The 42042-nt window shown below is 64.3% G+C and carries 35 protein-coding genes; 23 read left to right on the plus strand and 12 right to left on the minus strand.

From position 1 onward, the window contains the following. Window position 1 precedes the first annotated feature (1 nt). The 4 genes from ACOZJV_RS01185 to ACOZJV_RS01200 all read right to left on the minus strand — a co-directional run bounded on the left by ACOZJV_RS01185 (window position 2) and on the right by ACOZJV_RS01200 (window position 6419). Window positions 2–562 carry a phage tail protein gene (locus tag ACOZJV_RS01185; protein WP_421546573.1) on the minus strand — a complete coding sequence of 187 codons (561 nt, stop codon included), beginning with the start codon at window positions 560–562 and terminating at the stop codon, window positions 2–4. 774 nt (window positions 563–1336) lie between these two features. Next, on the minus strand, window positions 1337–2470 hold the full coding sequence (locus tag ACOZJV_RS01190) for a branched-chain amino acid ABC transporter substrate-binding protein (RefSeq protein ID WP_078469007.1): 1134 nt from the start codon (window positions 2468–2470) through the stop codon (window positions 1337–1339). Window positions 2471–2520: 50 nt separating this feature from the next. Continuing rightward, a complete protein-coding gene (gene mdeB / locus ACOZJV_RS01195; RefSeq protein ID WP_421546574.1) occupies window positions 2521–5208 on the minus strand; it encodes an alpha-ketoglutarate dehydrogenase in 2688 nt (895 codons plus the stop codon). An 11-nt stretch (window positions 5209–5219) separates the two neighbouring features. Continuing rightward, on the minus strand, window positions 5220–6419 hold the full coding sequence (locus ACOZJV_RS01200) for a methionine gamma-lyase (protein WP_421546575.1): 1200 nt from the start codon (window positions 6417–6419) through the stop codon (window positions 5220–5222). A 124-nt stretch (window positions 6420–6543) separates the two neighbouring features. Between ACOZJV_RS01200 and ACOZJV_RS01205 the strand changes: the two genes are divergently transcribed. The 8 genes from ACOZJV_RS01205 to ACOZJV_RS01240 all read left to right on the plus strand — a co-directional run bounded on the left by ACOZJV_RS01205 (window position 6544) and on the right by ACOZJV_RS01240 (window position 16783). Beyond that, entirely contained in the window at window positions 6544–7014 is a 471-nt protein-coding gene (locus ACOZJV_RS01205; RefSeq protein ID WP_421546576.1) for an Lrp/AsnC family transcriptional regulator, read from the plus strand. Between the two features lie 93 nt (window positions 7015–7107). After that, window positions 7108–7884: a hypothetical protein gene (locus tag ACOZJV_RS01210; RefSeq protein ID WP_201131248.1), complete on the plus strand. Its 777-nt coding sequence runs from the start codon at window positions 7108–7110 to the stop codon at window positions 7882–7884. A 334-nt stretch (window positions 7885–8218) separates the two neighbouring features. Further along, a complete protein-coding gene (locus ACOZJV_RS01215) occupies window positions 8219–9781 on the plus strand; it encodes a sugar ABC transporter ATP-binding protein (protein WP_421546577.1) in 1563 nt (520 codons plus the stop codon). Continuing rightward, complete coding sequence (locus ACOZJV_RS01220) at window positions 9774–10799, plus strand: ABC transporter permease subunit (protein ID WP_201208203.1); 1026 nt, start codon at window positions 9774–9776, stop codon at window positions 10797–10799. Before ACOZJV_RS01215 ends, ACOZJV_RS01220 begins: the two co-directional genes overlap by 8 nt. Before the next feature lie 30 nt (window positions 10800–10829). Next, window positions 10830–11885 carry a substrate-binding domain-containing protein gene (locus tag ACOZJV_RS01225; protein ID WP_421546578.1) on the plus strand — a complete coding sequence of 352 codons (1056 nt, stop codon included), beginning with the start codon at window positions 10830–10832 and terminating at the stop codon, window positions 11883–11885. A 9-nt stretch (window positions 11886–11894) separates the two neighbouring features. Then, window positions 11895–12560, plus strand: coding sequence for a sulfite oxidase-like oxidoreductase (locus tag ACOZJV_RS01230; RefSeq protein WP_421546579.1), 666 nt, complete (start codon window positions 11895–11897; stop codon window positions 12558–12560). Window positions 12561–12971: 411 nt separating this feature from the next. Beyond that, entirely contained in the window at window positions 12972–15356 is a 2385-nt protein-coding gene (locus tag ACOZJV_RS01235; protein ID WP_421546580.1) for a TonB-dependent receptor plug domain-containing protein, read from the plus strand. A 47-nt stretch (window positions 15357–15403) separates the two neighbouring features. Next, window positions 15404–16783 carry an APC family permease gene (locus ACOZJV_RS01240; protein ID WP_421546581.1) on the plus strand — a complete coding sequence of 460 codons (1380 nt, stop codon included), beginning with the start codon at window positions 15404–15406 and terminating at the stop codon, window positions 16781–16783. 6 nt (window positions 16784–16789) lie between these two features. Here the strand turns inward: ACOZJV_RS01240 and ACOZJV_RS01245 are convergent, their stop codons facing one another. Continuing rightward, entirely contained in the window at window positions 16790–17251 is a 462-nt protein-coding gene (locus ACOZJV_RS01245) for a DUF3574 domain-containing protein (RefSeq protein WP_078469021.1), read from the minus strand. Window positions 17252–17646: 395 nt separating this feature from the next. Between ACOZJV_RS01245 and ACOZJV_RS01250 the strand changes: the two genes are divergently transcribed. Next, window positions 17647–18156 carry a hypothetical protein gene (locus ACOZJV_RS01250; protein WP_421546582.1) on the plus strand — a complete coding sequence of 170 codons (510 nt, stop codon included), beginning with the start codon at window positions 17647–17649 and terminating at the stop codon, window positions 18154–18156. A gap of 75 nt (window positions 18157–18231) precedes the next feature. On the opposite strand, the gene ACOZJV_RS01255 is transcribed toward ACOZJV_RS01250, so the two are convergent. Both ACOZJV_RS01255 and ACOZJV_RS01260 read right to left on the minus strand, forming a co-directional pair. Further along, a complete protein-coding gene (locus ACOZJV_RS01255; RefSeq protein ID WP_078469024.1) occupies window positions 18232–18879 on the minus strand; it encodes a helix-turn-helix domain-containing protein in 648 nt (215 codons plus the stop codon). Further along, window positions 18876–19037, minus strand: a complete 162-nt coding sequence (locus tag ACOZJV_RS01260) for a hypothetical protein (protein WP_201131241.1) — start codon at window positions 19035–19037, stop codon at window positions 18876–18878. Before ACOZJV_RS01260 ends, ACOZJV_RS01255 begins: the two co-directional genes overlap by 4 nt. 292 nt (window positions 19038–19329) lie before the next feature. On the opposite strand from ACOZJV_RS01260, the gene ACOZJV_RS01265 reads away from it, so the two are divergent. Genes ACOZJV_RS01265 through ACOZJV_RS01290 form a run of 6 tightly spaced genes read left to right on the plus strand, consistent with a single transcriptional unit; the run spans window position 19330 to window position 25361 of the window. Continuing rightward, window positions 19330–20421, plus strand: a complete 1092-nt coding sequence (locus ACOZJV_RS01265) for an AMP-binding protein (RefSeq protein ID WP_421546583.1) — start codon at window positions 19330–19332, stop codon at window positions 20419–20421. A 9-nt stretch (window positions 20422–20430) separates the two neighbouring features. Beyond that, a complete protein-coding gene (locus ACOZJV_RS01270; RefSeq protein WP_201131239.1) occupies window positions 20431–21231 on the plus strand; it encodes an ABC transporter ATP-binding protein in 801 nt (266 codons plus the stop codon). Window positions 21232–21233: 2 nt separating this feature from the next. Continuing rightward, complete coding sequence (locus tag ACOZJV_RS01275) at window positions 21234–22115, plus strand: branched-chain amino acid ABC transporter permease (protein ID WP_421546584.1); 882 nt, start codon at window positions 21234–21236, stop codon at window positions 22113–22115. 21 nt (window positions 22116–22136) lie between these two features. Next, window positions 22137–23204: a branched-chain amino acid ABC transporter permease gene (locus ACOZJV_RS01280; RefSeq protein WP_078469028.1), complete on the plus strand. Its 1068-nt coding sequence runs from the start codon at window positions 22137–22139 to the stop codon at window positions 23202–23204. Window positions 23205–23258: 54 nt separating this feature from the next. Beyond that, a complete protein-coding gene (locus tag ACOZJV_RS01285; protein ID WP_421546585.1) occupies window positions 23259–24590 on the plus strand; it encodes an ABC transporter substrate-binding protein in 1332 nt (443 codons plus the stop codon). A 6-nt stretch (window positions 24591–24596) separates the two neighbouring features. Next, complete coding sequence (locus ACOZJV_RS01290; RefSeq protein WP_421546586.1) at window positions 24597–25361, plus strand: ABC transporter ATP-binding protein; 765 nt, start codon at window positions 24597–24599, stop codon at window positions 25359–25361. A gap of 16 nt (window positions 25362–25377) precedes the next feature. On the opposite strand, the gene ACOZJV_RS01295 is transcribed toward ACOZJV_RS01290, so the two are convergent. Both ACOZJV_RS01295 and ACOZJV_RS01300 read right to left on the minus strand, forming a co-directional pair. Continuing rightward, window positions 25378–26028, minus strand: a complete 651-nt coding sequence (locus ACOZJV_RS01295; protein WP_421546587.1) for an aspartate/glutamate racemase family protein — start codon at window positions 26026–26028, stop codon at window positions 25378–25380. Next, the gene (locus ACOZJV_RS01300; RefSeq protein WP_078469032.1) at window positions 26025–26933 is read right to left on the minus strand and encodes a LysR family transcriptional regulator; all 909 of its coding nucleotides are present in this window, start codon (window positions 26931–26933) and stop codon (window positions 26025–26027) included. The genes ACOZJV_RS01295 and ACOZJV_RS01300 overlap by 4 nt, the downstream gene beginning before the upstream one ends. 137 nt (window positions 26934–27070) lie before the next feature. Between ACOZJV_RS01300 and ACOZJV_RS01305 the strand changes: the two genes are divergently transcribed. The 4 genes from ACOZJV_RS01305 (at window position 27071) to ACOZJV_RS01320 (ending at window position 33630) form a co-directional block, all read left to right on the plus strand. Next, the gene (locus tag ACOZJV_RS01305; RefSeq protein WP_421546588.1) at window positions 27071–28720 is read left to right on the plus strand and encodes a GMC family oxidoreductase; all 1650 of its coding nucleotides are present in this window, start codon (window positions 27071–27073) and stop codon (window positions 28718–28720) included. A 37-nt stretch (window positions 28721–28757) separates the two neighbouring features. Continuing rightward, window positions 28758–30218, plus strand: coding sequence for a CoA-acylating methylmalonate-semialdehyde dehydrogenase (locus ACOZJV_RS01310; RefSeq protein ID WP_421546589.1), 1461 nt, complete (start codon window positions 28758–28760; stop codon window positions 30216–30218). 181 nt (window positions 30219–30399) lie between these two features. Continuing rightward, entirely contained in the window at window positions 30400–31881 is a 1482-nt protein-coding gene (locus ACOZJV_RS01315) for a purine-cytosine permease family protein (protein ID WP_421546590.1), read from the plus strand. A gap of 18 nt (window positions 31882–31899) precedes the next feature. Further along, complete coding sequence (locus ACOZJV_RS01320; protein WP_421546591.1) at window positions 31900–33630, plus strand: nitrilase-related carbon-nitrogen hydrolase; 1731 nt, start codon at window positions 31900–31902, stop codon at window positions 33628–33630. Window positions 33631–33762: 132 nt separating this feature from the next. Here ACOZJV_RS01320 and ACOZJV_RS01325 read toward each other — a convergent pair whose 3' ends face one another. From ACOZJV_RS01325 to ACOZJV_RS01335, 3 genes are all read right to left on the minus strand, one after another. Then, window positions 33763–35187, minus strand: coding sequence for a gamma-aminobutyraldehyde dehydrogenase (locus tag ACOZJV_RS01325; RefSeq protein ID WP_201131230.1), 1425 nt, complete (start codon window positions 35185–35187; stop codon window positions 33763–33765). A 115-nt stretch (window positions 35188–35302) separates the two neighbouring features. Beyond that, entirely contained in the window at window positions 35303–36634 is a 1332-nt protein-coding gene (locus ACOZJV_RS01330; RefSeq protein WP_078469038.1) for an APC family permease, read from the minus strand. Window positions 36635–36644: 10 nt separating this feature from the next. Continuing rightward, window positions 36645–37802, minus strand: a complete 1158-nt coding sequence (locus ACOZJV_RS01335; protein WP_078469039.1) for an iron-containing alcohol dehydrogenase — start codon at window positions 37800–37802, stop codon at window positions 36645–36647. A gap of 371 nt (window positions 37803–38173) precedes the next feature. Here ACOZJV_RS01335 and ACOZJV_RS01340 point away from each other — a divergent pair, with 371 nt between their 5' ends. The 4 genes from ACOZJV_RS01340 to ACOZJV_RS01355 all read left to right on the plus strand — a co-directional run bounded on the left by ACOZJV_RS01340 (window position 38174) and on the right by ACOZJV_RS01355 (window position 41917). Then, the gene (locus ACOZJV_RS01340; RefSeq protein WP_078469149.1) at window positions 38174–38440 is read left to right on the plus strand and encodes a ParD-like family protein; all 267 of its coding nucleotides are present in this window, start codon (window positions 38174–38176) and stop codon (window positions 38438–38440) included. Further along, window positions 38437–39228: a type I methionyl aminopeptidase gene (gene map, locus ACOZJV_RS01345; RefSeq protein WP_078469040.1), complete on the plus strand. Its 792-nt coding sequence runs from the start codon at window positions 38437–38439 to the stop codon at window positions 39226–39228. Before ACOZJV_RS01340 ends, map begins: the two co-directional genes overlap by 4 nt. A gap of 183 nt (window positions 39229–39411) precedes the next feature. Continuing rightward, a complete protein-coding gene (locus tag ACOZJV_RS01350) occupies window positions 39412–39792 on the plus strand; it encodes a RidA family protein (protein WP_421546592.1) in 381 nt (126 codons plus the stop codon). A gap of 124 nt (window positions 39793–39916) precedes the next feature. Then, complete coding sequence (locus ACOZJV_RS01355) at window positions 39917–41917, plus strand: peptidase U32 family protein (RefSeq protein ID WP_078469150.1); 2001 nt, start codon at window positions 39917–39919, stop codon at window positions 41915–41917. Window positions 41918–42042 lie beyond the last annotated feature (125 nt).

The following is a 42042-nucleotide window of genomic DNA, read 5'->3' on the forward strand; positions in this document are numbered from 1 at the left end:
GCTACGGGCGCGGCGGATAGATACCGGACGTGGCAATGCAGAAAAAGCCGACGATGGAAGGCTGCATGTTTTCCAGGGGCAAGCCCTGAGTGAACCCCACCGTGGCGCTGTTCAGGGCCACGAGGGCGGAGGGCGGGGTCGTGGTGTTGGCGGTCACGTAGGTGGGCTTGAACACGGCGCCAGCGGAGTTCGAACTGACCGCCGGAATGCCGCCTGCCGGGCCCATGGTGCCCGGAGCGTCCGAGGCATAGGCGGTATGGCTATGAACTGGCAGCGCGCTGCTGCCCAGTGCCACGGTCTCGGTGCCGCCGATGCTGGCCAGGGCGTGTACGCCGATGATCGGATCGACGGTCGAGGCCACCAGATTCACCCCCATGGCTACTCGTCCGCGCAGGTCGGGCAGGCCGAAGGTGGTGCGGCCATCGCCGCCATAGCGGTTGCCCAGCAGGGAGGCCAGGGCGACATAGGTTTGGAAGTTTAGAATCTGGCCCTCGCAAGCCAGCCAGCCATTCGGTGCCCAGCCCCACGGGAACAGGCGAATCTCACCAAGAAAGGGATCCATGCTCTTTTCCTCCATGAAAAAAGACGACACTTTAAATTCGTCTTCCTGATTATTTTTAGTGTTGTGTTTTGCACAATAAACAAAAGTTAATTTACTAGGCAAATTTTATTTTTGAATTTTTTAGAGTTAATGCTGTCGTGTCCATGTGACAGCCATTGGCAACGTATTTGGTAAGGTTTCTCAGTGGCGCTTACAAGTAGGCTGGGCACAGGATAGTTGTGCCTTTGGGGCTATTTGAAGGGGGGGTCGGCGTTTGTTATCAGTTTGAAGTCCGACACTTACAGTAGGAGATTGCTGCGCCGTGTATCTCAAGTTGAAACAGACACTGCGTACAAGTTGCTGACGACTTATTGGCGCCAATAAAAAGCTTGGAGAAACTCTGCGGTCTCCAGCAAGGCAGCGTGGGCTGGCCCTTTACGTGATCGAAGAGACGGGTAGACCGCGCTCGCCGAACGCGGGTCGGGAGCTGTTTTAAGTGGGTTTAAATGGAAGAATTATTCCAGGAGTAACAGACCAAGGTGTAGGTTGCATAATCGTCGTGCAATACTAAGTTCTTATTATTTAAGCTTTTTTAAATGTTCAGGTAGTTGTTTTGGTGTGATGTGTCATGCGGCTATGGTGATTATATCCGAGTGCTGCTCTAGGTTATTTCTGCACTAATGTTGCGTGTTCTAACTGGGTAAAAATGCTTCTGGTCTTGTCTGTTACATACCCTGCGGCGTGTTTGAAGAAGGTGCTGTACTGTTGCAGTACAGCACCCCGCAATGCTCTAGCTTAGAGCCCAGCGCTTTCCTGCGCCGCAGTCTTCGGCTTGCCGTAGTGCCATTCATAGACCACGAACTTGAAGTCCTTGAGGTCGCCTTTCTCGTCGAAGCTCAGGTCACCGGTCGGGGTCTTGAAGGTGCCCTTGTGGATCGCCTCGGCGACTTTCTCCGGGTCTTCGCTCTTGGCCGCGGCGATGCCCCCGGCAATCACTTCAACTGCCGAGTAGGAAGGCAGCACGAACGGACCGCTGGGGTTTTCCTTCTTGGCTTCGAAGGCTTCCACCAGGGCCTTGTTGGCCGGGTCCTGGTCGAAGGACTTGGGCAGGGTCACCAGCATGCCTTCGGAGGCGTCCTTGGCGATCTGCGAGATCGAGTCGTTGCCCACGCCTTCAGGGCCCATGAAGCGCGCGGTCAGGCCCTTCTCCTTGGCCTGACGCAGCAGCAGGCCCATTTCCGGGTGGTAGCCGCCGAAGTACACGAAGTCGACATTGGCTTGCTTGAGCTTGGCCAGGATCGACGAATAGTCACGCTCGCCGACGTTGATGCCTTCGAACATCGCGACCTTGATCCCTTCCTTGCCGAGGATCTCCTTGACCGAGCTGGCAATGCCTTCGCCGTACTGCTGCTTGTCGTGCAGCACCGCGACATTGGTCGGTTTGAGCTGGGCGATGTAGCGTGCCGCCGCCGGGCCCTGGGCGTTGTCCAGGCCGATGGTGCGGAACACCATCTTGTAGCCCCGGGAGGTCAGCTCAGGGCTGGTGGCGGCCGGGGTGATCATCACGATGCCTTCGTCTTCGTAGATGTCCGAAGCCGGTTGGGTGGAGCTGGAGCACAGGTGGCCGACCACGAACTTGACGCCGTCGTTGACCACTTTGTTGGCCACGGCCACCGCTTGTTTCGGGTCGCAGGCGTCGTCGTACTCGACCGCCACCAGTTGCTTGCCGTTGACGCCGCCCTTGGCGTTGATCTGCTCGATGGCCATGCGTGCGCCGCTGAATTGCATGTCACCGTATTGCGCCACCGGGCCGGTCTTGGCCCCGGCGATGCCGATCCGAATGCTGTCGGCGGCCATCGAATGGCAGGCCAGGCCAGCGAGGATCATGGCGCTGAGCAGTTGGGTGGCTTTCTTATTGATGCGACTCATTGGGGGTTCCACTCCTGTGGGTTAACGATTCAAAAGGTGTTGCAGGTCATTCAACGATCCCAGGGCGCGGCGCGCACCGGGTCGGGGGTGTAGCGCTCGATTGCGGCGGCCAGTATGCCCGGGTCAAGCCCGTCATGCTCCACCAGGGTTTTTAAACCGGCAATGACAATGCTGTGCTGATCCACCTCAAAGAATGCCCTGAGGTTGTGCCGATTATCGCTGCGGCCAAAGCCGTCGGTGCCCAGGGTGGTGTAGGGCGCCTTCAGGTATTGGGCAATCAATTGCGGCCAGGCCCGGATGTAGTCGCTGGCGGCAATGATCGGCCGGGTGCCGCCCAGCCACCTGTCGAGGTGGCTGTGACGGGTGGCCTCGGTCAGTCGATTGTCGCGCTCGACCTCTCGGGCCTCGCGGGCCAATTCGCTGAAGCTGGTGGCGCTGAATACCTCACTGTGGATGCCCCAGTCCCGCGCCAGAAGGGCGCTGGCGGCGATCACTTCACGCAGGATCGCGCCACTGCCCACCAGCCGCAGGCGCACCTGGGACGGCTGTTCACAGCTGGACGAATAGCGATAGAGGCCGCGCAACACATCAGCGTGCAATTCAGCATCGAGGGACGGTTGCGGGTAGTTTTCGTTCATCACCGCCACGTAATGAAACTCGTCGCACTGCTGCTCCAGCAGGCGCCGCGCGGCGTGGTCGAGGATCACCGCCAACTCCCCGGCAAAGCACGGGTCCCAGGCCCGGCAGTTGGGCACCATCGAGGCCATCACCAGGCTCGAACCGTCCTGGTGTTGCAGGCCTTCGCCGCCCAGGGTGGTGCGGCCTGCGGTGGCCCCCAGCAGGATGCCGCGGGAGCGTTGGTCGGCGGCGGCCCAGATCAGGTCGCCGACCCGCTGGAAGCCGAACATCGAGTAGTAGATGTACACCGGCAGCATCGGCTCGCCGTGCACCGAATACGAGGTGGCCGCCGCGACCCAGGACGACAGGGCGCCGGCCTCGGTGATGCCTTCTTCGAGCAGTTGGCCGTCCCGGGATTCACGGTAGGAAAGGATCGATCCGCAGTCTTCGGGCTCGTACAGCTGGCCGTGGGGCGAGTAGATCCCGATCTGCCGAAACAGGCTGGCCATGCCGAAGGTGCGCGCCTCATCGGCCACGATCGGCACCACGCGCGGCCCCAACTGCGGGGCCTTGAGCCAGGCGGTGAGCATGCGCACCGCGGCCATGGTGGTGGACATTTCCTTGCCGTCGGCCTGCAAGGCAAACCCGCCTGCCGTGGCCAGGGCCGGCACCGGGATCTGCGGCGCCTGGCTCTTGCGTGCCGGCAACGGCCCGCCCAGGGCCTGGCGCCGGGCGTGCAGGTAGCGCATTTCCGGGCTGTCGGCAGGTGGGCGATAGAAGCGCAACTGCTCGACATCGGTGTCCGACAGCGGCAGGTGGAAGCGATCACGGAACGCCAGCAGGGCGGCGACATCGAGTTTTTTCGCCTGGTGCGCGGTCATCCGCGACTCGCCGGCGGCGCCGATGCCGAAGCCTTTTTTGGTCTTGGCCAGGATCACCGTCGGCCGGCCCTTGCAGGCCTTGGCGGCGGCGAAGGCGGCGTAGAGTTTGCGCAAGTCATGGCCGCCGCGCTTGAGGCCGTTGATCTCCTCGGCGCTCATGTGCGCCACCAGGCTCCGCACCTGCGGGTCCTTCTCGAAGAAGTGTTCCAGGTTGTAGGCGCCGTCATGGGCACCGAGGGTCTGGAACTCGCCATCCGGGGTGGCCGCCAGGCGCTTGAGCAGCAGGTTGTCGCTGTCGCGGGCGAACAGTGCATCCCACTCCGAACCCCAGAGCACCTTGATCACGTTCCAGCCGGCGCCGGCAAACAGCGCTTCCAGCTCCTGGATGATCTGGCCGTTGCCGCGCACCGGTCCGTCGAGGCGCTGCAGGTTGCAGTTGACGATAAAGGTCAGGTTGTCCAGCTGCTCGCGGGCCGCCAGGGACAGGCCGGCGATGGATTCCGGCTCGTCCATCTCGCCGTCGCCGAACACGCCCCACACATGGCGGCCCTCGGTCTGGGCGATGCCCCGGTGCTGCAAGTAGCGCATGAAGCGCGCCTGATACACCGCGCTGATGGGGCCGATGCCCATGGAGCCGGTGGGGAACTGCCAGAAGTCCGGCATCAGCCAGGGGTGAGGGTAGGAACACAGGCCCTGGCCGTTGATTTCCTGACGGTAGTTGGCCAGTTGTTCCTCGCTCAGGCGCCCTTCGAGAAAGGCCCGGGCATAGACTCCCGGCGCTGAGTGCGGCTGGAAAAACACCAGGTCGGCGTTACGCTGCCCGGCCTCGCCGTCGCCACGGAAAAAGTGCTGGAAGCCAACCTCGAAAATCTCCGCCGCCGAGGCGTAACTGGCGATATGTCCGCCCAGTTCGCCATAGGCGTGGTTGGCCCGCACCACCATGGCCAGGGCGTTCCAGCGCAGCAGGCCGGTGATGCGCTCTTCCAGCGCCAGGTCGCCGGGGTAGCTGCCCTGTTGCGCCAGGGACAGGGTGTTGCGGTAGGCGGAAAAGGCCTGGGCCTCACGGTTGATGCCGTGTTCGCCGGCGAATTCCTCCAGGCGCTTGAGCAGGTAGCGCGCCCGCTCCGGGCCGCAGGCTTCCAGGGTTGAAGCCAGGGCATCGAGCCATTCCCGGGTTTCCTGCGGGTCCAGGTCTTCGGCGCTGTGCTCGCCAGGGGGCATGGTAATAGGCGTGGCCATGGCAACCTCCCTCACGCGCAGGCATCCAGGGCCTGGGTCACGTCGGCCAGCAGGTCGGCGATGTCCTCCAGACCCACCGACAGGCGCACCAGCCCCTCGGAGATCCCGTGGTGCGCGCGCTCTTCAGGGGTGTAGGTGGAGTGGGTCATGCTCGCCGGGTGCTGGGCCAGGGATTCGGCATCCCCCAGGCTCACGGCGCGGCTGAACAGCTCCAGGGCATTCATGAAGCGCTTGCCGGTGGCCAGCCCTCCCTTGAGTTCAAAGGCGATCATGCCCCCTGGCAGTTTCATCTGGCGCTGGGCCAATTCGTATTGCGGGAACGATGGCAGGCCGGGGTAGGTGACCCACTCGACCGCCGGGTGATTCTGCAGATACTGCGCGACCTGCAGCGCGTTGCTGCAATGGCGCTCCATGCGCAGGGACAGGGTCTTGAGGCCGCGCATCAGGAGGAAGGCGTCCTGGGGCGAAAGCACCGCGCCGGTCAGGTCCTTCAGCCCTTGCAGGCGAATGCGGTCGGCCAGGGCCTGGCGGGTGACCACCATGCCGGCGGTGATGTCGCCATGGCCGCTGAGGTACTTGGTGGCGGAGTGCACCACCACGTCCGCACCCATCTCCAGGGGGCGTTGCAGGTAAGGGGTGCAGTAGGTGTTGTCCACCACCAGGGTCAGGTTGCGGTGGCGCGCAGTGATTTCGGCCACGGCCTGGATGTCCACCAACTGCATGTTGGGGTTGGCCGGGGTCTCGAAATACACCATGCGCGTGTCCGGGCCGATGGCGTCCCGCAGTTCGGCGAGGTTGGACATGTCGACATGCCGCACCTTGACCCCGAACTCGCCGATGCCGTGGTGCAGCAGGGCGAAGGTGCAGCCGTACAGGGTGCGATTGACGATGATCTCGTCACCCGGTCGCAGCAACGTCCAGAAGGTCGCGGCAATCGCGCCCATGCCGGAGCTGAAGGCCACGCCGGCTTCGCCGTTTTCCAGGGCGGCCATGCGGGTTTCCAGCAGGGCCAGGGTCGGGTTGGAAATGCGCGTGTAGAAGTGCCCGCTTTCTTCGCCGGCAAAGCAGCCGGCGCCGTATTCGGCGGTGGCAAAGGCAAAGGTCGAGGTCAGGTAGATCGGCGGGATCAGCGCGCCGTTGTTGTCCAGCGGGTTGTAGCCGTGATGGATCGCACGGGTGGAAAAGCCCAGTTCATTGTTTTTATTGTGCATGGTGAATGCTCCCGGTTTTGTTGTAATGCTATGCTCAATTTCGCTGCGATAAATTCCAAATTTGCCCGCTAATTCACGGCGAAATGGAACAAAACCAAATAAAAACAAGATAAAGAGGCAAGACATGCCTATTGGCCTGGACCGTACCGACAAAGCCCTGCTCAGCGCCCTGCAAGGCAACGCCCGACTCACCGTCGCCGAATTGGCAGACAGTGTTTCCCTCACTACCTCGCCGTGCTGGCGGCGGGTGAAAATCCTCGAAGAAAACGCAGTCATCGTCGGCTACCAGGCGATCCTCTCACCCAAGGCCCTGGGCTTTGGAGTCACGGCGTTTGTCAGCGTGATGATGGAGTCCCACTCCCAGGACACCGCCCGCGCCTTTGAACAGCGGCTGCTGGAAATCCCGGAAATCGTCGCCTGCCACAACGTCTCCGGGCGCTATGACTTCCTGCTGGAAGTGGTGGCCAAGGACCTGGAATCCTTCGGCGAATTCGCCCGCGAAGTCCTGCAAACCCTGCCGGCGGTGAAAGAGATCTACTCGAGTTTTTCCTTCAAATCGGTGAAGCCGTCACGGGTGATTCCGGTGCTGGGGTGAGCGTTGCGGGTGTTGCCGGGCTTGCGACGGCCGCGCTAACGCGGTAGTCGTGGCGGGGCAATTACCTGCAACTACCCCTTAAGGATGAGCACCATGACCGATGATTTGAAGCAATCGGGCTCCACCACCACGACCCAGACCACCACCTCCCTGGAACAGGTCAAGACCGGGCGGGTCCTGGACTTCAGCTGGGCGCCGAACAGCAACACGACCACCACCACGGTTTCCGCGGATTTTGTCGATTATCGGGTCGATACCGCCCAGGGCAGCCCTACCGGCGACAGCCATTCGATTGCGCGCTTTACCTACGTGCAGGGCAAGGGCGGCGGGCAGATCAGCCAGTTGTTCCTTGAGGAGCTGCGGGCCGGGGTGCGGGCCAATACCCAGCTCGGCCTGCTGGTGGGACGCAAGTGGGTTCTGGACCCGGACGCCGAGACCTCGGGCAGCGTTGGCACCTATGTGATCGAGCAGTTCGATGACATGCGCGCCAGCGTCAACTACGTCGCGCGCTTTGCCCGGGTATTCGCCGACCCGCGCATGGTCACCTACCATGCTGGCGGCCATGTCCACCCCAACGTGTCGATCAGCGCCAGCCAGTCCCTGGGCATGGCCGACTCCGGCAAATCGTTCCTGGTGATCAGCGACAGCGATGTCACCCTGACCCTTGGCGCAGACGTGACCGAAGGCTTCAAGTCCACCTTCATCCAGGCCGGTGCCGGCAAGATCAACATCGCGGTATCGCCCAGCCATACCCTGTACAGCAACGCTGGGACCCGGACCCACACCCTCAACCCGCTGGATGAACTGGAGGTCAGTACCTTCCCGTTCGGGCCGGTATACCTGGCGTTCCGCGTGCGGCCGACGGCCTGATGAGTGCGCGTGCCGCCCAGGGGCCGGGCGGCACGCCAACACCGCGCTAGCCCACGCTCGATAGCAGCGCGGTTTGATGCCGCGCTGACTACGTGAGCTACGCGGCTACCCGTTGGCGATGGCAAAAGCACTGGCGGCACCCAGGCAAATCATGAGCATTGCGTGGCTGGGGTGATGGTGCAAAAGGGCTCGAGGCGCGGCATCGCTTATAACCAGAAAATATTTTCTATGCGATAGAACTATTGGAATGTTTATAAGGGAATGCTTTTAATCCCCGCCTCAACCTTTTGTGTTCGCTGGATTTTTTAGCGGCCATCCTGTTCCGGGATTTTTTATGAGTGCGCCTGTCGCCGTGGCACCCGAGCCGCTGATTCGTGTGCGTGAACTAAGCAAGACCTTCGGCGCCAACCGGGCACTGGACCGGGTCAGCCTGGATATTTTCCCCGGTGAAGTGGTGGCCTTGCTGGGCGCCAACGGCGCCGGCAAATCGACCCTGGTCAAGATTCTCGCCGGCAGCCAGGCCGCAGATGCCGGCGAACTGTGGCTCGACGGCCAGCCCCGGCGCTTCAGCTCGCCCTTGTCGGCGCGGCGGCTGGGCATTGTCGCCGTGCACCAGCAGGTCAACGATGGCATTGCCCCGGGCTTGAGCGTGGCGGAAAACCTACTGCTGGATGAACTGTGCCAGCCGGGTGCGGACTTCTGGCTCAACCGCCGGCGCCTGCTGGAACGTGCCGCCAGCATCGCCGCCGGCCTGGGTCTGGAATTGCCCCTGGAGCACCCGATCGAACACCTGGGCCAGGCCGAGCGGCAGCTGGTGGTGCTGGCCCGGGCCCTGGCCTTGCAGCCACGGCTGCTGATTCTGGATGAGCCCACTGCCGCCTTGTCCGATGTCGAGGCCCAACGCCTGTTCGGCTTGATCGATACCTTGCGCGGGCGGGGGGTGGCGATCCTGTACATCTCCCATCGCCTGTCCGATCTGCAACGCCTGGCCGACCGCGCGCTGGTGCTGTGCGACGGGCAACTGGCCGGCGAGTTCGGCGCCGGGCAGTTGTCCGCGGCAGTAGAGGCCATGCTCGGCCAGGCCCTGGACACCCATGTCTACCAGCCGCGTGCGGCCGGAAGGGAAGTCCTGGCCCTGCGTGCGGCGCAAGTCTGGCCCCATAGCCAGGCCTTTGACCTGCGCCTGCATGAGGGCGAAGTGGTGGTGCTGTGCGGGCTGCTGGGGGCCGGTAAAACCGAGATCGCCGAGTTGCTGTTCGGCCTGCGCGAAGCGGCGGTCGGCACGTTGCAGCTGGATGCTGTCGACTGGCAGCCGGGCTCGCCGCGCCAGGCGATTGCCAGCGGGGTGTATTACGCCGCCGAAGATCGCGCCAGCCAGTCGCTGATCGCCGACTTTTCCCTGCGCCGGACCCTGACCCTGCCGTTTCTGGAGCGCTTCACCCGGGCCGGTTTCATCCGCAACCGCGCCGAGGCGGCGGCGGTCCAGGCCCAGGTTGCGGCCCTGGGGATCAAGACCGCCGGTATCGACCTGCCGATGAGCGCGTTGTCCGGTGGCAACCAGCAAAAAGTGGTGCTCGGGCGCTGGTTGCTGGGGCAGGGCCGGGTGCTGATTCTCGATGAGCCGTTCCAGGGCGTCGATGTACGAGCCCGGCGCGAGATTGGCCAGTTGCTGCGCGACAGCGCCGATGGCCGCGCGACCCTGGTGATCTGTGCCGACGTCGACGAAGCCCTGGAAATTGCCGACCGCATTCTGCTGGTCCGCGACCACGCCGTGGTCGCCCAATACCCCCGTGCCAATCTGGCCCGCGCGACCCTGGTCGCCGCGCTGGCCGGTGCCGGCGCGCCATCGACGATTGCGCCGATTGCCGCCACATCAAGGAGTAGAGCCAGTGCCTGATTCACGTTCGCGGGTGCTCAGCGCCCCCCCTGTCACCGAGCGTCTGCTGCAGGCCGCGATCCGTTATGGGTTGTTGTGGCTGCTGGCGCTGATCCTGGTGTTTTTCAGCGTTGCGGAGCCGGCGTTCCTGCGGGTCGGCAACCTGTTCAGCATCTTGCAGTCGGTGTCGATCGTCGCACTGCTGGCCCTGGGCGTGACCCTGACCATGGCCGTCGGCGGCCTCGATCTGTCGATCGGCGCGGTGGCGGCCATGAGCCTGATGATCGCCAGTTACGTGATGGTGGTGCTGGGCTGGGGCGCGCTGCCGGCGGTGTTGATCAGCCTGGCGGGCGGGGCGCTGGTGGGCCTGTTCAATGGCTGGCTGATCGTCAAGCTGCGGGTGCCGGACATTCTCGCGACCCTGGGCAGCATGTTTCTGGTGATCGGTGTGCAGTTGATCCCCACGGGCGGGCGTTCGATTGCGGTGGGCATGACCCTGCCCAATGGCGACGAGGCCGAGGGCAGCTTCAGTGCGCTGTTCCTGGCCCTGGGCCGTGGGCGGCTATGGGACACGGTGCCGGTGCCGGTGCTGATCACCGCCCTGGTGGCGCTGGTGGTCTGGCTGTTCCTGGAGCGCACGCGCATCGGTCGCCTGTTCTACGCCATTGGTGGCAACGAGCAGGCCGCGCGCCTGGCCGGTGCGCCGGTGCAGCGCTTCAAGTTGCTGGCGTATGTGCTCTCGGCGTTGCTCGCTTCCCTGGGGGGCTTGCTGTTGGCGGCGCGCCTGGGGCGGGGGGATGTCAGCTCCGGCAACGGCCTGGTGCTGGATGCGCTGGGCGCGGCGCTGATCGGCTTTGCCGTGCTCGGTGCGCGCAAGCCCAACGCTTTCGGGACCCTGGTCGGGGCCTTGCTGGTGGCGACGCTGCTCAACGGCCTGACCATGCTCAACGCGCCGTATTACGCCCAGGACTTCGTCAAGGGTCTGGTGCTGGTACTGGCCCTGATGTTCACCTTCGGCCTCGCGCATCGGGCGCGCTGAGCCGGTTTTGTTGGTTGCCTAGGAAATCTCATGCACGGATCAATCAAGTTGTTCGTTCGCCACTGCCTGGCCGGGGCGGTGCTCTCGGCCCTGGCCTTCAACGCCCAGGCCAAGCCGCTGCCCGGCGCCCCGGCGCCGTTCGACAAGGGCCAGGTGCAGATCGCCCTGGTGGGTTACCTGTTCTCCGGCGATTTCACTGAAGCCTATCTGCGCGGGGTGGAGAAACAGACCGAGGCCCTGGGGGCGACCCTGCGGGTATTCGATGCTCGGCAACAGGCTGCCAGCCAGCGGGAAATGATCGATCAGGCGATTGATCTGGGGGTGGACGGCATCATTGTCCAGCTGGGCCTGGCGGAAACCCTCAAGGGCCCGATCGACCGCGCGATTGCCAAGGGCATCAAGGTCGTGGCCTTCGATGTCGACCTTGGCAGCCCCGAGGTGACCCAGGTCGAACAGGACCACCACGCCCTGGCGCAGTTGGCCCTGGACCAGGCGCTGAAGGATAACGGCCCGCGCTTCGATGCCGGTTATGTCTACATCAGCGGCTTTACCCCGATGGAGCGCCGCGACGAGATCTGGCGCCAGGTCAAGGCCGCGAACCCGGGGATTGTCGAGAAGGCCCGCTTCGGCACCCTAAACCCGCCGATCGCCAACTCGGTGGCCGACCAGGCCAGTGCCGTGCTGCGGGCCAACCCCAGCATCAGCGTGATCTTCGCCCCGTTCGACGAGTTCGCCAAAGGCGCGAAAATTGCGGTGGATGAAGCCGGTCGCGGGCAGCAGGTGAAAATCTACAGCGCCGACATTTCCACCGCCGATATCCAGATCATGAAAGAGCCCGGCAGTGCCTGGGCCGCCACCGCCGCGGTCAACCCGCAGGTGGCCGGAGCCATCAGTGTGCGCAGCCTGGCCATGTTGATCGCCGGCGACAACCCGGGGCACAAGGTGCTGGTGCCGCCGACCCTGATCACCCGTCAGCAACTGCTGGACCTGGACGTGAAAAACGTCCGCGACCTGGCGCAGAAGCTGCCGGCCTTTGGCGACAGTGCCCAGGTGGCGCGCGCGCCGTGGATCCCCGTGGCCGACTGAGGACTTGCCATGCATGACAAGGCTGCCCGGGTGCGCAAAAGCCGCGCGCCCAAGGCCGATCCGGCCCATGGCGGGCGACTGCCGCCGGGCCAGGTGCTGACCGAGCGTTTCCCGATCCTGCACGAGGGCGCGGTGCCCGAGTACGACCTCGACACCTGGTCCCTGAGGCTGTCCGGCGCCGTCGACCGGCCGCGGCAACTGAGCTACGCCGATCTGCTGGCCTTGCCCCAGCGGCAGTTGCGGTGCGATATCCATTGCGTGACGCGCTGGTCCAAGTTCGACACCCAGTGGAGCGGGGTGCACCTGAGCGACCTGTTGCAGGCCCTGGATATCCAGCCGCGCAGCGGGTTCGTCATGGCCCATGCCGACCCCGATTACCAGACCAACCTGCTGCTGGACGACCTGCTGCACCCCGACAGCCTGCTGGCCCTGACCTATGACGGCCAGCCCCTGGCGCCGCAGCATGGTTGGCCGTTGCGCCTGGTGGTGGCCGGGCGGTACTTCTGGAAAAGCGCCAAATGGCTGCGCGGCCTGGAGTTTGTCGAGCACGAACAACCGGGGTTCTGGGAGCGCAATGGCTTTCATCTGCACGCCGATCCGTTTCGCGAACAGCGCTTCAGTGGCGAGGCCCTGGACATTGCCGAGGATGAATGGCTGTACAAGGACTTCGATTAGCCACTGCTGCAACTAAGCATTGACTCGTGACTATTAAAGTCTTGGAACTTGTTGATCATCGACAAGGGGTTTTCTGTGCCCGGCTTAGTTGCATGAAAGTTAATCCGCCTGTTGTTGCAGCAGCACTTTTGCTGCCTGGGCAGCCGTCGGTTCGGCTGATCTAACCTAAGCGTTATTAGTTCTTTTGCAATGTACGGCGTCTCGCCTAGCATCGGTGCCATGGGGCGTTTTATTGACATTGGGGTGTGCACTAAACCCTTCTTTCCAGGCGTGGATTAATCGCACTTGCTGGGATTAAGCGCGTTCTGCCTTTCGGATTACTTAAAACTAAAGCAGAGATAAACCAGCCTTGATGGTCGACTACTTTTGTCGGCCAGGGCCGGTATCAGCTGCGATTCAAGGAGCTGTTCCATGTATCACCGATCTCGTTCTTTACTGGCGGCGGCTGTCGTCACTGCGATTGCCCAGTTCCCGGCCCAGGCCGAAGAAGCCACCCACGCAAACGGCGATGCACGCCTGGGCACGGTGCTGGTCACCGGCACCCGCGGCACCGCGCGCACCGTGCTCGATTCACCGGTGCCGGTGGACGTGCTGACCGCTGCCGACCTGAAGTCGACCGGCGCCAGCAACGGTGAACTGGGCCAGGCCTTGCAGACCCTGCTGCCCTCGTTCAGCTTCCCGCGCCAGTCCAACTCCGGTGGCGCCGACCATGTGCGGGCCGCGCAACTGCGGGGCATGAGCCCGGACCAGGTGCTGGTGCTGGTCAACGGCAAGCGCCGTCACACCTCGGCACTGGTCAACGACTCGTCGAAGATCGGCCGGGGCACCGCGCCGGTGGACTTCAACTCGATCCCCATCAGCGCGATCAAGCGCATTGAAGTGCTGCGCGACGGCGCGGGTGCGCAGTACGGCTCCGACGCAATTGCCGGGGTGATCAACATCATCCTCGACGACGCCCCGGAAGGCGGCGAAGTCTCCACCACCTACGGTGCCTATCACACCCACCAGGACGCGATCGGCAAGACCACCACCGACGGCCAGAACAGCCTGACCACGGCCAAGATCGGCACGCGCCTGGGGGAGGACGGCGGTTTTGTCCGCGGCGGCACCGAGTACAAGGATCGCAACCCGACCAACCGCGCCGGCTTCGACGGTTTTGCCGATACCCCGGGCCAGCGCAACTACGTGATGGGCGATGGGGTGGCGCGTGACGTCAACGCCTGGTTCAACTCCGAGTTGCCCCTGGCCGGCGGCAAGGCCTATTCCTTCGGCACCTACAACCAGCGCCACACCACCGGCGCCGAGTTCTACCGCTACCCCTCGGAGCAGCCGCAGTTCTATCCCAACGGTTATCTGCCGCAGTCCCTGGGGGACAACCTCGACCTGTCGGCCACCGCCGGCTTCAAGGGCCTGATCGGCGAGGACTGGGATTTCGACAGCAGCCTGACCCATGGTCGCAACCGTTTCGAATCCGCCACCCGGCGCACCCTCAACGTGACCCTGGGGCCGGACTCGCCGACCCGTTTCGACACCGGCGACTACGAACTGCGCCAGACCACCGCCAACCTCGACTTCAACCGCGAACTGCGCCTGGGTGGGCGCTCATTCGTGCTGGCCCTGGGCGGTGAATACCGCTACGAGCACTACCTGACCACCGCCGGCGACGAAGCCTCGTACACCGGCAGTGGCGCCGATGGTGCCAACGGCTTGCGCCCCAGCGAAGAGGCCGACCTGGATCGCAATGTGTTCGGCAGCTATGCCGAGCTGTCCGGGGACGTGACCGACCGCCTGTTCGTCGACGCCGCCACCCGCTGGGAGCATTACGACGATGCCGGCAGCAAGCTCACCGGCAAGCTCAGCGCGCGTTATCGCCTGACCGATCAGTGGGCGTTGCGCGGCGCGGTGTCGAACAACTTCCGCGCGCCGTCCCTGGCGCAAACCGGCTTCCAGCACACCACCAGCAACTTCGGCACCGGCGGTACCCTGACCGACGTCCGCGTGCTGTCGGTCAACGACCCGATCGCCCGCGCCCTGGGCGCCGAGAAGCTGGACCCGGAGACCTCGAAAAACTTCAGCCTGGGCCTGACCGCGCAATTGAGTGAACGCTTCGACGCGTCCCTGGACGTGTTCCGCATCGATGTCAAAGACCGCATCACCCTGTCCCAGCGCATTGGCAGCGACCCCCTGGAGCAGTACATCAATGACAACTTCGGCGTGGCCGGGGTGCATGACGTCAACTTCTTCACCAACGCCGCCGACACCCGCACCGATGGCGCCGAGCTGGTGCTCAACTACCACCAGCCATTCTTCGAAGGGCAACTGGGCCTGACCAGCGCCTACACCTACAACCACACCAAAGTCACCAAGACCAAGGGCACGCCGTCCCAGCTCAGCGCCCTGGGCATTGGCGCCGACGCCCTGGTGGGCGTCGAGGAACGCAACACCCTGACCGACGCCGCCCCCAAGGATCGCCTGGTGTTCTCGGCCAACTGGGCCAGCCAGCACTGGGGCCTGCTCGGGCGCCTGACGCGCCAGGGCGAGACCACCCGGGTCTTCGACTTCGGCGACTCGCAGCCGGAGCAGACCTACGGCGCGGTGTGGCAGCTGGATGCCGAGGTGCAGTACAAATTCACCCCGACCTTCGACATCGCCCTGGGCGGCAACAACCTGACCGACAACTACCCGGACCGCTCCAACTCGCAGATCAACTACGGCGGCAACCTGCCGTATGACGTGCTGTCGCCAATCGGCACCAATGGCGCCTATTACTACGCGCGCGCCACCTACGGCTTTTGAGCCAGGGCGCCACCGTTCGCGGTGGCGCCTACCTGACGAGTATTGCCATGAGTGAACACGCCAACGCCGGCCCCGGGCGCCATCTGCCGGTGTTCCAGGCGCTGCTGGTGACCCTGGGCATGGTCATCACCACCGATATCCTCAAGACCGCGCCAACCGTGGCGCTGAATGTGGGCCTGGAGCATTTCTACTGGGTCTGGATCCTCGGCGGACTCGCGTCCATGGTCGGCGCCTTGTGTTTTGCCGAGATGGCCACGGCCTTTCCCCATCCCGGCGGGGACTACCACTTCCTGCGCACCGCCTACGGCGAACGCCTGGGTTTTGTCTTCGCCTGGTCGCGGTTTTCGGTGATGCACACCGGCTGGATCGCGCTGTCGGCGTTTATGTTCGCCGACTACTTCAACGCCGTGTTTCCCCTGGGGCCGTATGGCAGCGGGCTGTTTGCCGCCGGGCTGATCGTGGCCCCGGTGCTGCTCAATCTCAGCGGCAAGCACATTGGCTTTATCACCCAGACCTGGCTGGTGGCCTTGCTCGCCCTGGGCTTTTTAAGCATTGCCGGGGCAGGGGTGTGGCTGGCCTGGCAGGGGATTGAGCCGCCACTGCCTACGGCCCCGGTGCTGGCGGAAAACAGCGGCCTGGGCGGATTTTCGGCGGCGCTTATTTTTGTGTTCCTGGCCTTTGGTGGCTGGAGCGATGCGGCGACGCTGTCGGCCGAAGTGCGGGACGGGCGGCGCGGGATCTTTATTGCCATGCTCGGCGCCCTGACGGTACTGCTGGTGATTTACCTGGCGCTGAACTGGGCGTTCGTTCGCGGCCTGGGGTTTGCCGGGCTGGCCGCGAGCAATGCGCCGGCGGTGGAGTTGCTGGAGCGTGCGTTCGGCGCCCCGGGCGCACTCCTGATTCTGCTGGTGGTCGGGGTTTCGGCCATCGCCAGCATCAACTCGACCTTGCTGGTGGGCGCCCGCACCACCTACGCCGCCGCGCGCGATGTACCGCAATTGCGGGGCCTGGGCAGTTGGGAGGAGCGCGATGGTGTGCCGCGTCGGGCGTTGCTCGCCGAAGGGGCGGTGGCGTTGTTGCTGGTGCTGTTTGGCAGCCTGACCCACAGCGGTTTCAACAGCATGGTCGAGTACATCACTCCGGTGTATTGGTTGTTCCTGAGCCTGAGCAGCCTGGCGCTGCTGATCTTGCGCCGGCGCTTTCCCCAGGTGCCGCGCCCGGTCAAGGTGCCGTTGTACCCGGTGCTGCCGCTGCTGTTTTGCGGACTGTGCCTGTACATGCTGTATTCCAGCGTGGCCTTTGTCGGCTACGGCGCCTTGTTCGGGCTTGGGGTATTGCTGGCAGGGGCGCTGGTGCTGGTGCTGTTGGGCCGGGGCGGGCGCCGGGTGGCGCTTGAATCGGCCGCACCCGGCGTCAGCCCCGAGTAGCCGAACCTAGAACGAGACTTGCGCCGGCTGCGACAGGCGCAACACCGACAGGTCGCCGGTAATGCGCTTCCAGGCCAGGCGAATGGCTTCGATGTCGGCTTCATGCCGGGCGTTGTTCTCATGCAGCACCACAATCACCTTGGTGCCCAGGCGCTCCGGTTCCTTGGCGCCCCGATCGCGCCATTGGCCGTAGGCATCGAGCACGCTGAAGCCATCCGGAAAGCGCGGGGTCACTTCCTGGTCGAGAAACACCCGCCAGCGCTCCGGGCTGATCACGCCTTCCGTGCCTTGCAGCGGCCCCACCGAAAAATACAGCTCGGTGCGCACCCACTGCGCTTGCGCCGGGCGCCCGGCATCACCGATCAGGGTTGAACTGGCGGGGTCCTTGGTGTGCACAGAGGCGGGCGGCTGGCTGACACAACCGGCGACCGCCAGGCACAGCGCGGCCAATAAAAAGCGTCGAGGCATGGAACGTCCTTAGTTGAATAGTTGAACTAAGTGGCCAGTATAGGGGCGGCGCCTAATAGCGATAAAAGATTAAAAAGTATTCGGATTGCAGTTGAGTGGAATAAGCGGCGCCACTGAAAAAACTTTCAGTTGTTTAGAACGAATATTTCTTTCGGTTATTTATATAGTTTCTATTCGCATATCTAAAACCGACTAAACACTGTGATGGCCTGCACTTTATCTGTCGTGACGATGTTTAGGCTGCTGTAGCAGCATGTACTGTTCCGGCGCACGCACTAAGGACGTTTGAGCAGCGGTTATTGCTGTTCGATAGCCACCTTGTCGCCTGCCGGGGAGTCCTTAGAATCGCCTCCATCCGCTTCGTCCAACTATCGAAACCTTCAGGGAGCAACACCATGATGAACGCCATGCAGATGCAAATGCCGATGAACGCCAACATGCCGATGATGCCGATGATGGGCATGCCGATGATGATGGCGACCATGAGCTGCGAAATGATGGACGACGGCATGCAGTGCAAGATGATGCCGGCCGCTGGCATGGACATGGCCATGTTCAAGAACAGCGCTGAAATGATGCAGATGATGATGAACTGCGGCATGCCGATGATGATGCACTGCGGCAACATGAGCATGATGTGCATGTCCCAGTCGGCCATGGCCATGCCGATGATGAACATGATGATGCCAATGCCGATGATGGGCATGCCCATGCCTTCGATGAAGTGCGTGATGGAATGCACCATGATGGCCGACGGCATGATGTGCAAAATCATGCCGATGGCCGGCATGAACATGGACATGATGAAAAACTGCTGCGCCCTGATGATGAAAATGATGAACGACTGCAGCATGCCGATGATGATGAGCTGCAACGGCATGCCGCTGATGTGCTGCACCTGCTGAAGCAACCGCCATTGAAAAAGCCCGGCAGGGGTGACCCTGCCGGGCTTTTTCGTGGCTGCGATCTGGCTGGGTCAATCAGTCCAGGCGTTCCGGGTAGGTCACCACCAGGTAGGCCACGGCCTCGCTGTCCGCCGGATTGCGGTAGCGGTGCGGCTGGTCGGCATAAAACAGAATCGAGTCGCCGGTGGACAGCAGGTAGCGCTCGTCGTTGACGCTGATTTCAATCACGCCCTGGGCCACCACCAGGTTCTCCTGCACCCCCGGGCCATGGCCTTCGGATTGATCCTCGCCCAGTGGCCGCAGGCGCAGTTCGTAGAATTCCGATTGGCGTGCCACATCGAACGGGAACAGCGCGCGGCTGACAAAGTCACCGCTGGCGCTGACCAGGCGCTTGCTCTGGTTCACCGACAACACCGCCACGCCTTCAAAGGCCCGGTGTTCGAGAAACGCCGCCACCGACACCTTCAAGCCCTTGGCGATTTTGCACAGCACCTTGATCGACGGCACGCTGCGCCCGGACTCGATCTGCGCCAGCATCGCCCGGCTGACCCCGCACTGGCGCGCCAGGGCGTCCAGGGACAGGTGGCGCTTGCCGCGCAGGCGCTGCAGGTTCTGCCCGACCCGTTCACTGGTCGGGTCTTCCTCCTGGGTATCGAGGGCATTGAGCTCCAGCACGGGATCGTCAGCGCTCGCCAGAAAGCGCGAGGGTTGCTGCGCACTCACCCGTGACGGGTCTCGGTCGACTGGGCTGCCTGGACCCATTGCAAGGCCTGGTAGCCGGCGTTGCGTGCGTACATTTCCCACATGGCCCGTGCCCGTTGCTGAGCGTGTTTGCGTTTGCGGTAGCTGACGAAGTCGATGAGGTTGGCAGTCGGATTCATGGGGCACTTCACTGTGGTCATCAATGACGGGATGAGGCGAGAGTACGCCCCTATTTTTATAACTATAAATATCGATTATTTATTTATTAATTCCTTTGTGTTCTATGTGCTGGTGCTGCCTGCCGGTATTGATTCCAGGTGTTGGTGGAGCAACAGAGATTAAGCAGGCTGCGCTGGGGTGATACAGGTCGGGCCCCACGGGCTGTTTTATAACTGATTGATAAATATAGGTTTAGTGGCTGGCACGGAGGCTGCAATGGCGTTTGTCTGAGCATTTCCCAAGGAACCCTCCATGACCCAGACCTTGCCCCTGGCCCTGTTGCAGCAAGCCGCCACCCGAGGCGCGGCCACGGCCCTTCGCTATAAGCGCCTGGGCATCTGGCATCCGCGCAGCTGGCAGCAACTGGCTGACGAGGTCGGCCGGCTGGCGGCAGCGCTGCAACAGAGCGGGTTTGCCCGCGAGGATGATCTGTTGATCATCAGCCAGGCCCGGGCCGAAGCCTTGCTGTTGGCTCTGGCTGCGCAATGGCTGGGGGGCAGCGTGACGTTGCTCGACCCGGACCTCGACCACCGCCCGCTGTTGCGCCGTCTGCAACCGGCCTTTGTCCTGACCGAAGCCGAGGCGGGGGTGCAGCAGGTGCGCGAGGCGCAGAGCCCGACCCGGCTGCTGCTGTTCCTGGATGGACGCGGGCTGGATGCCGGCGCCGACCCGACGCTGACGGCCTATGAAACGTGGCTCGCCGGCACGCTGGCTGCGGCCCCGGCGCACGTGGCCGAATCCACCAGCACGGCCTTTGTCTTCCACGACACTGACGACCAACCGCCCCGGCGCCTGAGCCATGGGCAGTTGCTGGAGGGGGCGCGCAAGTTGCTGGCGCGCGAACGCCTGGGGCCGGATGAAGAGGCCCTGGCGGCCCGGGTTTTCGCCGCCAGCGGCCAGGCGCGCTACCTGCTGACGCCCTGGCTCAGCGCCGGGTTCTGCCTGAACTTCCCCGAGGCCCTGGCCACCCGCGACACCGACCGCCGCGAGCTGGGGCCGACCTTGGTGCTGGGCACCCGCGAATCCTATGCCCGCCTGGAGTTCTGGGCCCGGGAGCGGCTGCCGCTGCCCGGCACCTTGAGCCATCGCCTGTACCACTGGGCAATGGCCCCGGGCGGCAACCGCGTAAGGCGCTGGCTCGGCCATTGGCTGATCCGCCGGCCGCTGCTGGATGTGCTGGGCATGAGCCGGCTGCGGGTGCCGTTGCTGGTAGGCCCGGCGCTGACCCCGCAGAGCGCCGAGTTCTTTGCCGCCCTGGGCGTACGTCCGGGCAACTGGCAGGAGCCCGGCAGCCAGCACGCCAGCGCCGGTGCGCCGACCCGACTGCTTCCTCAATCCGTGTAGCGAGCCCCCATGAGCGCAACCCCAGAATCCGTACTGCTGCGCCTGGATGACATCTCCCTGTCGTTCAAGGGCGTCAAGGCCATCACTTCCATCAGCTTTGCGGTGCAGGCCGGGGAGATCTGCGCCCTGATCGGCCCCAACGGCGCCGGCAAGAGTTCGCTGCTGAACATCATCAACGGTGTCTACCAGGCCCAGAGCGGCAGCATCCACTATGCCGGGCAAACCCGGCGCCGCATGCGCCCGCACCAGGCCGCCGAGCGCGGCATCGCCCGCACCTTCCAGAACATCGCCTTGTTCAAGGGCATGAGCGTGCTCGACAACGTGCTCACCGGGCGCAACCTCAAGCGCCGCAGCAGTTGGCTGGAACAGATGCTGCGGCTGGGCAGGGCGCCACGGGAGGACGACGCCCAGCGCCTGCACGCCGAGCGGGTGATCGAGTTTCTGCGCATCCATCCCTGGCGCGATGTGCTGGTGGGCAAGTTGCCCTATGGCCTGCAAAAGCGCGTGGAACTGGCCCGAGCCCTGGCGGCCGAGCCGCGCCTGTTGCTGCTGGACGAACCCATGGCCGGCATGAATGCCCAGGAGAAAGGCGAAATGAGCCAGTTTATCCGCGACATCAACCGTGAATTCGGCACCACGGTGGTGTTGATCGAGCACGACATCGGCGTGGTCATGGGCTTGTGCGACCACGTGGTGGTGCTCGACTACGGACGCAAGATCGGCGATGGCAGCCCGCAACAGGTGCGCGCCAACCCGGAGGTGATTGCCGCCTACCTCGGCTCGCGCCGCCCACGCAGCGAGGGGCGCTGAGCATGGAATTCTTCTTCGAAGTGCTGATCGGCGGGCTGCTGGCCGGGGTCATGTACGCCCTGGTGGCCATCGGTTTTGTGCTGATCTACAAGGCCAGCGGGGTGTTCAACTTTGCCCAGGGCGCCATGGTGCTGTTTGCCGCGCTGACCTTTGTCAGCCTGCTGGAGCGCGGCCTGCCGTTCTTCTGGGCGTTTGTCGCGACCCTGGCGAGCATGGTGCTGTTGGCGCTGCTGATCGAGAAAACGGTGCTGCGGCCCCTGGTCAACCGGCCGCCGATCATCCTGTTCATGGCCACCCTGGGCCTGTCCTACCTGATTGAAGGCTTGGCCCAGTTGCTCTGGGGCGCCCAGGTGCACGGCCTGGAACTGGGCATCGCCGATGAGCCGCTGGAGATCCGCGGCATGCTGCTCTCGCAGTTCGATCTGTTCGCCGCCGGCACCGCCGCGCTGCTGGTGATTGCCTTGTCGCTGCTGTTCAACCGGACCCGGGTCGGCCTGTCGTTGCGCGCGGTGGCCGACGACCCCCTGGCCTCCCTGGCGGTGGGCATTCGCCTGCCACGGATCTGGGCATGGGTGTGGGCGGTGGCGGGTTTTGTCGGGCTGGTGGCCGGGCTGCTCTGGGGCGCGCGGCTGGGGGTGCAGTTCTCGCTGTCGCTGGTGGTGCTCAAGGCGTTGCCGGTGCTGATCATCGGCGGCTTCTCGTCGATCGGCGGGGCGATTGTCGGCGGGCTGATCATTGGCGCCGCGGAAAAACTCGCCGAGATCTACCTCGGGCCGATCATCGGCAGCGGCATCGAAAACTGGGTGCCCTATGTCCTGGCCTTGCTGTTTCTGCTGGTGCGTCCGGCCGGGTTGTTTGGCGAACGGGCCATCGAGCGGGTCTGAATTTATTCAAGGAATGCCTTCATGCTGTATCAAGAAGCCGGTCAACTGAGCACCACCTACGCCGCCCAACGCCGTACCTTTCGCCTGCGCCAGGACCGCCTGGGGCTGTGGCTGCTGCTGGCGTTCGCGTTTGTCGCGGTGCCCTGGCTGGGCAATGACTACTGGTTCAGCGCGATCCTGGTGCCGCTGCTGGTGCTGTCCCTGGCCGGCTTGGGGCTGAACCTGCTGACCGGTTATGCCGGGCAACTGTCCCTGGGCTCGGCGGCGTTCATGGCGGTGGGCGCGTTTGCCGCCTACAACCTGCAACTGCGGGTGCCCGGCCTGCCGTTGCTCGCCAGCTTCGCCCTGGGCGGGGTGATCGCGGCGCTGGTGGCGGTGCTGTTCGGCTTGCCGAGCCTGCGCATCAAAGGCTTTTACCTGCTGGTGGCGACCCTGGCTGCACAGTTCGTGGTGGAGTGGGTGCTGACCCGCTTCAGCTGGTTTACCAACGACAACGCTTCCGGGGTCATCACCTCACCGCCGTTGCTGATTGCCGGGCTGGATTTCAGCTCGCCCCGGGGCCGATACCTGCTGACCCTGAGCCTGGTGGCCGGGCTGTTCTGGCTCGGCAAGAACCTGGTGCGCAGCGAGCTGGGGCGCAACTGGATGGCGGTGCGCGACATGGACACTGCCGCGGCGGTGATCGGCATCCGTCTGTTCAAGGCCAAGCTGCTGGCGTTCGCCATCAGCGGCTTCTACCTGGGAGTGGCCGGCTCGCTGTGGGCGTTCGCCTACCTCGGCACCGTGGAGCCCCACGGCTTTGACCTCAGCCGGTCCTTCCAGGTGTTGTTCATCATCATTATCGGTGGCCTGGGCAGCATCCTCGGCAACTTCCTGGGGGCGGCCTTTATCGTGCTGTTCCCGATTCTGCTGGGCAACCTCTGCGCTTTGCTGCCGACCGGGCTGATCGACTCCGGGCAACTGGAAAACCTGCAGAAAATGCTGTTTGGCGCCTTGATCATCGCGTTCCTGATCAAGGAACCCGAAGGCCTGGCCCGGCTCTGGCAGCGCTTGCGCCAGCGGGCCCGGGTCTGGCCGCTGCGTTACTGAACCGCCCTTGAATTCAACCACCCCCCGCTACTGTCCCCACGAGGAACTGCCTACATGACTCACCGCACATCGCTGCGCCGCCTGGCGCTGGGCCTGGCTTTGCTCACCGCCGGGCTCAGCGCCGGCGCCCAGGCCGCCAACGAACAGTACTTCCCCCTGCAAAGCTATCGGGTCGGACCCTACGCCGCCGGCGGCACCGGGTTCTTCGGCGGGTTTATCGACTACCTGCAATACATCAACGCCAAGGGCGGGGTGAACGGGGTCAAGCTGACTTGGAGCGAGTGCGAAACCGAGTACGTGGTGGAGAAGGGCGTCGAATGCTACGAGCGCCTCAAAGGGGGCCTCAACGGTGCGCCGGCCGCAGCCACCAACCCGTTGTCGGTGGGCATTGCCTACGCCACCCTGGAGCGCTCCACCGCCGACAAATTGCCGCTGATCACCATCAACCACGGGCGCACCGATTCCACCGACGGCAGCGTGTTCCCCTATGTGTTCCCGTTGCAGCTCAACCCCTATTCGGAGGTCTCGGCCATCATCAATTACATCGGCCAGCGCGAAGGCGGGGCCAACAAGCTCAAGGGCAAGAAAATCGCCGTGCTCTACCACGGCTCGCCCTATGGCAAGGAAACCAACGGCGTGCTGCAGACCCTGGCCAGCAACGCCGGATTTGAACTGACCCTGCTGGAAGTGCCGCATCCGGGCAACGAGCAGCAATCGCAATGGCTCAACATCCGGCGCCTGAAACCGGACTGGGTGATTCTGCGGGGCTGGGGGGTAATGAACCCGGTGGCGCTGAAGTCGGCGCAGAAGGTCGGTTACCCGGCCGATCACATCATCGGCAATATCTGGAGCAACTCCGAAGAAGACGTGGTGCCGGCCGGTGCCGCTGCCAAGGGCTTCATCGCCATCACCACCCACCCCTCGGGCACCGATTTCCCGGTGCTGCAAGGCATCAAGCAAAGCGTGGTCGACGCCGGCAAGGGCAACCTGGCCGACCCCAAGCGCTTTGGCACCGTGTATTACAACCTGGGCGTGGTCAACGGCATCCTCAACGTCGAGGCCCTGCGCCTGGCCCAGGAAAAATACGGCAAGCAACCGCTGACCGGGGAACAGGTGCGCTGGGGCTTCGAGCACCTGAACCTGGACGATGCGCGCTTGCAGGCCCTGGGCGCCAAGGGCCTGGTGCAACCGTTGCAGTTGTCCTGCGCCGACCACGAAGGCGGCGGTGCGGTGCGCTTCCAGCAATGGGATGGCCAGCGCTGGAACCTGATCAGCGACTGGGTCCAGGCCGACCGCGCCTTGCTGCGTCCGATCATCGAAGCCTCTGCGGCGCAGTACGCCAAGGAAAAAGGCATCACCCCGCGCAACTGCAGCCAGGAGCAATAAGGTCCGATGAGCCAGAGCCCGCAGATCGTCGCGCCATTGCTGCGCGTGGAGCAGGTCGAAGTTTTCTACGAGCAGTCGATCCTGGCCTTGCGCGGGGTCTCGCTGCAGGTCGGGCAGGGGCAGATGGTGGCGTTGCTTGGGGCCAATGGCGCCGGCAAGAGCACCACCCTCAAGGCGATTTCCAGCCTGGTGCGGGCTGAGCGGGGGGAGGTGACCCAGGGCCGGATTGTCTACCAGGGCCGGGAAATTACCGGCGCCGACCCGGCCAATCTGGTGCTGGCGGGGCTGGCCCAGGTGCTTGAGGGGCGGCACTGCTTCAGCCACCTGAGCGTGGAGCAGAACCTGCTGATCGGCGGCTTTGCCGGGCGCCCGTCACACAAGGTGCTGAACCAGCGGCTGGAGCGGATCTACGGCTACTTCCCGCGCTTGCGCCTGTTGCGCAAACGCCTCACCGGCTACACCTCCGGTGGCGAGCAGCAGATGGTCGCCATCGGCCGCGCGCTGATGTCCGAGCCGCAACTGCTGCTGCTCGACGAGCCATCCATGGGCCTGGCGCCCCAGGTGGTGGAGGAGATTTTCGAGACCCTGGCCCGGCTCAATCGCGAGCAAGGCTTGAGCCTGCTGGTGGCCGAACAGAACATCAACATCGCCCTGGATTACGCCCAATACGCCTATGTGCTGGAAAACGGCCAGGTGGCGCAAGCGGGCCCAGCGGCGGAACTGGCCGGGCGTGAACAGTTGCAGAACTACTACCTGGGCGCGGCTGGCTAGGGCGGCGCGAGCCGGTTCAACGCTGCCGCGACAGTTCGGCCACGGCCCGGGCCAACCCGGCGACCGGGCTGCTCAGCGGCGGCGGTCCGTTGCTCACCCGCTCGCTGGCACCGGCCATGGAGGCCTGGGCCAGGACCACCAGGCTGAAGCCTTCGGCATAAGCGGCACTCGCCGCGTCGGCAATGGCCTCCAGATAACCTTCGCCATCGCCGGCCTTGAACAGCGCCCAGGCGTCAGGCACCAGGCGCACCTCGACCTCGATTCCACTGCCACTTGCCGCTGCGCTGAACAGCGTCAGGGTCGGCTGCAGGGTGGTTTCCACGGCGCACAGCGCCAGCACCCGGCCGCCATGCTCGACGGCTTGTGCGGCGAGTGCCGCGTCGACCCGCAACAGCGGCACCGCAGATGCCTGCGCCGCCCCCGGCACTGCCGGGCCCAGGGTGGAACAGGTGAGCATCACCGCATCGGCCTGCTGCGCCAGTTGCAGCAGCGCCGTGCGTACCCCGTATTCGATATCGGCCGTCAGGCCGCCGGCCTGTTCCGCCAAGGCCAGCCACTGCGGCTGCACCTCATGCAACAGTGTGCCGTCGGCCAGCCCCAGCTGGCGTGCGGCGGCTTCAAACACGGCGATGTTGCTGTGGGCGCTGTGCAGGCAGGCAATTTTCATGGGCGCTCGGATACCCGTTCGGCGCCGCGCAGCAGCGGGCTATGGTGGGTGCAGAGTTCCATCAGGTAGTCCCAGACAATCCGCAGCCGCACCGAGTGGTGCAGGTCGCGCCGGGTGCACATCCAGTAGTGGCGCTCGATGCTCAGCTCCGGCAGCACCGGGCGCAGCAAAGGGTCCTGGTCGCCCATGTAGCGAGGCAGCACCGCCAGGCCCAGGCCGCTTTGCGCCGCCTGCTGCTGGGCGATCACGCTGGTGCTGGTGAACACCACCCGCGGGTGGCGGCAGAAGTGAGTCAGCAGCGAGAGTTCCTGGGTGAACAGCAGGTCGTCGACATAACCGATCCACTGCTGGGCATTGAGGCTCTCGCGCTGCTCGATCGGCGGCATGCGCGCCAGGTAGTCGGGGCTGGCGTAGAGCGCGAGGGTGTAGGGCGTCAGCTCACGCACGATCAACTGATCGATGCTGGGTTTTTCCAGGAGGATGCTGATGTCCGCCTCGTGGTTGATGATGCTGACAAAACGCGGCACCGCCACCAGTTCCACCTCCAGCCCCGGGAAGCGTTCGAACAGCGGCCCCAGGCGCGCGGCCAGAAACATCACCCCCAAGCCTTCGGTGACCCCGATCCGCACCTTGCCCAGGGGCGAGACGGTCTGGGTCAGTTCTTCCTGGGCCAGCAAGGCCACGTTTTCCATGGCTTCGGCATGCTTGAGCAGGGCCTGGCCGGCGGGGGTCAGGGTGTAGCCCTGGGCCTGCTGCACGAACAGTTGACTGCCCATGGCCTTCTCGATGGCATCGATATGCCGGGCCACGGTGGCATGGGTGGTCTTGAGGCGGCGGGCCGCCAGCAGCAGGCGCCCGCTGCGGTGCAGCTCAAGGAAAAAGCGCAGGTCGTTCCAGTCGAACATGGTGGGATTTCCATCGGCAGGGCGCGAGGGGCACTGTTTAAAAACGCACAGGGGGTGTTCTTAAATGGATAGTTTTTTTTGAAAAACAAACTTATAGCATGGGCCCCGGATAACAACAAAAGTCCCGCGAGGATCCCATGCAAGCTGCTGATGTGCTCTATGACTACGTGATTGTCGGTGCCGGTCCAGCCGGTTGCCTGTTGGCCAATCGACTGTCGCAAAACCCCCAGCATCGGGTGCTGCTGCTCGAAGCGGGCGGGCAAGACAACTATCCCTGGATCCACATCCCCGTGGGTTATCTGTACTGCATCGGCAACCCGCGCACCGACTGGTGCTTCAAGACCGAACCGGAACCGGGCCTCAACGGCCGCTCCCTGAGTTATCCCCGGGGCAAGGTGTTGGGCGGCTGTTCTTCGATCAACGGCATGATCTACATGCGTGGCCAGGCCCGGGACTACGACCTGTGGGCCGAGCAGGGCAATGCCGGCTGGGCCTGGAAAGACGTGCTGCCACTGTTCAAGCGTTCGGAGAGCCACTACGCCGGCGACAGCGCCGAACATGGCGCCGGCGGCGAGTGGCGGGTCGAGGAACAACGCCTGTCCTGGGGCATTCTGGATGCCTTTCGCGAGGCGGCGGCGCAGACCGGCATCGAGTCCATCGCCGACTTCAATGGCGGCGACAACGAAGGCTGCAGTTACTTCCAGGTCAACCAGAAACGCGGTGTGCGCTGGAATGCCTCCAAGGCCTTTCTGCGCCCCGTGGCCCAGCGCAAGAACCTGACCGTGCTGACCGGCGTCGAAGCCTCGCGCATCGAGCTGGACAACGGCCGTGCCAGCGCCGTGCTGGCCCAGTACCAGGGCCGGGAACAGCGCTTTCGGGCGCGCCGGGAAATCATCCTGTGCTGTGGCGCCATCGGTTCGCCGACCTTGCTCCAGCGCTCGGGGATCGGCCCGCGACCGTTGCTGAAAAAGCTGGGGATCGGCGTGCGCCACGAGCTGCCCGGCGTCGGCAACAACCTGCAGGACCACCTGCAACTGCGGCTGATTTACCGCATCGGCAATGGCCGCACCCTGAACCAGATGGTCTCCAGCCTGTGGGGCAAGATGAACATGGGCCTGCAATACATGGTCAGCCGCAGCGGCCCGCTGGCCATGGCGCCGAGCCAGTTGGGCGCCTTCGCCCGCTCTGGCCCGGAGCAGACCTGCGCCAACCTCGAATACCACGTGCAGCCGCTGTCTCTTGAACGCTTTGGCGAGCCGCTGCATGAGTTCCCGGCCTTTACCGCCTCGGTCTGCGACCTGCGTCCGCAAAGCCGCGGCAGCGTGGCGATTCGCGATGCCCAGTTGGGCTCGGCACCGCTGATCCGGCCCAATTACCTGAGTCATGAAACCGACCTGCAAGTCGCCGCCGATGCCATTCGCCTGACCCGGCGCATTGTCGCTGCCCCGGCCTTGGCCAGCTTTGAGCCGGTGGAGTACCTGCCCGGTGCCAGCTTGCACAGCGAGGCCCAACTGCGCGAAGCGGCCAGCGCCATCGGCACCACGATTTTTCACCCGGTGGGCACCTGCAAGATGGGCCAGGGCCGGGATGCAGTGGTCGATGAGCGCCTGCGGGTGCACGGCATTGCCGGCCTGCGGATTGCCGATGCGTCGATCATGCCGACAATCGTCTCCGGCAATACCTGTTCGCCGACCCTGATGATCGGCGAGAAGGCCGCTGAAATGATCCTGGCAGATGCCGCTGCGGCCCAGCGCGCAGCGTCCGCCGTCGAGCCGGCCCTGGCCTGATCGTCCCCCACAAGAATCTATAAAAAAGGAGCTGAGCGTGAACGCCCCAACTGAAATCCTGACCCTGAAAAACTACATCAACGGCCAATGGCAGGCCTCGCGAACCGAGCACTTCGACACCGTGCGCAACCCGGCCACCGGCGAAGTGCTGGCGCGGGTGCCGCTGTCCACCGCCGCCGAACTGGATGACGCGGTGGCGGTGGCGGCCGAGGCGTTCGACAGCTGGCGCCAGGTGGCCGTGCCCCGGCGTTCGCGGGTGTTGTTCCGCTATCAGCAGTTGTTGATCGAGCGCCAGGAAGAACTGGCAAGGCTGATCACCCAGGAAAACGGCAAGAGCTACGAAGAAGCCTACGGCGAAGTGCAGCGCGGCATCGAGTGCGTGGAGTTCGCCGCGGGGGCGCCGACCTTGATGATGGGCAGCCAACTGCCGGATATCGCCACCGGTATCGAGTCGGGCATGTACCGTTACCCGCTGGGGGTGATCGCCGGCATCACGCCGTTCAATTTTCCGATGATGGTGCCGTGCTGGATGTTCCCGTTGGCCATCGCCTGCGGCAACAGTTTCGTGCTCAAGGCCTCCGAGCGTACGCCGCTGCTGGCCCAGCGCCTGGTGGAACTGTTCACTGAGGCCGGCCTGCCCAAGGGCGTGCTCAACCTGGTGCACGGTGCCCACGACGTGGTCAACGGCATGCTGCGCCATCCCGAGGTCAAGGCCGTGTCCTTTGTCGGCTCGCAGCCGGTGGCCGAGTATGTCTACCGCGAGGCCGCCAGCCACGGCAAGCGGGTCCAGGCCCTGGCCGGGGCCAAGAACCATTCGATCGTGCTGGCCGATGCCGACCTCGACATCACGGTGAAGAACATCATCGCCGCGGCCTTCGGTTCGGCCGGTGAGCGCTGCATGGCCTGTGCGGTGGTCGTGGTGGTCGAGGAGATTGCCGATGCCCTGGTGGCGCGCCTGAAACAGGAAGCCGACGGCCTGAGCATCGGCAACGGCATGGACAAAGGGGTGTTCCTCGGGCCGGTGATTCGTGACGAACACCGCCAGCGCACCTTGGGCTATATCGAAAGCGGCGAGCGCGAAGGCGCCACCTTGCTTCGCGACGGCCGCCAGGACGCGGCTTGTGCCGGCCCCGGCTATTTTGTCGGGCCGACGCTGTTCGACCACGTGACGCCGCAGATGAAAATCTGGCAGGAGGAAATCTTCGCCCCGGTGCTGTCGATTGTCCGGGTCAAGGACCTGGCCGAAGCCATCCGCCTGACCAACCGCTCGGAGTTCGCCAACGGCGCCTGCCTGTACACCGACAGCGCCAAGGCCGTGCGCCAGTTCCGCGATGACATCGACGCCGGGATGCTCGGGGTCAATGTCGGGGTGCCGGCACCGATGGCCTTCTTCCCGTTCTCTGGCTACAAGAAATCCTTCTACGGCGACCTGCACGCCAATGGCCGCGACGGCGTGGAGTTCTTCACCCGCAAGAAAATGCTCACCGCTCGCTACTGAGCCGCCGCAAGGCAATAGCGCAATATCCATAACAAGAAAAAGGCCGTGCTCAGCGCGGCCGCAACACCTTTTCTAACTGTCGAGCACCGTCAATTTTTCTGGCTGAGCCAGCCGCTTCGGACATTTAGGGAGATACCCATGACTTGGTTCATTTCGCGCATAAAACAACAAGGAAACGCAGATGAGTAAGTTCAAAGAGTGGTTTCAGGGGCCTCAGGACATCACTGAGGCCGAGGCAGTGGAAGACTACGCCGTCGGCCGGGTGCCGAGCCGCTATCGCTGGCCGATCCCGGCGATCATCCTGGTGTTGCTGGGCAACTCCACGGCCATGTTCTGGTTCAGCCTGGGGGCTGACATGAGTTACAAGGTGGGCTGGCCGACGCTGTTGCTGCCCATCGGCTACATGGTGGTGCTGGCGACCATCATCGGTGCCTGCATCATGAAACTGGCGAGCAAGGAAGGGCTATCGCTCAACCTGCTGACCCGGGGGCTGGGTTTCGGTTACCTGGGCTCGGCGTTCACCTCGTTGATCTACGCGGTGAACTTCATCTTCTACTTCCTGTTCGAGGGCACCATCGTTTCCCATGCGATCGCGCACTATGCCGGGGTCGAGGTGGATTCGTTCAAGGGCGTGCTGATTTTTGCCAGCATCGGCCTGGTGACCATCTGGTTCGTGTGGAAGGGCATGTCGTCGATGCAGTTCCTGCAGACCTGGGGCGTGCCGATCTTCATCCTGCTGTTCGGCTTCTGCCTCTATCAACTGACCCACAACTATGACGCGGTCGGCCCCAGCGGCTGGTTCGCCCGGGGCGAGGTCGACGGCACCGCGCTGTGGGTGGTGATGAACATGGCCAACGGGCAGATTGTGTTCCAGGGCCTGCTGGCCACCGACTACGGGCGCTTCGCCAAACCCGGGATCAGCCACAAGGGCACCGCCACCATCATGCTCGGGATGCTGATCCCGATTGTCGCGGTGATGCTCTGCGGCGCATTCCTGGCCTACACCCTGATGCCCCATATCCAGAGCGGCGATCCCTTTGCCCTGGCCCTGGATCCGGGCTTCGTGTTTCCGTTCGTGATTGCCCTGGTGGGGGTGATCTTCACCATCATCACCCAGATCCGGATCAACGTGATGAACCTCTATTCGGGGTCGATCGCGCTGTCCAACACCATGGACATGGCCTTCAACTACCGCCCGGGCCGGCAGTGGTGGATGGTGCTGGTGTGGGGGTTGGGGGTGGTGTTCTACATCTTCAATATCCTGCAATACACCGGGACCTTCCTCGCGATCACCGGGATCCTGACCAACACCTGGGTGTTCATCATCCTCGCCGACTATTTCGTCTGCCGCAAAATGCTCAACCTGGCGCCCAGTGATTTTGTCGAATTCCGCCGCGAATACCTGCGTTCCTGGAACCCCTGCGGCGTGATTTCGCTGCTGGTCGCGGTGGCCATCGGCGCGGCGGGCATTCTCGGCGCCTATCCGCTGTATTACGCCTCGTTCATCGCCATGCTGGTGGGCCCGCTGCTTCACGTGGCCTTCACCGTGGCGACCCGTGGCCGTTACTATTTCAAGACCTTCCCCCAGGACATGCCTACCACCTGGCGCCCGGCGCAGGACTACCAGGGGCCGCGCCCGGACGGGCTGGCGGCGCAAGCCTGAATCACGGAGAAACGACCCATGAGCACAGCATCGATCAACGTCGCGGCGGTTCAGTTCGAGCCGACCCTGTTCGACAAGCAAGGCAATATCGAGCGCCTGTACGCGCTGGTGGAAGAGGCGGCCGAGGCCGGGGCACAGCTGATAGTCGCCCCGGAAATGGCCACCACCGGCTACTGCTGGCAAAGCCGCGAAGAGGTCGCGCCCTATGTGGAGCCAATCCCCGGGCCGACCAGCGCGCGCTTCGCCGAATTGGCCAGGCGCCATGGCTGCCACATCGTCGTCGGCATGCCGGAGGTCGACCCGGTCGACGACCTGTACTACAACTCGGCCTTTCTGGTCGGCCCCGAAGGGCTGGTGGGGGTGCACCGCAAGACGCACCCCTATATCTCCGAACCCAAGTGGGCGGTGTGCGGCGACCTTGAGCACCAGGTGTTCGAGACCCCCATCGGCAGGATCGCGCTGCTGATCTGCATGGACATCCACTTCCTGGAAACCGCGCGGGTCACGGCGCTGGCCGGCGCCGATGTGATCTGCCACCTGAGCAACTGGCTGGCCGAGCGCACCCCGGCGCCTTACTGGATCAACCGCGCTTATGAAAACGGCTGCTACCTGATCGAGGGCAACCGCTGGGGCCTGGAGCGCGGGGTGCAGTTCAGTGGCGGCAGTTGCATCATCGAGCCCGACGGCTCGGTACAGGCCGCACGCGACACCGGCGACGGCGTGGTGCTGGGCCAGATCGACCTGGCGCGGGTGCGCGCCGAGCGTCAGGCACGCCAGGGCCTGCGGCGCCCGGCGCTGTACAAGGAACTGCTGAACAATTCCTACACCTGGAACCCGCTGGACTTTTTCCGCCTGTACGGCCTTGAGCAGCTGCCGGCCGGTGGCGTGGCCCAGGTCGGCGTCGGCCAGTTCAACCCCGGCCCGGACAAAGCCGAGAACCTGGGGTGCATCCGCGAACTGGCCCATGAGGGGCAACGTGCCGGAGCGCGCCTGCTGGTGCTGCCGGAACTGTCGCTGAGCGGGCCCTTTGCCGGTGTGCAGATGGCCGAACCCCTGGACGGACCGAGTGTGGCCGGGTTGATTGAGCTGGCGGGCAGCCTCGACCTGTACCTGGTCGCCGGCCTGGTGGAAGCGCATCAGGGGCAGTTCTACAACACGGCAGTGCTGGTGGGGCCCGAGGGCCTGCTGTGCAGCTATCGCAAGATCCACCTCAGCGCGCAGGATCGGCGCTGGGCCGAGGCGGGCGGGCAGTGGTGCACCTACGATCTGCCCTTCGCCCGGGTCGGCCTGTTGCTGGGCGACGATGCCCTGGTGCCGGAAGCCGGCAGGATCCTGGCGCTCAAGGGTTGCGACCTGATTGCCTGCCCGGCGGCGCTGAGCGGGCCGGTGCCGGGTGCCCATGCCGGCAGCCAGATACCGCAGCAGGCACCGATCCCCATGGGGGCAGACGCGTATCACTGGCACCTGGGGCGGGTACGCGGGGGCGAGAACAATCTGTATTTCGCCTTTGCCAACAGCCAGGACGCGGCCAGCGGCAGCTTCGGCGCCAGCGGCGTATTCGGCCCGGACACCTTCGCCTTTCCCCGGCAAGAAGCGCTGGTGGAGACGACCCGTGGGGTGGCGGTGGCGAGTATCGATACCGGCAACCTGGCCAGCGGCTATGCCACCAACGTGGTGCGGCGCAAGGACCTGGTGCTGATGCGCAAACCTCACCAGTACCGGTCGTTGATCAAACCTTCGGCGCTCTGAAAGGCCGCGCCGACACCTGGCGTCGGGCGCAATGCCCACGCCAGGTTCGGTTATTCAGGGAGGGCCGCAGGGCTGCGGCCTTTGCCCGGCCGGCAGCAGCGTGGGTGCCGCTGCCGGATCTTGCCCGGCAACCTAGTGCTTGAACATCACGTGGCGGATGGTGGTGTAGTCCTCCAGGCCATACATCGACATGTCCTTGCCATAACCCGAGAGCTTGGCGCCGCCGTGGGGCATTTCGCTGACCAGCATAAAGTGCGTGTTGACCCAGGTGCAGCCGTATTGCAGGCGTGCGGCCAGGCGGTGGGCGCGGCCGACATCGGCGGTCCACACCGAGGAGGCCAGGCCGTAGTCGGAGTCGTTGGCCCAGGCCAGGGCTTGGGCTTCGTCGTCGAACTCGGTCACGGAAACCACCGGGCCGAAGATTTCATGGCGCACCACTTCGTCGTCCTGGCGGGCGCCGGCGAGCACCGTCGGCTCGAAGAAGAAACCCGGGCCGTCAACGCGCTGGCCACCGGTCACCACCTCGATATGGGACAGCTCGCGGGCACGTTGCACAAAGCCCTCGACCCGCTCCAGGTGCTGGCGGGTGATCAAGGGCCCAAGCTCGGTGTTCGGGTCGTCCTGCAGGCCGTACTGGAGGCTGGCCACGGCGGCGCCGAGCTTTTGCACGAACTGCTGATAGATGCCTTTTTGCACGTAGATGCGGCAGGCGGCGGTGCAGTCCTGGCCGGCATTGTAGAAACCGAAGTTGCGCACGCCTTCGACGGCGGCGTCGATGTCGGCATCGTCGAACACGATCACCGGCGCCTTGCCCCCCAGTTCCATGTGCATGCGCTTCACGCTGTCGGCGGTGCCGGCGATGATCCGACTGCCGGTGGCCACCGAGCCGGTCAACGACACCATGCGCACCTTGGGATGGCTGGTCAGGGGCGCGCCGACACTCGGGCCACGGCCGAAGACTACGTTGACCACGCCGGCCGGGAAGATCCCGGCCATCAATTCGGCCAGCTTCAGCGCGGTCAATGGCGTTTGCTCGGACGGCTTGAGGACCACGGTATTACCGGCCGCCAGGGCCGGGCCGAGTTTCCAGGCGGCCATCATCAGCGGGTAGTTCCAGGGCGCGATGGAGGCCACCACGCCCACCGGGTCGCGGCGGATCATCGAGGTATGGCCCGCCAGGTACTCGCCGGCAGCACTGCCTTGCAGGCAGCGGCTGGCGCCGGCGAAGAAGCGGAACACGTCGGCGACCCCCGGCAGCTCATCGTTCAGCGCGGCGGCGTAGGGCTTGCCGCAGTTGTCGGATTCCAGGCGCGCCAGGTCCTGGGCGTGGGCGTCGATGGCATCGGCCAGTTTCAGCAGCAGCAGCGAACGGTCCTTGGGCGTGGTCTGGGACCAGGCGTCGAAGGCGGCGTCGGCGGCGCAGACCGCGGCGTCGACCTGGGCCAGGCTGGCCTCGGGGATTTCCACCAGGGTGGTGCCCAGGGACGGGTTGAGCACCGACAGTTTTTCGCCTTCACCGGCGATGAGTTGGCCATTGATCAGCAGGCAGGTTTGCATGGATTCTCCTGTGGGGCGGGGGAGGCCGCCGCCTTGAAAAAGTCGCAACTGCCCCAGCAGGCGCATGGAGCATGCGCATGAAGGGGCCGTTACAGGGGGGCTTGGAAGAAGGGGGTCAGAGCGCCGGTTCCGGCACCGCAACACTGAACAGGCGGGTGCGGCAGGCCAGGTACACCAGGCCCAGCAGGACCCAGCAGCAGCCGAGAATCAGCGCGTCCTGGTCCAGGCTGATCAGCATCCAGCCGGAGGTGAAGGCGCCGGCCAGGGGGAACAGCACCCCGCGCAGCATGCCGGCCTTGTCGCCGACCTTGCGGTCGAAGGTCAGTTTCAGCGCGCACAGGTTGACGGCGGTGAAGGCCAGGAAGGCGCCGAAGTTCACCAGCGAGGTGGCGGTGGCGATGGTCAGGCCGAACCCGACCAGGCCAAAGGCACCGGACAGCATGATGTTGAACACCGGGGTCTTGTAGCGCGGGTGGAGCACGCCGAACAGCTTTTGCGGCAGCTGGTTGTCGCGGCCCAGGGCATACAGCAGGCGCCCGACACTGGCCTGGAACGACAGGCCAGCAGCGAAGTGGGCAATGATGATGCCGGTCAGGACCACGCCGAAGAACAGGTCGCCACCGATGGTCTTGGCGATTTCGAAGGCCGCGCCGTCGATGTTCTCGAACACGCCCGCCGGGTGTGCCAGGTACATGAAGTACGAGGAACCGATGTACAGGCTGCCGCCAATCAGGGCCACCAGCAGGATCGCCCGGGGAATGGTGCGTTCCGGCTCGACGGTTTCTTCACTCAGGGTCGACAGCGCATCGAAACCGAGGAACGAATAGGCCGCGATGGCCGCGCCCGCCATGGTCGCCGAGAACGGCACGTCGACGTTGAAGAACGGCTTGACCGAGAGCAGTCCGCCCGGGCCGTTGATTGCCGCCACGTAGTGCCAGCACAGGCCGATGAAGACCGCGATGATCGTCAGCTGGATCAGCATCAGGATGATGTTGAACCGGTTGGCGACCTGGATCCCGAGGATATTGAGCAGGGTGGTGGAGACAATGAAACCGGTGATCCAGCACCACTGCGGCACATCGGGAAAGGCCAGGCTCAGGTAGCTCGCACCCAGCAGCCAGATCAGCATCGGGATAAAGAAGTAATCGAGCAGGGCGGCCCAACCGACCATGAAGCCGATGTTGGGGTTGAGCATCTTGCGGGTGTAGGTGTAGGCCGAGCCGGCTGCGGGGAACACCCGCACCAGGCGACCGTAGCTCAATGCGGTGAAGATCACGCCGATGGACGCCACCACGTAGGACAGCGCCACGGTGTTCTGGCTGGCCTGGGCGATCACGCCGTAGGTGCCGAATACGATCAGCGGGGCGATGAAGGCCAGGCCGAACAGCAGCACTGAGACCGGCCCGAGGGTCCGGCGCAGATGAGGAGAGGAAGTCGATGCGCTCATGGGTCTGGCCTCAAGCTGAGTAGTTGTAGGCGGCGCGGATCACATCGAGGTAGCTCTCGACGGACATGTCTTTGATGTTGCTCGCATCGGAAATATTGCTTTTGGACTTCTGCGCGATGGCCAGGAAGTCTTCTTCGCGCACCCCGGCCACATCGGCGAAACGCGGGATGCCCAGCTCCCGGTTCATGCGGAACAACTGCTCCACGGCCGCTTCGGCTGCAGCCACCGCACTCAGGTTGGGGTCGATGCCCAGGGCGTAGGCGACATCGGCGTGGCGGCGCAGGTCGGCGTCGCGGTTATGGCTGAACACAAACGGCAGGAAGATCGCATTGCCGACCCCGTGCGGGGTGTCGTACATGCCGCCGATGGCTTCGGAAATGCAGTGCACGCTGGCGATGTCGGCGTTGCCAAAGGCCATGCCGGCGATCAGGCTGGCGATCAGCATCTGTTCCCGGGCCTCGCGGTTGTCCGGCTCTTGCACGGCGGGCTTGAGGTGTTGCGCGATCAGGCGGATGGCATGCAGGGCCAGGCCGTCGCTGATGGGGTTGGCCGGCTTGCCGGTGTAGGCCTCGATGGCGTGGGTCAGGGCGTCCATCCCGGTGGCGGCGGCAATGTGCGGCGGCAGGGTGGCGGTGATGTCCGAGTCGAGCAGCGCCAGGACCGGGCCGATGCGGTAGTCGAGCAGGCTCATCTTGAACTGGCGGCGGGTGTCGGTGATCACCGAGAAGAAGGTCACTTCGCTGCCGGTGCCGGCAGTGGTCGGAATCGCCACGATCGGCAGCACCGGGCCCTTGAGGGTAAAGGCGCCTTCATAGTCTTCGACCCGGCCTTCATGGGTCAGCAGCACGCTGATGGCCTTGGCCGCGTCCATCGCGCTGCCGCCACCGACGGCCAGCACGCCGTCGATGCCCTTGCCGCGGTACAGCTCGGCGGCACGGTTGACGTCTTCGCTGCGCGGGTTGGGCTTGACGTCGGCGATCTCGTCATAGCGGATCCCGGCCTGCTCCAGGCTGGCGTAGATGCTGTCGAGCAGGCCGGCGTTCTTGACCCCCGGGTCGGTGACCAGCAGCACATGGCGCAAGCCGAGGCCGGTCAGGTATTCGCCGGTGCGCTGGCGCAGGCCGGGCTCCATGACGATTTTGGTGGGTAACAGAAACTGGAATTGCATGGGTAGGTTCCTCTCGCTCTCTGGCGCTCTTGCAATGTTGTAGTTATGGCAGACGAGTCAGGGCGCCGCGTGTGCGGCCAATGCTGGTTTTTTATTGTTCCGGATGCCGATCGGTCGAGCCCGAGGGGCTGGCATCTCCAAGGCTGCGCGGCGAGCGCAGGCCGGTATGGATCGAGAGACTAAGACCCGGGGGAGCAATCGACAAATACTAAAAACTCAAGGGAGCATTCGATTTAATCGAATGCTCGGGGAGCGCCTCGTTTGGCAGCGGTGCCCAGCGCTGCAGCTCGGGCAGATTGCAGCGCAATTGCAATTGCGTACTGCCATCAGGCAATATACGAAACATATACACTTCGTATCAGGTGATGTTTGTGGGAATCGTCAAAATTTCAGACGCCATGCATGAGAATCTGCGCGTCGCCAGCCATGCCCTCAGCCGTTCGATCAATGCCCAGGCCGAGCACTGGATGCGCATCGGCATGCTCGCCGAGCTGTACCCGGACCTGGACCACAGCGGTATCTGCCGCTTGCTGATCCGCGCCGAACAGGCCGGTGGCCTCGACCTCAAGCAACTGAGCGAGCTGGCGGAGACGTCTCGCGGCGCCACCATGCGTGCCGTCGGGGGTGCCCGCCCATGAATGGCAAAGTCGTGTTGAAGACGCGTGAGGAAGTGGCCCAGTCCAAAGTGGCCGGCACCTTGGCCGCCGAAGTCCTGGCCATGATTACGCCCCACGTCAAGGCCGGGGTCAGCACCGATCAGCTGGACCAGATCTGCCATGACTACATCGTCAACGTGCAGCGGGCGATTGCCGGGAATATCGGCTATCATGGCTTCCCCAAGACCGTGTGCATCTCGGTCAATGAGGTGGTGTGCCACGGCATTCCTTCGGGCCGGGTGCTCAAGGACGGCGATATCGTCAATATCGACATCGCCGTGGTCAAGGACGGCTGGTACGGCGACACCAGCCGCATGTATTTCGTCGGCGAGCCCAGCCCCGAGGCGCGGCGCCTGGTCGCCACCACCTATGAGGCGATGTGCGCCGGCATCCGCACCGTGCGCCCGGGCGCGACCCTGGGCGATATCGGCCATGCGATCCAGAGCGTGGCTGAACGCGACGGCTTCAGTGTGGTGCGCGAATACTGCGGCCACGGCATCGGCAAGATCTACCACGACGAGCCTCAGGTGCTGCACTACGGCTACCCGGGCCAGGGCCTGAAGCTGAAAGCCGGGATGATCTTTACCATCGAACCCATGCTCAATGCCGGCAAGCGCCACGTGAAGACCCTGGCCGATGCCTGGACCGTGGTGACCAAGGACCACTCGCTCTCGGCTCAGTGGGAGCACATGGTGGCGGTGACCGACCAGGGTTTCGAAATCCTGACCCCGTGGCCGGACAGCGTCGAGGGCTTTCCCGCGATCGTCTAGCGCGGCGAGGCGCTCCAGCCCGGCTGCGCAACGCCCCCATCGGCCAGCACCGGTGGGGGCGTTTTGCCAGATCGGAGGCTGGCTGCACGGTGGGGCCGGCCGCCGATTGGACAACAGCCCGGCGCGGGGCGGTAAACTGCCGCGCAGATTTTTCCTTACTCACTCCTTGAACAAGAGCAGCCCATGACCCACCACGACATCACCTTTATTCCCGATCCTGACGCGGACTCCATTTCCTCCGACGTTGCCGGTTTTGGCGGCCTGCTGGTCTCGACCCAGATCCCGACCCATGCCGATGGCAGCCTGGAGCTGGGGGACATCACCCGGCAAAGCGAATGCACCCTGCAAGCGTTGAAAGTCGCACTGGAGAAGGCCGGCAGCTCCATGGACCGAGTCCTGCACCTGACCATCTACCTCACCGACATGGCCGACCGCGGCGCATTCAACGAGGTTTACCAGCGTTTCTTCGCCAAGCCCTGGCCGGTGCGCGCCGCCGTTGGCGTGGCGGCATTGGCGGTCGAAGGCATGCGGGTGGAAGTCACCGCCATGGCCGCCAAGGCCTGATCAACCGAGGGTTTCGGCGGTTGCGCGCAAGGCGTGGCCGCCACCTGGCAGCACACGGGTGCCGGTCGCGCATTTGGCCGCTACAATGCACGCCTCGACCGTGACCAGCCTGACTAAAAAAATTATGTCCCTGCCTAAACATCACCTGGAATTGCTCAGCCCCGCCCGTGACGTGGCCATTGCTCGCGAGGCCATCCTGCATGGCGCCGACGCCGTGTACATCGGCGGCCCCAGCTTTGGCGCACGGCATAACGCCTGCAACGAAGTGAGCGATATCGCCCAGTTGGTGGAGTTCGCCCGGCGCTACCATGCCCGGGTGTTCACCACCATCAACACCATCCTCCACGACAACGAGCTGGAGCCGGCGCGCAAGCTGATCCACCAACTGTACGATGCCGGCGTCGATGCGCTGATCGTCCAGGACCTGGGGGTGATGGAGCTGGACATTCCGCCGATCGAGCTGCACGCCAGCACCCAGACCGATATCCGCACCCTGGCCCGGGCCAAGTTCCTCGACCAGGCCGGCTTCTCGCAACTGGTGCTGGCCCGCGAACTGAACCTGCAAGAGATCCGCGCCATCGCCGACGAGACCGACGCGGCCATCGAGTTCTTCATTCACGGTGCGTTGTGCGTGGCCTTTTCCGGGCAGTGCAACATCTCCCACGCGCAGAACGGCCGCAGCGCCAACCGTGGCGACTGCTCCCAGGCCTGCCGCCTGCCGTACACCCTCAAGGATGAGCAGGGCGGGGTCATCGCCTACGAGAAACACCTGCTGTCGATGAAGGACAACAACCAGAGCGCCAACATCCGCGCCCTGGTGGAGGCCGGCGTGCGTTCGTTCAAGATCGAAGGCCGCTACAAGGACATGGGCTACGTGAAGAACATCACCGCCTATTACCGCCAGCGCCTGGACGCCGTGCTCGAAGACCGCCCGGACCTGGCCCGGGCCTCCAGCGGGCGCACCGCGCACTTCTTCGTGCCCGACCCGGACAAGACTTTCCACCGTGGCAGCACCGACTACTTCGTCAGCGAGCGCAAGATCGACATCGGCGCCTTCGACTCGCCGACCTTCACCGGCCTGCTGGTGGGCGTGGTGGAAAAAGTCGGCAAGCGTGACTTGCAGGTGGTGACCCGCGAGCCACTGTCCAACGGCGACGGCCTCAATGTGCAGGTCAAGCGTGAGGTGGTGGGCTTTCGCGCCAACATCGCCGAGGCCAAGGGCGAATTCGAGGAAGACGGCGAGAAACGCTACCGCTATCGCGTCGAACCCAATGAGATGCCCGAAGGCCTGCACCGCCTGCGGCCCTTGCATCCCCTGAGCCGCAACCTGGACCACAACTGGCAGCAGGCGTTGGTCAAGACTTCCGCCGAGCGTCGGGTAGGCCTGGCTTGGACGGTGCAGTTGCGCGAAGAGCGCCTGGAACTGAGCGCCACCAGCGAGGAGGGTGTCAGCGCCAGCGTGGTGCTGGATGGCCCGTTCGGCGTGGCCAACAAGCCGGAGCAGGCCCTGGAACAACTGCAGGACCTGCTGGGCCAACTGGGCACCACCCAATATCACGCCACCGGGATCAAGCTGGATGCGCCCCAGGCGTTCTTCATTCCCAACTCCCAGCTCAAGGCCCTGCGCCGGGAAGTCATCGAAGCCCTGACCGCCGCGCGGATCGAGGCTCACCCACGGGGTAGCCGCAAAGCCGAGACCAGCCCGCCACCGGTGTACCCGGAAGCGCATCTGTCGTTCCTGGCCAACGTCTACAACCAGAAGGCCCGCGACTTCTACCACCGTCACGGGGTGAAATTGATCGACGCCGCCTTCGAGGCCCACCAGGAAACTGGCGAAGTGCCGGTGATGATCACCAAGCACTGCCTGCGTTTCTCCTTCAACCTGTGCCCGAAACAAGCCAAAGGTGTGACCGGGGTGCGGACCAAGGTCGCGCCGATGCAATTGGTGCACGGCGATGAAGTGCTGACCCTGAAGTTCGATTGCAAGCCGTGCGAAATGCACGTGATCGGCAAGATCAAGGGCCACATCCTCGGCCTGCCGTTGCCGGGCAGCGTCAACGAGCAAGTGGTCGGCCATATCAGCCCCCAGGACCTGCTCAAGACCATCCCCCGCGCACCGCACTGAGTGCCTGCCGGGGGCGCCGCCCACGGGCGCCCCCCGGGCGCGAAAAAAAACCCCCGGGTGGCGCAGCGGGCCCCCCGCGGTGTGGGGGGGGGGGGGGGGGGGGTGGGGGGGGTGTTATCCCGCGG

Origin of the sequence: Pseudomonas sp. QD4 (genome assembly GCF_049199125.1) — a bacterium.
In the GTDB taxonomy this organism is placed as follows: domain Bacteria; phylum Pseudomonadota; class Gammaproteobacteria; order Pseudomonadales; family Pseudomonadaceae; genus Aquipseudomonas.

Bases quoted from the DNA above. Each gene is read 5' to 3' on its own strand.
- ACOZJV_RS01285 (WP_421546585.1), top strand. From the start codon at position 23,259: ATGACTCACCGCACATCGCTGCGCCGCCTGGCGCTGGGCCTGGCTTTG.
- ACOZJV_RS01240 (WP_421546581.1), top strand. From the start codon at position 15,404: ATGAGTGAACACGCCAACGCCGGCCCCGGGCGCCATCTGCCGGTGTTC.
- ACOZJV_RS01325 (WP_201131230.1), bottom strand. From the start codon at position 35,187: ATGCAAACCTGCCTGCTGATCAATGGCCAACTCATCGCCGGTGAAGGC.
- ACOZJV_RS01295 (WP_421546587.1), bottom strand. From the start codon at position 26,028: ATGAAAATTGCCTGCCTGCACAGCGCCCACAGCAACATCGCCGTGTTT.
- ACOZJV_RS01215 (WP_421546577.1), top strand. From the start codon at position 8,219: ATGAGTGCGCCTGTCGCCGTGGCACCCGAGCCGCTGATTCGTGTGCGT.
- ACOZJV_RS01245 (WP_078469021.1), bottom strand. From the start codon at position 17,251: ATGCCTCGACGCTTTTTATTGGCCGCGCTGTGCCTGGCGGTCGCCGGT.
- ACOZJV_RS01280 (WP_078469028.1), top strand. From the start codon at position 22,137: ATGCTGTATCAAGAAGCCGGTCAACTGAGCACCACCTACGCCGCCCAA.
- ACOZJV_RS01225 (WP_421546578.1), top strand. From the start codon at position 10,830: ATGCACGGATCAATCAAGTTGTTCGTTCGCCACTGCCTGGCCGGGGCG.
- ACOZJV_RS01350 (WP_421546592.1), top strand. From the start codon at position 39,412: ATGACCCACCACGACATCACCTTTATTCCCGATCCTGACGCGGACTCC.
- ACOZJV_RS01210 (WP_201131248.1), top strand. From the start codon at position 7,108: ATGACCGATGATTTGAAGCAATCGGGCTCCACCACCACGACCCAGACC.
- ACOZJV_RS01265 (WP_421546583.1), top strand. From the start codon at position 19,330: ATGACCCAGACCTTGCCCCTGGCCCTGTTGCAGCAAGCCGCCACCCGA.
- ACOZJV_RS01275 (WP_421546584.1), top strand. From the start codon at position 21,234: ATGGAATTCTTCTTCGAAGTGCTGATCGGCGGGCTGCTGGCCGGGGTC.
- mdeB (WP_421546574.1), bottom strand. From the start codon at position 5,208: ATGGCCACGCCTATTACCATGCCCCCTGGCGAGCACAGCGCCGAAGAC.
- ACOZJV_RS01260 (WP_201131241.1), bottom strand. From the start codon at position 19,037: ATGAATCCGACTGCCAACCTCATCGACTTCGTCAGCTACCGCAAACGC.
- map (WP_078469040.1), top strand. From the start codon at position 38,437: ATGAATGGCAAAGTCGTGTTGAAGACGCGTGAGGAAGTGGCCCAGTCC.
- ACOZJV_RS01185 (WP_421546573.1), bottom strand. From the start codon at position 562: ATGGATCCCTTTCTTGGTGAGATTCGCCTGTTCCCGTGGGGCTGGGCA.
- ACOZJV_RS01305 (WP_421546588.1), top strand. From the start codon at position 27,071: ATGCAAGCTGCTGATGTGCTCTATGACTACGTGATTGTCGGTGCCGGT.
- ACOZJV_RS01250 (WP_421546582.1), top strand. From the start codon at position 17,647: ATGATGAACGCCATGCAGATGCAAATGCCGATGAACGCCAACATGCCG.
- ACOZJV_RS01270 (WP_201131239.1), top strand. From the start codon at position 20,431: ATGAGCGCAACCCCAGAATCCGTACTGCTGCGCCTGGATGACATCTCC.
- ACOZJV_RS01190 (WP_078469007.1), bottom strand. From the start codon at position 2,470: ATGAGTCGCATCAATAAGAAAGCCACCCAACTGCTCAGCGCCATGATC.
- ACOZJV_RS01355 (WP_078469150.1), top strand. From the start codon at position 39,917: ATGTCCCTGCCTAAACATCACCTGGAATTGCTCAGCCCCGCCCGTGAC.
- ACOZJV_RS01230 (WP_421546579.1), top strand. From the start codon at position 11,895: ATGCATGACAAGGCTGCCCGGGTGCGCAAAAGCCGCGCGCCCAAGGCC.
- ACOZJV_RS01335 (WP_078469039.1), bottom strand. From the start codon at position 37,802: ATGCAATTCCAGTTTCTGTTACCCACCAAAATCGTCATGGAGCCCGGC.
- ACOZJV_RS01320 (WP_421546591.1), top strand. From the start codon at position 31,900: ATGAGCACAGCATCGATCAACGTCGCGGCGGTTCAGTTCGAGCCGACC.
- ACOZJV_RS01205 (WP_421546576.1), top strand. From the start codon at position 6,544: ATGCCTATTGGCCTGGACCGTACCGACAAAGCCCTGCTCAGCGCCCTG.
- ACOZJV_RS01235 (WP_421546580.1), top strand. From the start codon at position 12,972: ATGTATCACCGATCTCGTTCTTTACTGGCGGCGGCTGTCGTCACTGCG.
- ACOZJV_RS01330 (WP_078469038.1), bottom strand. From the start codon at position 36,634: ATGAGCGCATCGACTTCCTCTCCTCATCTGCGCCGGACCCTCGGGCCG.
- ACOZJV_RS01200 (WP_421546575.1), bottom strand. From the start codon at position 6,419: ATGCACAATAAAAACAATGAACTGGGCTTTTCCACCCGTGCGATCCAT.
- ACOZJV_RS01300 (WP_078469032.1), bottom strand. From the start codon at position 26,933: ATGTTCGACTGGAACGACCTGCGCTTTTTCCTTGAGCTGCACCGCAGC.
- ACOZJV_RS01290 (WP_421546586.1), top strand. From the start codon at position 24,597: ATGAGCCAGAGCCCGCAGATCGTCGCGCCATTGCTGCGCGTGGAGCAG.
- ACOZJV_RS01315 (WP_421546590.1), top strand. From the start codon at position 30,400: ATGAGTAAGTTCAAAGAGTGGTTTCAGGGGCCTCAGGACATCACTGAG.